At 70.8% G+C, this 54,717-nt stretch carries 52 protein-coding genes and 1 tRNA gene (1 of these 53 cut by a window edge); 12 read left to right on the top strand and 41 right to left on the bottom strand.

Annotated elements, in window-relative coordinates; translation table 11 throughout:
• The 4 genes from IF655_RS24700 to IF655_RS24715 all read right to left on the bottom strand — a co-directional run.
• On the bottom strand, nt 1-419 hold the 5' end (the start) of the coding sequence (locus tag IF655_RS24700; RefSeq protein WP_199587310.1) for an ATP-binding protein. 2,062 nt of this gene lie to the left of the window's left edge; the window shows 419 of its 2,481 coding nt (coding positions 1-419); its start codon is at nt 417-419; its stop codon lies off the left edge, out of view.
• Nucleotides 420-756: 337 nt separating this feature from the next.
• The gene (locus IF655_RS24705) at nt 757-1,080 is read right to left on the bottom strand and encodes an STAS domain-containing protein (protein WP_199587311.1); all 324 of its coding nucleotides are present in this window, start codon (nt 1,078-1,080) and stop codon (nt 757-759) included.
• Between the two features lie 210 nt (nt 1,081-1,290).
• Nucleotides 1,291-2,139, bottom strand: coding sequence for a 3-hydroxyacyl-CoA dehydrogenase family protein (locus tag IF655_RS24710; RefSeq protein ID WP_199587312.1), 849 nt, complete (start codon nt 2,137-2,139; stop codon nt 1,291-1,293).
• 183 nt (nt 2,140-2,322) lie between these two features.
• Nucleotides 2,323-2,964: a TetR/AcrR family transcriptional regulator gene (locus tag IF655_RS24715; protein ID WP_199587313.1), complete on the bottom strand. Its 642-nt coding sequence runs from the start codon at nt 2,962-2,964 to the stop codon at nt 2,323-2,325.
• A gap of 90 nt (nt 2,965-3,054) precedes the next feature.
• On the opposite strand from IF655_RS24715, the gene IF655_RS24720 reads away from it, so the two are divergent.
• From IF655_RS24720 to IF655_RS24730, 3 genes are read left to right on the top strand one after another with little or no spacing between them, the layout of a single operon-like run.
• Complete coding sequence (locus IF655_RS24720; protein WP_199587314.1) at nt 3,055-3,840, top strand: ABC transporter ATP-binding protein; 786 nt, start codon at nt 3,055-3,057, stop codon at nt 3,838-3,840.
• A gap of 14 nt (nt 3,841-3,854) precedes the next feature.
• Nucleotides 3,855-4,604, top strand: a complete 750-nt coding sequence (locus IF655_RS24725; RefSeq protein WP_199587315.1) for an ABC transporter permease — start codon at nt 3,855-3,857, stop codon at nt 4,602-4,604.
• Between the two features lie 13 nt (nt 4,605-4,617).
• The gene (locus IF655_RS24730) at nt 4,618-5,190 is read left to right on the top strand and encodes a cob(I)yrinic acid a,c-diamide adenosyltransferase (protein ID WP_199587316.1); all 573 of its coding nucleotides are present in this window, start codon (nt 4,618-4,620) and stop codon (nt 5,188-5,190) included.
• A 64-nt stretch (nt 5,191-5,254) separates the two neighbouring features.
• On the opposite strand, the gene IF655_RS24735 is transcribed toward IF655_RS24730, so the two are convergent.
• Genes IF655_RS24735 through IF655_RS24750 form a run of 4 tightly spaced genes read right to left on the bottom strand, consistent with a single transcriptional unit; the run spans nt 5,255 to nt 8,108 of the window.
• A complete protein-coding gene (locus tag IF655_RS24735) occupies nt 5,255-5,470 on the bottom strand; it encodes a hypothetical protein (RefSeq protein WP_199587317.1) in 216 nt (71 codons plus the stop codon).
• Entirely contained in the window at nt 5,470-5,883 is a 414-nt protein-coding gene (locus tag IF655_RS24740; RefSeq protein WP_199587318.1) for a hypothetical protein, read from the bottom strand. Before IF655_RS24740 ends, IF655_RS24735 begins: the two co-directional genes overlap by 1 nt.
• 54 nt (nt 5,884-5,937) lie before the next feature.
• A complete protein-coding gene (locus IF655_RS31560) occupies nt 5,938-7,416 on the bottom strand; it encodes a sensor histidine kinase KdpD (RefSeq protein ID WP_199587319.1) in 1,479 nt (492 codons plus the stop codon).
• Nucleotides 7,413-8,108, bottom strand: coding sequence for a response regulator transcription factor (locus tag IF655_RS24750; RefSeq protein WP_199587320.1), 696 nt, complete (start codon nt 8,106-8,108; stop codon nt 7,413-7,415). Before IF655_RS24750 ends, IF655_RS31560 begins: the two co-directional genes overlap by 4 nt.
• Before the next feature lie 184 nt (nt 8,109-8,292).
• Here IF655_RS24750 and IF655_RS24755 point away from each other — a divergent pair, with 184 nt between their 5' ends.
• Nucleotides 8,293-10,119, top strand: a complete 1,827-nt coding sequence (locus tag IF655_RS24755; RefSeq protein ID WP_199587321.1) for a glycoside hydrolase family 18 chitinase — start codon at nt 8,293-8,295, stop codon at nt 10,117-10,119.
• Nucleotides 10,120-10,143: 24 nt separating this feature from the next.
• Here IF655_RS24755 and IF655_RS24760 read toward each other — a convergent pair whose 3' ends face one another.
• The 26 genes from IF655_RS24760 to IF655_RS24885 form a co-directional block, all read right to left on the bottom strand.
• Entirely contained in the window at nt 10,144-10,590 is a 447-nt protein-coding gene (locus IF655_RS24760) for a DUF2550 domain-containing protein (protein WP_199587322.1), read from the bottom strand.
• Between the two features lie 174 nt (nt 10,591-10,764).
• Nucleotides 10,765-11,142: a F0F1 ATP synthase subunit epsilon gene (locus IF655_RS24765; protein ID WP_199587323.1), complete on the bottom strand. Its 378-nt coding sequence runs from the start codon at nt 11,140-11,142 to the stop codon at nt 10,765-10,767.
• A gap of 141 nt (nt 11,143-11,283) precedes the next feature.
• On the bottom strand, nt 11,284-12,720 hold the full coding sequence (gene atpD / locus IF655_RS24770; protein ID WP_199587324.1) for a F0F1 ATP synthase subunit beta: 1,437 nt from the start codon (nt 12,718-12,720) through the stop codon (nt 11,284-11,286).
• A complete protein-coding gene (locus IF655_RS24775) occupies nt 12,721-13,638 on the bottom strand; it encodes a F0F1 ATP synthase subunit gamma (RefSeq protein WP_199587325.1) in 918 nt (305 codons plus the stop codon).
• A gap of 21 nt (nt 13,639-13,659) precedes the next feature.
• Entirely contained in the window at nt 13,660-15,252 is a 1,593-nt protein-coding gene (gene atpA, locus IF655_RS24780) for a F0F1 ATP synthase subunit alpha (protein WP_199587326.1), read from the bottom strand.
• A 125-nt stretch (nt 15,253-15,377) separates the two neighbouring features.
• Complete coding sequence (locus IF655_RS24785; protein WP_199587327.1) at nt 15,378-16,193, bottom strand: F0F1 ATP synthase subunit delta; 816 nt, start codon at nt 16,191-16,193, stop codon at nt 15,378-15,380.
• The gene (locus IF655_RS24790) at nt 16,190-16,735 is read right to left on the bottom strand and encodes a F0F1 ATP synthase subunit B (protein WP_199587328.1); all 546 of its coding nucleotides are present in this window, start codon (nt 16,733-16,735) and stop codon (nt 16,190-16,192) included. Before IF655_RS24790 ends, IF655_RS24785 begins: the two co-directional genes overlap by 4 nt.
• A 40-nt stretch (nt 16,736-16,775) precedes the next feature.
• Nucleotides 16,776-17,009, bottom strand: a complete 234-nt coding sequence (gene atpE / locus IF655_RS24795) for an ATP synthase F0 subunit C (RefSeq protein ID WP_031181218.1) — start codon at nt 17,007-17,009, stop codon at nt 16,776-16,778.
• 75 nt (nt 17,010-17,084) lie between these two features.
• Nucleotides 17,085-17,921 (bottom strand): F0F1 ATP synthase subunit A, encoded by an 837-nt coding sequence (gene atpB, locus IF655_RS24800; RefSeq protein ID WP_199587329.1) that lies wholly within the window; start codon nt 17,919-17,921, stop codon nt 17,085-17,087.
• A 210-nt stretch (nt 17,922-18,131) separates the two neighbouring features.
• On the bottom strand, nt 18,132-18,572 hold the full coding sequence (locus tag IF655_RS24805; protein ID WP_199587330.1) for a hypothetical protein: 441 nt from the start codon (nt 18,570-18,572) through the stop codon (nt 18,132-18,134).
• A gap of 397 nt (nt 18,573-18,969) precedes the next feature.
• Nucleotides 18,970-19,191: a hypothetical protein gene (locus IF655_RS24810; RefSeq protein ID WP_199587331.1), complete on the bottom strand. Its 222-nt coding sequence runs from the start codon at nt 19,189-19,191 to the stop codon at nt 18,970-18,972.
• A 314-nt stretch (nt 19,192-19,505) separates the two neighbouring features.
• Complete coding sequence (locus IF655_RS24815) at nt 19,506-20,819, bottom strand: MraY family glycosyltransferase (protein ID WP_199587332.1); 1,314 nt, start codon at nt 20,817-20,819, stop codon at nt 19,506-19,508.
• Between the two features lie 150 nt (nt 20,820-20,969).
• Nucleotides 20,970-22,208: a serine hydroxymethyltransferase gene (gene glyA / locus IF655_RS24820; RefSeq protein ID WP_199587333.1), complete on the bottom strand. Its 1,239-nt coding sequence runs from the start codon at nt 22,206-22,208 to the stop codon at nt 20,970-20,972.
• 104 nt (nt 22,209-22,312) lie between these two features.
• Nucleotides 22,313-22,972, bottom strand: a complete 660-nt coding sequence (locus IF655_RS24825; RefSeq protein WP_018544509.1) for a low molecular weight phosphatase family protein — start codon at nt 22,970-22,972, stop codon at nt 22,313-22,315.
• A gap of 52 nt (nt 22,973-23,024) precedes the next feature.
• The gene (locus tag IF655_RS24830; protein WP_018544508.1) at nt 23,025-23,672 is read right to left on the bottom strand and encodes an L-threonylcarbamoyladenylate synthase; all 648 of its coding nucleotides are present in this window, start codon (nt 23,670-23,672) and stop codon (nt 23,025-23,027) included.
• A gap of 50 nt (nt 23,673-23,722) precedes the next feature.
• Entirely contained in the window at nt 23,723-24,562 is an 840-nt protein-coding gene (gene prmC, locus IF655_RS24835) for a peptide chain release factor N(5)-glutamine methyltransferase (protein WP_199587356.1), read from the bottom strand.
• A gap of 90 nt (nt 24,563-24,652) precedes the next feature.
• The gene (prfA, locus tag IF655_RS24840; protein ID WP_199587334.1) at nt 24,653-25,729 is read right to left on the bottom strand and encodes a peptide chain release factor 1; all 1,077 of its coding nucleotides are present in this window, start codon (nt 25,727-25,729) and stop codon (nt 24,653-24,655) included.
• Between the two features lie 106 nt (nt 25,730-25,835).
• Nucleotides 25,836-26,060, bottom strand: a complete 225-nt coding sequence (rpmE, locus tag IF655_RS24845) for a 50S ribosomal protein L31 (RefSeq protein ID WP_164587688.1) — start codon at nt 26,058-26,060, stop codon at nt 25,836-25,838.
• 278 nt (nt 26,061-26,338) lie between these two features.
• A complete protein-coding gene (locus IF655_RS24850) occupies nt 26,339-27,445 on the bottom strand; it encodes an LCP family protein (RefSeq protein WP_199587335.1) in 1,107 nt (368 codons plus the stop codon).
• Nucleotides 27,446-27,833: 388 nt separating this feature from the next.
• Complete coding sequence (gene rho / locus IF655_RS24855) at nt 27,834-29,804, bottom strand: transcription termination factor Rho (RefSeq protein ID WP_199587336.1); 1,971 nt, start codon at nt 29,802-29,804, stop codon at nt 27,834-27,836.
• A 407-nt stretch (nt 29,805-30,211) separates the two neighbouring features.
• Nucleotides 30,212-31,129: a homoserine kinase gene (gene thrB, locus IF655_RS24860; protein WP_199587337.1), complete on the bottom strand. Its 918-nt coding sequence runs from the start codon at nt 31,127-31,129 to the stop codon at nt 30,212-30,214.
• 365 nt (nt 31,130-31,494) lie between these two features.
• A complete protein-coding gene (gene thrC, locus IF655_RS24865) occupies nt 31,495-32,553 on the bottom strand; it encodes a threonine synthase (protein WP_199587338.1) in 1,059 nt (352 codons plus the stop codon).
• Nucleotides 32,554-32,559: 6 nt separating this feature from the next.
• The gene (locus tag IF655_RS24870; protein WP_199587339.1) at nt 32,560-33,852 is read right to left on the bottom strand and encodes a homoserine dehydrogenase; all 1,293 of its coding nucleotides are present in this window, start codon (nt 33,850-33,852) and stop codon (nt 32,560-32,562) included.
• 165 nt (nt 33,853-34,017) lie between these two features.
• Entirely contained in the window at nt 34,018-35,409 is a 1,392-nt protein-coding gene (gene lysA, locus IF655_RS24875; RefSeq protein WP_199587340.1) for a diaminopimelate decarboxylase, read from the bottom strand.
• A 57-nt stretch (nt 35,410-35,466) separates the two neighbouring features.
• Entirely contained in the window at nt 35,467-36,528 is a 1,062-nt protein-coding gene (gene nrtL, locus IF655_RS24880) for an ArgS-related anticodon-binding protein NrtL (RefSeq protein ID WP_199587341.1), read from the bottom strand.
• 107 nt (nt 36,529-36,635) lie between these two features.
• Complete coding sequence (locus IF655_RS24885; RefSeq protein ID WP_307815046.1) at nt 36,636-37,139, bottom strand: response regulator; 504 nt, start codon at nt 37,137-37,139, stop codon at nt 36,636-36,638.
• A gap of 105 nt (nt 37,140-37,244) precedes the next feature.
• On the opposite strand from IF655_RS24885, the gene IF655_RS24890 reads away from it, so the two are divergent.
• Nucleotides 37,245-37,319: transfer RNA gene (locus IF655_RS24890), tRNA-Arg, on the top strand.
• Nucleotides 37,320-37,741: 422 nt separating this feature from the next.
• Here IF655_RS24890 and IF655_RS24895 read toward each other — a convergent pair.
• The 5 genes from IF655_RS24895 to IF655_RS24915 form a co-directional block, all read right to left on the bottom strand.
• Nucleotides 37,742-39,598, bottom strand: a complete 1,857-nt coding sequence (locus tag IF655_RS24895) for a DUF262 domain-containing protein (protein ID WP_199587342.1) — start codon at nt 39,596-39,598, stop codon at nt 37,742-37,744.
• Nucleotides 39,599-39,743: 145 nt separating this feature from the next.
• A complete protein-coding gene (locus IF655_RS24900) occupies nt 39,744-41,567 on the bottom strand; it encodes a CHAT domain-containing protein (protein ID WP_199587343.1) in 1,824 nt (607 codons plus the stop codon).
• Nucleotides 41,564-41,968, bottom strand: coding sequence for a hypothetical protein (locus IF655_RS24905; protein WP_199587344.1), 405 nt, complete (start codon nt 41,966-41,968; stop codon nt 41,564-41,566). The genes IF655_RS24900 and IF655_RS24905 overlap by 4 nt, the downstream gene beginning before the upstream one ends.
• Nucleotides 41,969-42,039: 71 nt before the next feature.
• Nucleotides 42,040-43,578 carry a hypothetical protein gene (locus IF655_RS24910; RefSeq protein WP_199587345.1) on the bottom strand — a complete coding sequence of 513 codons (1,539 nt, stop codon included), beginning with the start codon at nt 43,576-43,578 and terminating at the stop codon, nt 42,040-42,042.
• A gap of 208 nt (nt 43,579-43,786) precedes the next feature.
• Nucleotides 43,787-44,833: a Ku protein gene (locus IF655_RS24915; protein ID WP_199587346.1), complete on the bottom strand. Its 1,047-nt coding sequence runs from the start codon at nt 44,831-44,833 to the stop codon at nt 43,787-43,789.
• A gap of 65 nt (nt 44,834-44,898) precedes the next feature.
• On the opposite strand from IF655_RS24915, the gene ligD reads away from it, so the two are divergent.
• Nucleotides 44,899-45,780, top strand: coding sequence for a non-homologous end-joining DNA ligase (ligD, locus tag IF655_RS24920; protein ID WP_199587347.1), 882 nt, complete (start codon nt 44,899-44,901; stop codon nt 45,778-45,780).
• 54 nt (nt 45,781-45,834) lie between these two features.
• On the opposite strand, the gene IF655_RS24925 is transcribed toward ligD, so the two are convergent.
• Nucleotides 45,835-46,638 (bottom strand): nuclease-related domain-containing protein, encoded by an 804-nt coding sequence (locus IF655_RS24925; protein ID WP_199587348.1) that lies wholly within the window; start codon nt 46,636-46,638, stop codon nt 45,835-45,837.
• 162 nt (nt 46,639-46,800) lie between these two features.
• Between IF655_RS24925 and IF655_RS24930 the strand changes: the two genes are divergently transcribed.
• From IF655_RS24930 to IF655_RS24950, 5 genes are all read left to right on the top strand, one after another.
• Nucleotides 46,801-47,553: a hypothetical protein gene (locus IF655_RS24930; RefSeq protein WP_307815044.1), complete on the top strand. Its 753-nt coding sequence runs from the start codon at nt 46,801-46,803 to the stop codon at nt 47,551-47,553.
• Nucleotides 47,550-48,797, top strand: coding sequence for an ATP-binding protein (locus IF655_RS24935; RefSeq protein ID WP_199587349.1), 1,248 nt, complete (start codon nt 47,550-47,552; stop codon nt 48,795-48,797). Before IF655_RS24930 ends, IF655_RS24935 begins: the two co-directional genes overlap by 4 nt.
• 230 nt (nt 48,798-49,027) lie before the next feature.
• Entirely contained in the window at nt 49,028-49,447 is a 420-nt protein-coding gene (locus IF655_RS24940) for an SH3 domain-containing protein (protein WP_199587350.1), read from the top strand.
• A 49-nt stretch (nt 49,448-49,496) separates the two neighbouring features.
• Nucleotides 49,497-50,858 carry an FtsW/RodA/SpoVE family cell cycle protein gene (locus IF655_RS24945; RefSeq protein WP_199587351.1) on the top strand — a complete coding sequence of 454 codons (1,362 nt, stop codon included), beginning with the start codon at nt 49,497-49,499 and terminating at the stop codon, nt 50,856-50,858.
• A 35-nt stretch (nt 50,859-50,893) separates the two neighbouring features.
• Nucleotides 50,894-52,351 carry a penicillin-binding transpeptidase domain-containing protein gene (locus IF655_RS24950; RefSeq protein WP_199587359.1) on the top strand — a complete coding sequence of 486 codons (1,458 nt, stop codon included), beginning with the start codon at nt 50,894-50,896 and terminating at the stop codon, nt 52,349-52,351.
• Between the two features lie 7 nt (nt 52,352-52,358).
• Here the strand turns inward: IF655_RS24950 and IF655_RS24955 are convergent, their stop codons facing one another.
• Nucleotides 52,359-53,207: a collagen-like protein gene (locus tag IF655_RS24955; RefSeq protein ID WP_242488922.1), complete on the bottom strand. Its 849-nt coding sequence runs from the start codon at nt 53,205-53,207 to the stop codon at nt 52,359-52,361.
• 174 nt (nt 53,208-53,381) lie between these two features.
• Here IF655_RS24955 and IF655_RS24960 point away from each other — a divergent pair, with 174 nt between their 5' ends.
• A complete protein-coding gene (locus IF655_RS24960) occupies nt 53,382-54,320 on the top strand; it encodes a diiron oxygenase (protein ID WP_199587353.1) in 939 nt (312 codons plus the stop codon).
• Nucleotides 54,321-54,717 lie beyond the last annotated feature (397 nt).

Genomic DNA, 54,717 nt, shown 5'->3' on the forward strand with positions numbered 1-54,717 from the left:
GTGCAGTCCTCGGCGACGAGGTCGAGCAGGGCGGTGCGCCCTGCTCCGGCGGGACCGGTCAGGCGCACGGAGCGCCCCCGGGTGAGCAACTGGACGAGGCTCTCGCGCAGCTCCTGACGGGAGAGCAGTTCGACCTCGTGCTCGTCGGCGCCGGGCGGCAGGGCGGCGTACTCGGCCTCGGCGCGCTCCTCGGCGCTGCGCCTGCGGGGCGTTCCGGTGCCCGGGGTGCCGGGCGGGACGGGCGCGATCTCGCTGCCGTCGACGGGGTTGACGGTCAGCAGGAAGTCACCGGCGACGACACGGGTCGTGCGGGCGAGGGCCGGGGCGCTCTGGACGAGGTCGGCGGTGAGGGAGTCGCGGGGCGGCCGGCGGCTCGGCGCCCGGTCGTGCTCCTCGGCTCCCGGAGTGATCGGGTCCATGGGTTCTCCCCAAAAGCGTCGTGTGCCCTGTCTCGGCCCCCACCGGCCTGCCGCACATCGCGCTGTCGCTTCTGGTCCGGTCCCGCTCGAAGGGATACGAGGCAGCGGGCGACCGAACCTTAAACCTTCGGACGGCATCCGCGACAGGGCGGGGTGCCGGGCGGTCCGAGAGATCACGGTCCGGTGAGGATTGCCCCCGACGTGCGGTTCGGCGCCCGTGTCCGGCCTTGCGGCTTCGCGGCACATCCCGTCACGACCGCTCCGCGTGACCGCCGTGCCTCCGCCGGGCGTCCGCCGTGAACCGGCGTGCGCGGGCAGGACCGTTACTGCCCGCCGGTCACACCCGGGGCAGCGACTCGACGCCGATGCCGCCCTCGATGGCGAGGATGCGGTGCAGCCGGGTGGCGACCAGCAGGCGCTGCATCTGCGCCGGTACGTCGCGCAGCACCAGGCGGCGTCCGCAGCGGCCGGCGCGCCGGTGGGCACCCATGATCACCCCGAGCCCGGTGGCGTCCCAGGAGTCCAGTTCGGACAGGTCGAGCACGAGATCGCCGATCCCGTGGTCGACGGCCGCGTGCAGGGCCGTACGGGCGTCCGCCGCGCTGCGGACGTCGAGGCGCCCCCCGACGACCAGCTCGGCGTGGTCGCCCCTGATGTACATATGCGCTCCCCGTTGAGTGCGAGTGGCGTACTCCGTGTCGGTGCTGTGCACCGTCTGACTGTGTGAGGGGCAGAGCGGTTGCTCTTTGTAAGCGAACCGATACCGAATTCACCCCCGGGAGTGATACTCCGGGGGTGCCTGTCCGGATGTGTACGGATCGGTACGGGGTCGACACCGGTCGGTGCCGATCCGGTACCGCGTCGGTACGGATCAGTACGTGTAGAAGCCCTGCCCGCTCTTGCGGCCGATGTCACCGGCGTCCACCATCCGGCGCATCAGCTCCGGCGGGGCGAACTTCTCGTCCTGGCTCTCGGTGTAGATGTTGCCGGTGGCGTGCAGCAGGATGTCCACGCCGGTGAGGTCGGCGGTGGCCAGCGGACCCATGGCGTGTCCGAAGCCGAGCTTGCAGGCGAGGTCGATGTCCTCGGCGGTGGCGACGCCGGACTCGTAGAGCTTGGTGGCCTCGACCACGAGGGCGGAGATCAGGCGGGTGGTGACGAACCCGGCGACGTCGCGGTTGACGACGATGCAGGTCTTGCCGACCGACTCGGCGAACTCCCGCGCGGCGGCGAGGGTTTCGTCGCTGGTCTTGTAGCCCCGGACCAGTTCGACGAGCTGCATCATCGGCACCGGCGAGAAGAAGTGGACGCCGACGACGCGCTCGGGGTGCTCGGTGACGGCCGCGATCTTGGTGATCGGGATGGCGGAGGTGTTGGAGGCGAGCACGGTGCCGGGTCGCACGATCTTGTCGAGCGCGCGGAAGATCTCGTGCTTGATCTCCAGCTTCTCGAAGACCGCTTCGACCACGATGTCCGCGTCCGCCGCCGCGTCCAGGTCGGTGGTCGGGGTGATCCGCCCGAGGGCGGCGTCGGCGTCGGCCGCGTCCAGCTTGCCCTTGGCCACGAACTTGTCGTACGAGGCACGGATGCCGTCGGTCCCGCGCTTGAGTGCCTCGTCGGTGACGTCACGCAGAACGACGTCCCAGCCGGCCTGAGCGGCGACCTGGGCGATCCCGGACCCCATGAGCCCGGCTCCGATGACGGCGAGCTTCCCAGCCACTCCCACACCCCTTACGCGCTGTTTATGGTTCCTCTCGGCGGACATTAGCGCTCGGGCGCGGCCGTGAGGACCGTAAGTAACGCGTGTCACGGTCTCAGGGCGTGAGACACCCGTCACGTTCCGGTTCCGTCGCCGCGGGGCGTCAAATCCGTACGCTTTCGCACCCTTTGACGGCTGGTCGGGTCAGCGGGGCTGCCGGATCGCGTAGTTGAGGACCTTCTCGCTCAGCAGCTCCTCGATGTCGTCCAGGAGGACGAGCACTTCGCGGGAGACCGCGCCGGGTTCGCGCCCGGCGAGCATGGCGCGTCCGATGGCGGCGGAGACCGTCTGATGGACCCAGCAGATCTGTCCGGCGATCAGCTCGGGCCGGGGGTCGTCGCCGGTGGCGCCCGTCTCCTCGCGCAGGGCAGCGGCCAGGTGGTCCTGGATCTCCTGCTGCAGGGTCCAGAGCCGGGACCTGAGGGGCGGCGCCTCGTGGACGACGCGCATGAAGCGGTCGTAGCCCTTGGTCAGACCGACCCGGGGCGAGACCGCCTCGACCTCGCCGCGCAGCTCGCGCAGCACGGCGGACGCCGCGGACTCCCCCGTGTCGCGGCCGCGCACCCAGCGCGTGAGCCGGTCGACCAGACCACCGGCGCGGTCGAAGAAGAGGTCCTCCTTGGCGGGGAAGTAGTTGTAGACCGTGTTCACGGAGACGTCGGCCGCCTCGGCCACGTCCGCCATCGTCACCGCCATGAAGCCGCGCTCCAGGAACAGTCCGGTGGCGATGTCCGAGATCCGCTGTCTGGTCTCGCGCTTCTTCCGCTCCCTGAGCCCCTCTGCCATGCCGTCATCGTAGATCGGTCCCGCCCGAAATGGGCTCCCTGAAATTTTGGAGTCGTTGCAATTTTGGTGGCACTCTGTTTTTCTGTGGGCATGGCAGCAGTCATCAGCGCGGCCGGACTGGCCCGCACCTTCCGTACGAAGACAGGACCCGTGGAAGCCGTACGGTGCGTCGACCTCACCGTGCGCGAGGGCGAGATCCTCGGCTTCCTCGGACCCAACGGCGCGGGCAAGACCACCACCCTGCGCATGCTCACCACCCTTCTGAAGCCCACCGGCGGCGCGGCGACCGTCGCCGGGCACGACCTGGTGACCGACCCCGCCGGGGTGCGCCGGGTCTGCGGTTACGTCGCCCAGTCCGGCGGGGTCGACCCGCAGGTCGGCGTGCGCGAGGAACTCGTCACCCAGGGGCGGCTGTACCGGCTCTCCCGGTCCGAGGCGGTCGCCCGCGCCGGGGAACTCGCCCGCGAACTGGACCTCACCGACCTGCTCGACCGCAGGGTGGGCGCGCTCTCCGGCGGTCAGCGCCGCCGTCTGGACATCGCGATGGCGCTCACCCACCGCCCCAGGGTGCTGTTCCTGGACGAGCCGACGACCGGTCTCGACCCCGGCAGCCGCGCCGACCTGTGGGAGCTGATCCGGCAACTGCGCGACGAGCACGGCACGACCGTGTTCCTGACCACCCACTACCTCGACGAGGCGGACGCCCTCGCCGACCGCCTGGTGATCGTCGACCGGGGCGTGGTGGCCGCCGAGGGCACCCCGTCCGCGCTCAAGCTGGAGTACGGCGGCTCGCTCGACGCCACGCTCCAGGACACCTTCCTCGCCGTCACCGGCCGCGGTCCCGCCCCGGCCGACTCCTCCCCCGTCGCCGTCTAGGACCTGGACTCCCGATGCTTCTGCACGACACGGCCCTGATCTACGGCCGCTCTCTGCGCCAGTCCCTGCGCTCCCGGTTCGGGCTGGTCTTCGGGCTGCTGACGCCGCTGCTCTACCTCTTCTTCTTCGGCCCGCTGCTGACCGGTCTGCCGCTCGGCGGACAGGGCAGCTCCTGGCAGTTGCTCGTCCCCGGACTCCTGCTCCAACTCGCCATGTTCGGCGCCTCGTTCGCGGGCTTCGCGATCATCATGGAGAACGCGCAGGGGGTGGTGGAACGGCTGCGGGTGACCCCGGTCAGCCGTCTGGCGCTGCTGCTCGGCCGGGTGCTGCGGGACGCGACGGTCCTCGTCGTCCAGGCGGTGCTGCTGGTGCTGGCCGCGCTGGTGCTGGGGCTGCGAGCACCGCTGGCGGGCGTCCTGGCCGGTTTCGTCTTCGTGGCGCTGCTGACGGTGTCGCTGGCCTCGCTGTCGTACGCGCTGGCGATGAAGGCGCGCACCCCGCAGGAGTTCGCCCCGCTGATCAACGCCCTGACGATGCCGTCGATGCTGCTGTCCGGGCTCATGCTGCCGATGACGCTGGGTCCCCGGTGGCTGGACCTGCTCTCGCACCTCGTGCCGTTCCGCTATCTGGTGGACGCGGTGCGCGACGCCTACGTGGGCCGGTACGCGAGCGCGCACATGCTGTACGGCTCGCTCGTCGCCGTCGGATTCGCCGCGCTCGCCGTGGCGGTGGGCACACGGGTGTTCCGTACGGCCGGGGCGTAACTACGCTGGCCGCATGGTCAATCTGACGCGTATCTACACGAGGACCGGCGACCAGGGCACCACCGCCCTCGGCGACATGAGCCGGACCGCCAAGACGGATCTGCGGATCTCGGCGTATGCCGATGCCAACGAGGCGAACGCCGTGATCGGTACCGCGATCGCGTTGGGAGGGCTTGAGGAGGAGATCGTGACCGTCCTCACCCGGGTGCAGAACGATCTCTTCGACGTGGGCGCGGATCTGTCGACGCCGGTGGTGGAGAACCCTCAGTTCCCGCCGCTGAGGGTCGAGCAGTTCTACGTGGACCGCCTTGAGGCGGACTGCGACCGGTTCAACGAACGCCTGGAGAAGCTGCGGTCGTTCATCCTGCCGGGCGGCACCCCGGGCGCCGCTCTGCTGCACCAGGCGTGCACAGTCGTCCGGCGGGCGGAGCGGTCCACCTGGGCTGCCCTTGAGGTGCACGGCGACGCGATGAACCCGCTCACCGCGACCTACCTCAACCGCCTCTCCGACCTGCTGTTCATCCTGGCCCGCACGGCGAACAAGGAGACCGGGGACGTGCTGTGGGTACCGGGCGGGGAGCGCTGAGGCAGGGAACCGAGGGACACGAGAGAGGGTCGGGACGCCTGAGGTGTCCCGGCCCTCTCACGCGCTACTTGTCCGCGTCGCTCGTCGCGTCGCGGTCCGCCGCGGCGGCAGCCGACTCGGCGGCGTCGACCTTCTTCTTCATGTCCGCGTAGCCGGGCGGGGTCGCGGTGGCGGTCGCCGACGGGCTCCCGCTGCCCGGGGTCGTCGCGGCGTCGTCGTGGCCGCAGGCGGTGGCGAGGACCGCGAGCGCCGTCAGCAGGACGGCGGCGGCGACGCGCATCAGCTCCCCGCCTTGCCGTCGTCGTTCTTCGCGCACCAGTCCTTGACCGAGTTCAGGTCCTTCTGGCGCTGCTCCAGGCTGGTCCGCAGCGACTTGCGGAAGTCCAGCCGGTCCTGGAGGAAGGTGGCGACCTCGGAGTGGTCCGCCTTCTTGGCGTTGTCCACGCGCTGCTGGAGCCGCGCCACCGAGCCGCGCCGCGCCTTGCCCGCGTCCAGCCGCTTCAGGGCGCGGTGCAGCCGTCGGTCGATCTTGGGCACCCGCTTGCACAGCGTCTTGGCGCCGTCCCCGGTGGGTCCTGCGGCCTTCGGGGTGGGCGTGGCGTCGGCGGCCGAGGCGATCCCCGCCGAGCCCGCCAGGAGTGCCGCGGCCGCGAGTCCGGCCAGGAGGGTGCGGGCCTGGGGTCGTATGGGCATGTGCCTCTCCTTCGCTTCCGGGGCGGCCGGTCCGGCCGTCCGTCGCGGAAGAAGCTAGGAGGCTTCTTTGGGGAAACTCTGTGACCGGTTCGTCCCGCCCGTACCGCCGTGGGGCGCGGTGCCGATCAGCCAGTCCCGGCGCCCCGGTCGACCCGTGCCGCCGAGCGGCAGCCGTACCTCGAAGCGCGTCCCCGCGCCGTCCGGACCGTCGGCGATACCCACGCTCCCCCGGTGCAGCGCCGTCTGCTGGGCGACGAGGGTGAGACCGAGACCGGAGCCCGTGCTGTCCGGGCCGCGCCGGAACCGCTCGAAGACCCGCTGCCGGGACTCGGGCGGTATGCCGGGTCCCCGGTCGGTCACGGTGAGGACGGCGTCGTTCCCGGCGCGGTGCGCGCTCACCCGTATCCGGGCGGCACCCCTCGCGTCGCGCCCGTGGGCCAGCGCGTTGGCGAGCAGGTTGTCCAGCAGCAGCCGCAGCCCCGGCTCCCAGCCGTGCACGGACAGTCCCGGCTCCGCGTCCAGGGTGATCCCGGCGTCCCGGTCCCGGCGGCGCGCCTCGGCCACGGACGCGTCGGCGACGTCCCCGAGGTCCACGGGCGCGAAGGTCTCCGCCTCCACCAGGTCGCCCCGCCCCAGCTCCCGCAGCATCACCAGCAGACCGAGCAGCCGGGCGTGTTCGATCCTGAGGTCCGCCAGCACCTCCTCGCGGTCGCCGTCGGGCAGCCCGGGGAAGCCGAGGATGTCGAGGTTGGTGCCCATGCTCATCAGCGGGGTGCGCAGTTCGTGCGCGGCGGCGGAGGAGAAGGAGCGGGCGGTGTCCAGCGCCTCGGCGGTGCGCGCCGCCTGCTCGTCGTAGCGGGCGAGGACGGTGCGCAGGGTGGCGGCCAGCTCGTCCACCTCGGTGACCCCGGTGCGCTCCTGCCCGGGGCGGTCCCCGCTGGTGCGCGGGTCGAGCCCGGCAGTACGGCGCGTCAGGCGCCGCAGCGGGGCGCTCGCACCGCTCGCGACGCCCCAGGCGAGCAGCCCGGACAGCGGCGCGGCGAGCAGCGCGGTCAGCACCACCCGGCGCCGCACCAACCGGACCTGGGCGCGGCTCGCGGTGTCGGGCGCGAAGACCCAGAGCGTGCCGCGCGCGCTCCCGGCGCGGACCGTCCGCGCCAGGACCTGCCAGGCGCGCCCGCCGTCCCGGACGGTGACCGGTCCGGCGCCGGGCGCGGGCAGCCGGACCGAGCCGCCGGGCTGCGGACCGCCGCTGAAGGAGGTGCCCGCGCCCTCGACGCGTACGCCCACGTCGAGGGCGGCGCTGAACAGCTTCCGCTCGCGCACGTCGGCGACCCGGGGGCGCCCGTTCGCGGAGGCGCGCAGCAGGGCGCGGGCGTCGGGGGCGATGGCGGTCGCCCGCTGCCGCAGATGCTCGGTGCCCGCCCCGCGCAGATCGCGCGCGACCAGGTGCAGCAGCAGCCACCCCGAGGCGAGCACGAGCAGCGGCACGGTGCAGCCGACGGCGATGCCGACCCGGGTGGAGAGCTTCACGGCGTCTCCCTGAGGACGAAGCCGACGCCGCGCACGGTGTGGATCAGCCGGGACGCGCCGCCCGCCTCCAGCTTGCGCCGCAGATAGCTGACGAAGGTGTCCACGGCGTCGGTGCGCACCTCGAAGTCGTAGCCCCAGACGCGTTCCAGGAGCTGGTCGCGGGTGAGGACGAGACCGGCGTTGCGGGCGAGCACCTCCAGGAGTGCGAACTCGCGCCGGGTCAGCTCCATTTGGCGTCCGTCCCGCTCGGCGGTGTGGGCGGCGGGGTCGATCACGAGCCCCGCCGCGCGCAGCAGTTCGCGGTCGGCGGGCGGGCTGCGACGCAGCAGGGCGCGCAGCCGGAGCACCAGCTCCTGGAGGGCGAAGGGCTTGACGAGGTAGTCGTCGCCGCCCGCCTGGAGTCCGGCGATGCGGTCGGCGGTCTCGTCCAGCGCGGAGAGCATGAGCACGGGCAGTTCGCGACCCTCGGCACGCAGCCGGGAGCACACCTGGATGCCGCTGAGCCCGGGCATCGACACGTCGAGCACCAGCACGTCCGGCGGTTCCTCGGTGACGGCGGCGAGCGCGCGGCTGCCGTCGGGGGCGGTGCGCACCGCGAAGCCGTTCAGCCGGAGCCCGCGTTCCAGGGAGCGGCGGATCGCCGCGTCGTCGTCGACCACCAGGACCGTCCCGGAACGTGGTGCGTCACCCATGCGCTCTCCTCATCCAACCAACGTATGGGAGAGGGGAGTTGAGAATTTCCCCGACTTCCCTCCCATATGGTCCAGACCTATTGACCGGTGGTCCAGACCTTTCTATTCTCGCGGCAGCATGGGCGTGAAGGCTCAGTCATGCCCCCCATGCCTCCTGACACCCCCAATACGAGGGAGGCGCAGTATGCGCTTCAGACTCAGAGCCGCGGCCGCAGCCGCGACCCTGGTGCTCCCCCTGGCCGGCCTGGTCGGCATCGCCACTCCCGCGCAAGCCGCGACGAACGTGACGGCAACCTACGTCAAGACCCAGGACTGGGGCACCGGCTTCGAAGGCAAGTGGACCGTCAAGAACACCGGTTCCACCGCCATCGACTCCTGGAAGATCGAGTGGGACTTCCCCTCGGGCACGTCCGTCTCCTCCGCCTGGGACGCCGACGTCACGTCCTCCGGCACCCACTGGACCGCCAAGAACAAGTCCTACAACGGCGCGGTCGCCCCCGGCGCCTCGGTCTCGTTCTCCTTCAACGGCGCGGGCTCCGGCTCCCCGTCCAACTGCAAGCTCAACGGCGACAGTTGCGACGGCACCACGGTCCCGGGAGACGCGGCGCCCTCCGCGCCGGGCACCCCGACCGCCTCCGAGGTCAAGGACACCTCGGTCAAGCTGTCCTGGTCGGCAGCCACCGACGACAAGGGCGTCAAGAACTACGACGTCCTGCGCGACGGCACCAAGGTCGCCACCGTCACCACGACCTCGTACACCGACACCGGGCTGAGCGCGGGCACCGACTACTCGTACACCGTGCAGGCCCGTGACACCGCCGACCAGACCGGTCCGGTCAGCGGCTCCGTCGCGGTGCACACCACCGGCGGCGGCACCAACCCGCCGCCCGCCACCGGCGACAAGGTCAAGCTCGGCTACTTCACCGAGTGGGGCATCTACGGCCGCAACTACAACGTCAAGAACATCGTGACGTCCGGCTCCGCCTCCAAGATCACGCACATCAACTACGCCTTCGGCAACGTCACCGGCGGCAAGTGCGCGATCGGCGACTCCTACGCCGACTACGACAAGGCGTTCACCGCCGACCAGTCGGTCAGCGGCCAGGCCGACACCTGGGACCAGCCGCTGCGCGGCAACTTCAACCAGCTCCGCGAGCTGAAGGCCAAGTACCCGAACATCAAGGTGCTGTGGTCCTTCGGCGGCTGGACCTGGTCCGGCGGCTTCGGCGAGGCGGCCAAGAACCCCGCCGCGTTCGCCCAGTCCTGCTACGACCTGGTCAAGGACCCCCGGTGGGCCGATGTCTTCGACGGCATCGACATCGACTGGGAGTACCCCAACGCCTGCGGTCTGTCCTGTGACACCAGCGGCGCGGCGGCGTTCAAGAACGTCGTCTCGGCGCTGCGCTCCAAGTTCGGCTCCAGCGCCCTGGTGACCGCCGCGGTCACCGCGGACGGCTCCAGCGGCGGCAAGATCGAGGCCGCGGACTACGCGGGCGCCTCCCAGTACGTCAACTGGTACAACGTGATGACGTACGACTTCTTCGGCGCCTTCGACGCCCAGGGTCCGACCGCCCCGCACTCCCCGCTCACCTCGTACAACGGCATCCCGAAGGCGGGCTTCACCACCGCCGACGCGATGGCCAAGTACAAGGCGGCGGGCGTCCCCGCGAGCAAGCTGCTCATCGGCATCGGCTTCTACGGCCGCGGCTGGACCGGCGTCACCCAGGACGCCCCGGGCGGCACCGCCACCGGCGCGGCACCGGGCACCTACGAGGCCGGCATCGAGGACTACAAGGTCCTCAAGGGCTCCTGCCCGGTCACCGGCACGATCGCGGGCACGGCCTACGCGCACTGCGGCAGCAACTGGTGGTCCTACGACACCCCGTCGACCATCGCCGGAAAGATGAGCTGGGCCAAGAACCAGGGTCTGGGCGGCGCGTTCTTCTGGGACTTCAGCGGAGACACCAGCAACGGTGAACTCGTGACGGCCGTGAACAGCGGTCTGTCGTAAGGAAGTACGAGGGGTCGCCAGACCCTAAGCGACGTTGACGCGCTGTCCGGGCGGGGCTGCCTCAAGCCAAGCGAGAAACCCGGTCAGCGCGTCTTCGCTCATCGCGAGTTCCAGCCGGGTGCCCTGGTGGACGCAGGCGAGGATCACCGCGTCGGACAGCAGAGCCAGCTCCTCCTCGCCCTCGGGCAGCCGGCGCCCGGCCACCTCGATGCGGGAGCGCTCCAGGACGCGGCGCGGGCGCAGCGCGTAGGAGAAGACCCGGTACCACTCGATGCGGTCGCCGTTGTAGCGGGCGACGCCGTAGCTCCAGCCCTTGCCGCTGGTGTCCGCCTCCGTGGAGACGTCCCAGCGCAGCGAACAGTCGAAGGTGCCGCCGGAGCGCTGGATCAGCCTGCGGCGCAGACCGAACAGGAACAATCCCACCAGCACGAGCGCCACCACGGCTCCGCACACAGTCAGAGCGAGGACCATCGACACCGACCTCCTCGTCTTCCTGGTAGGGGTACTGCGGACGACACCAGGTAATGAAACCGCAGTGCCAGGTAATGGAACCGGAAAAACACCCGTATTCGCCACAGCCGCGACCGGCACCGGAATGTTCCGGGCCGGCCGCGGCTGAATGACATGGTCACACGGCGCGGTGGGTCACTTCGCCGCGGTCGCCGTCCGCAGACGGACATCGGCGCGCCGCTCGGCGTCCGCGTCGTCGTCCGCCTTCGCGCGCTCCAGCTCCCGCTCGACGCGCTGGACGTCGATCTCCTCCGCCAGCTCGGCGACCTCGGCCAGCAGCGACAGCTTGTCGTCCGCGAACGAGATGAAACCGCCGTGCACCGCGGCGACGACGGTCCCGCCGTCGCTCGTGCGGATGGTCACCGGGCCCGACTCCAGCACACCGAGCAGCGGCTGGTGACCGGGCATGACGCCGATGTCGCCGGACGTGGTGCGCGCGACGACCAGGGTGGCCTCGCCGGACCAGACCTGGCGGTCGGCGGCGACCAGCTCGACGTGCAGCTCAGCAGCCAAGGTTGGCTCCTCGGGTCACCACCCGGCGGTAGTGCCGGGTGTTGGGGTCAATTCTAAAGGGCGTGAAGGAGGGGGCGGGACGGACCCCGCCCCCTCCTCGAAGAGCACGAGCTCAAGAGCACAGGCTCAAGAGCGCGGGACTCAGGAGACGCCCAGCTCCTTCGCGTTCTTCTTCAGGTCCTCGATACCACCGCACATGAAGAACGCCTGCTCCGGGAAGTGGTCGAACTCACCGTCGCAGATCATGTTGAACGCGCGGATCGTCTCCTCCACCGGAACGTCCGAACCGTCCACGCCGGTGAACTGCTTGGCGACGTGGGTGTTCTGGGACAGGAAGCGCTCCACACGACGGGCACGGTGGACGACGAGCTTGTCCTCCTCGCCCAGCTCGTCGATACCGAGGATCGCGATGATGTCCTGGAGGTCCTTGTACTTCTGCAGGATGTTCTTGACGCGCATCGCACAGTCGTAGTGGTCCTGCGCGATGTAGCGCGGGTCCAGGATCCGGGACGTGGAGTCCAGCGGGTCCACGGCCGGGTAGATGCCCTTCTCGGAGATCGGACGGGAGAGAACCGTCGTCGCGTCGAGGTGGGCGAACGTGGTGGCCGGGGCCGGGTCGGTCAGGTCGTCCGCGGGGACGTAGATCGCCTGCATCGAGGTGATCGAGTGACCGCGGGTCGACGTGATGCGCTCCTGGAGGAGACCCATCTCGTCGGCCAGGTTCGGCTGGTAACCCACGGCGGACGGCATACGGCCGAGCAGCGTGGAGACCTCGGAACCGGCCTGCGTGAAGCGGAAGATGTTGTCGATGAAGAACAGCACGTCCTGCTTCTGGACGTCACGGAAGTACTCGGCCATGGTGAGGCCGGCCAGCGCGACGCGCAGACGGGTGCCCGGGGGCTCGTCCATCTGACCGAAGACCAGGGCGGTCTTGTCGATGACGCCCGAGTCGGTCATCTCCGCGATGAGGTCGTTGCCCTCACGGGTGCGCTCGCCGACACCGGCGAACACGGAGACACCGTCGTGGTTGTTGGCGACGCGGTAGATCATCTCCTGGATGAGCACCGTCTTGCCGACACCGGCACCGCCGAACAGACCGATCTTGCCGCCCTTGACGTACGGGGTCAGCAGGTCGATGACCTTGACGCCGGTCTCGAACATCTCGGTCTTCGACTCGAGCTCGTCGAAGTTCGGGGCCTTGCGGTGGATGGACCAGCGCTCGCCCTCGTGCTTCTCCTCGGAGTTCAGCACCTCACCGAGGGTGTTGAACACCTTGCCCTTGGTGAAGTCACCGACCGGGACGGTGATGCCGTCGCCCGTGTCGGTCACCGCGGCCTGGCGGACCAGACCGTCGGTGGGCTGCATGGAGATGGTGCGGACCAGGCCGTCACCCAGGTGCTGGGCGACCTCCAGGGTCAGCGTCTTCTTCTCGCCCGCCCGCGCCGGGTCGGCGACCTCGACGGTCAGGGCGTTGTAGATGTCCGGCATCGCGTCGACGGGGAACTCCACGTCGACGACCGGGCCGATGACCCGGGCGACGCGGCCCGTAGCCGTCGCGGTCTCAACAGTGGTGGTCATTTATCGGTCACTCCCCGAGCTCGCGTCGGCCAGGGCACTGGCGCCACCGACGATCTCGCTGATTTCCTGGGTGATTTCGGCCTGGCGGGCCGCGTTGGCAAGACGGGAGAGCGTGTTGATCAGCTCACCCGCGTTGTCGGTGGCCGACTTCATCGCGCGCCGCGTGGCGGCGTGCTTCGAAGCGGCCGACTGGAGCATCGCGTTGTAGATGCGGCTCTCCACATACCGCGGCAGCAGGGCGTCGAGGACGTCCTCCGCCGAGGGCTCGAAGTCGTACAGCGGGAGGATCTCCCCCTGGGGGGCGGTCTCCTTGGCGACCTCGTCGAGACGCAGCGGAAGCAGCCGCTGGGCGACCGCCGTCTGCGTCATCATCGACACGAACTCGGTGTAGACGAGGTACAGCTCGTCCACGCCGCCTTCCGAGTCGGGGGTCTCGATGGCGTTGATCAGCGGCTCGGCGACCTTCTTGGCGTCCGCGTACGTCGGCTCGTCGGTGAAGCCCGTCCACGACTCCGCGACCTTGCGCTCGCGGAAGTTGTAGTGGGCGATACCGCGCCGGCCGACGATGAACGTCTCGACCTGCTTGCCCTCGCGCTCAAGGCGCTCGGTGAGCTGCTCGGCCGCCTTGATCGCGTTGGAGTTGAAGGCGCCGGCCAGACCGCGGTCGCTCGAGAGGAGCAGGACCGCGGCACGGGTCGGGTTCTCCGCCTCCGTGGTCAGCGGGTGCTTGGTGTTCGACCCGGTGGCCACCGCCGTGACGGCGCGCGTGAGCTCGTCCGCGTACGGCTTGGAGGCGGCCACCTTGCGCTGCGCCTTGACGACGCGCGAGGCGGCGATCATCTCCATCGCCTTGGTGATCTTCTTGGTCGCGGTGACGGATCGGATGCGACGCTTGTAGACCCGGAGCTGGGCTCCCATGAGTCAGGTCCCTTCCTTACGTCACTTGGCGGCAGTGGCGGGGGTGTCCTCGCCGAGCAGCTTGCCCTCGGAGGTCTCGAACTGCTTCTTGAACTCCGCGATCGCGTCACCGATGCCCTGCAGGGTGTCGTCCGACATCTTGCCGCCCTCGCGGATCGACGTCATCAGACCCTGGTGCTTGCGGTGCAGGAACTCCAGGAGCTCCTTGTCGAAGCGGCGCACGTCGTCGACCGGAACGTCGTCCATGCGACCCGTACCACCGGCCCAGATCGAGACGACCTGGTCCTCGGTGGACATCGGCTGGTACTGGTTCTGCTTGAGCAGCTCGGTCATGCGGGTACCGCGCTCGAGCTGGTTCTTCGACGCCTGGTCCAGGTCGGAACCGAAGGCGGCGAACGCCTCCAGCTCGCGGTACTGGGCGAGGTCCACGCGCAGTCGGCCGGAGACCTGCTTCATCGCCTTGTGCTGCGCGGAACCACCGACTCGGGAGACGGAGATACCGACGTTCAGCGCGGGGCGCTGACCGGCGTTGAACAGGTCCGACTCCAGGAAGCACTGGCCGTCGGTGATGGAGATGACGTTGGTCGGGATGAACGCCGAGACGTCGTTGGCCTTGGTCTCGACGATCGGCAGACCGGTCATCGAGCCGGCACCCATGTCGTCGGAGAGCTTCGCGCAGCGCTCCAGGAGACGGGAGTGCAGGTAGAAGACGTCACCCGGGTACGCCTCACGGCCCGGCGGGCGGCGCAGCAGCAGGGAGACGGCGCGGTAGGCGTCGGCCTGCTTCGACAGGTCGTCGAAGACGATCAGGACGTGCTTGCCCTGGTACATCCAGTGCTGGCCGATGGCCGAACCGGTGTACGGCGCCAGGTACTTGAAGCCGGCCGGGTCGGACGCCGGGGCGGCGACGATGGTCGTGTACTCCAGCGCGCCGTTCTCCTCCAGCGCGCGGCGCACGCCGGCGATGGTGGAGCCCTTCTGGCCGACGGCGACGTAGATGCAGCGGACCTGCTTCTTCGGGTCGCCCGAGCGCCAGTTGTCGCGCTGGTTGATGATCGTGTCGACGGCCAGGGCGGTCTTGCCGGTCTGGCGGTCACCGATGATGAGCTGACGCTGACCGCGGCCGACCGGGGTCATCGCGTCGACGGCCATGTAGCCCGTCTCCATCGGCTCGTGCACCGACTGGCGCTGCATGACCGTGGGGGCCTGCAGCTCAAGGGCGCGGCGGCCGTCGGTCTCGACCTCGCCGAGGCCGTCGATCGGCTTGCCGAGCGGGTCGACGACACGGCCGAGGTAGCCGTCGCCGACCGGCACGGAGAGCACCTCGCCGGTGCGGTGCACCGGCTGGCCCTCCTCGATGCCGCTGAACTCACCGAGGACGATGGCACCGATCTCGCGCTCCTCGAGGTTGAGGGCGAGGCCGAGGGTGCCGTCCTCGAACTTCAGCAGTTCGTTGGCCATGGCCGAGGGCAGGCCCTCGACCTTCGCGATGCCGTCGCCGGCAAGGGTGACCGTACCGACCTCCTCGCGCGAGGCCGCGTCCGGCTTGTACGACTGGACAAAGTTCTCCAGCGCGTCCCGGATCTCCTCCGGCCGGATCGTGAGCTCCGCCATCTGGGTTCCCTGCTCTCCTTGTTGGGCCCGAAGTTTCACTTGGGGGGATGGGGACTCCCCCCTGAACGAGGTGAATCCTCTGCACGGCCCAACCAGGGCCGTAGGTACGTCTTGCGTGTTGAGTTCTAGCTCGCCATGCGGCGGCCGGCGTCTTCCAGCCGGTCCGCGATGGAGCCGTTGATGACCTCGTCACCGACCTGCACGCGCAGTCCGCCGACGACGTCGGGGTCCACGTCCAGGTTGAGGTGCATCCGGCGGCCGTAGAGCTTCGCCAGGGCGTCGCCCAGACGTCGCTTCTGCGGGTCGCTCAGCGGCACCGCGGAGGTGACCGTGGCCACCAGCCGGTCCCGGCGCTCCGCGGCCAGCTTGGACAGGGACTCCAGTCCCGCTTCCAGGCTACGTCCACGCGGCGCGGTGACGAGGCGCGTGACCAGACGCTCGGTGACGGGCTTGGCCCGTCCGCCGAGCAGCCGGTGCAGCAGTTCGGCCTTGGCCGAGGCGCTCGCGGCCCGGTCGGTCAGCGCGGCCCGCAGGGCGGTGTCGGAGGAGACGATCCGGCCGAACCGGAACAGCTCGTCCTCGACCTCGTCGAGCGTGCCGTCCTTCTCCGCCGCGGTGAGGTCGGCGATGTTCGCCAGTTCCTCGATCGCGTCCACCAGGTCGCGGGGCTGCGACCAGCGGGAGCGGGCCATCCCGGCCACCAGGTCGGCGGTCTGACCGCTCACCTGGCCGCCGATCAGGCGCTGCACCAGCTCGGCCTTGGCCTCAGCGGGCTGCGCCGGGTCGGTGAGGACCCGGCGCAGGCCGGCCTCGCGGTCGAGCAGCGCGGTGACGGCCGCCAGCTCGTCGGCGAGCTGCGCGGCGTTCACGGACGTGGAGTCCGTCAGCGCGTCGAGACGCTCCCGTGCGGCAGCCAGTGCCTCGCGGCTCGCTCCGTTCATCGCGTGGCCTCGGCCTTCTCGTCAAGCTCGTCGAGGAAGCGGTCGATCACACGGCTCTGCCGGGCGTGGTCCTCGAGGGACTCGCCGACGAGCTTGCCGGCCAGTTCCGTGGCGAGGGTGCCGACGTCCTGGCGCAGCGCGGCGGAAGCGGCCTTGCGGTCCGCCTCGATCTGGGCGTGACCGGCGGCGATGATCTCCTCGCGCTGACGCTGGCCCTCGGCCCGCATCTCCGCGATGAGCTCCGCGCCCTGCTCCTGAGCCTCCTGGCGCAGCCGCGCGGCCTCGTGCCGAGCCTCGGCGAGCTGGGCCTTGTACTGCTCAAGGACGCTCTGGGCCTCGGTCTGCGCGGCCTCGGCCTTCTCGATACCGCCTTCGATGGCCTCGCGGCGCTGCTCCAGAACCTTGTTGATGTTCGGGAGCAGCTTCCAGGCGAGGAAGCCGAAGACGATGACGAAGGCGATCAGGCCGATGACGAGCTCTGGGATCGGCGGGATGAGGGGGTTTTCGGCCTCCTCAGCCGCAAGCTGAACCAGGGGGCTCATATCAGTGCCTTTCGTCTAATGGGCTGTCGTGAACCGACGATTACTTGCCGTAGACGAACGGCATGACCAGACCGATCAGGGCGAGCGCCTCACAGAAGGCGAAGCCGAGGATCTGGTTGGCGCGGATCAGGCCGGCCGCCTCGGGCTGACGGGCAAGCGCCTGGGTGCCGTTACCGAAGATGATGCCGACGCCGACGCCGGGGCCGATCGCGGCAAGACCGTAACCGATGGAGCCGAGGGAGCCGGAAACAGCAGCAGCAAGGGTCTGGGACATGCCAGTTCTTCCTTTTCTTTACGGACCGGTGGGGTTGGTCACCGGACGAACAGGGGGAGCGGGACGAGAAGAGGCTCAGTGGTGCTCAGCGAGTGCGCCCTGGATGTAGCTGCACGTCAGGAGCACGAAGACATATGCCTGCAGAGCCTGGATGAAGAGCTCGAAGGCCGTCATCACGATGGTCATGATGAAGGAGACACCGGAGTAGGCGATGCCGATGCCGTTCAGCATGTACCAGCTGGCGAGCGTGAAGAGCAGCAGCAGCGTGTGACCCGCGAACATGTTCGCGAAGAGTCGCACGGCGTGCGTGAAGGGGCGGACGAGGAGGTTCGAGAAGAACTCGATGACCATCGCCAGCGGGAGCACCGGGCCGAGCGACTTGTCGTAGCCGGTGAAGTTCTTGAAGGCACCGACGAACCCGTGCCGCTTGAAGGTCAGCGAGACCCACAGGATGTAGACGATGAGCGCCAGGACCGCGGGGTACGAGATGATCGCGGTGACCGGGAACTGCGCGACCGGGATGATCGACCAGAGGTTCATCATCCAGACGAAGAAGAAGAGCGAGACGACGAGAGGTACGTACTTCTCGCCTTCCTTCTTTCCGATCGTCTCGTAGACGACGCCGCGCCGGATGAAGTCGTAGCCGGACTCGGCGATCATCTGGAGCTTGCCCGGGACAACCTTCGGCCGGGCGAAAGCGGCCCAGAAGAAGGCCACGATGATGATGGAACCGAGCAGCGCCAGCAGCATCGTCTTGTTGAAGTACAGGTTGCTGTCCGCGTCGCCCCAGAGCGGCTTGAACAGGAACGAGTGCAGGCCCGGAGCCGGGAAGCCGCACCCGGAGAACAGGTGGCAGCTCGTGTCGAAAGCGAGCGTCTGCGTCGGATCAGCACTCACCGCGGGCTCCTTCATCGTGGCGCATGGGTACGGCAACCTCGTTGTGTCGGCGCGGCACGAAGCCGCGGTTCGGCACGGGACTGGTGGTTCGGATGTGGGGGCGGCTCGGGGGCATCTCGCCTCGCGATGGAACAGGCGTCAGCTCGGATGCCCGCGTCCGCGATGCCGCAGTTGGCACCGGACGATAGCAGGATCTCGCGTGTGCCTTTATTCCGGCCCTACCTCTCACGACGAGTGCCCTGTCTTCTCGGGCTTGTCGCCCTTCGACGAGGCATCAGGTTCGACGTAGAGGGTCTTGGCCTTCATGTGCGCGCGCGTCTGCGCGGCGGTCCAAGTGAGCGTGCAGACCACGATCCCGATGGCGAAGGCCCGCGGATTGAACGCCGTCGTGTCCTTGAACACGGCGATGAACATGATCACCAGCAGGAGCTGGGCCGCGTAGAGCATCAGACCCATCATCTGGAACAGATGGGGAAGTGACTTGGCGGTGCGCTGCAGCACGAAGAGACCAAGCCCCATGAGAGCGCTGACCAACAGCGTCGCGACGACTGCCCCGATGGCTCCCTTGCCCCCCGCGACCACACCGCTGACGACGGTGGCGATCGCACCGACGGCAGCCGTGGGCACGGCGGCCTGGGCCAGAATCCGGACGTCATTGGACGGCATGGCGGCAACTCCGCTTTCACAGGGGGCAGGTGTCGTCATGGACGAGCGTAGTCCCGGGCAGAGCGATCGATTACTCACACCAATGGACCGTCGCATTACGGTCCTTCGGTTCTCTCCGGGGTTCTCGTGAACCGTATCACAAACTATTTGATGAGGTCTTTACCCACCTGGTGTGCCCGGAGTCACACATGAGGGTGACGCTGCGCGTCTGTGCAAAAACCGCGCCTACTTGTCTGATATTGGGGGACTTTGCTCCCCCACGAGTTGGCAATGCTCTAGTCAGATTCTTACCTTGCGAGCGCCTCCGGCAACGCGACGAGCGCCCCCGGAAAGGGCCTTGGCGGGCCTTTCCGGGGACGCTCGGGCATGACTCAGTCGGCCCTCACGACCGGCACGGTCAGCAGGTCACGACCTTGTCGTAGTCCACCCACGGCTGCGAGGACGTGAGCAGGGCGGCGTCGACGGTGGTCTCCTGGACCTTGACACAGCTCGGCACGGCCCCTTGGGCGACCCGCACGACCTTGGCGCCCTGCGGCGCGGCCACGGCCTCCGTAGTGGCGAATCCGAGCGAACCGCTGAGCGCCACGACGGCGACGCCCGCTGCTGCGAACTTGCGCATGGTCTACCTCCATTCACGAGCGAATGGGGCGGCACCGGTCTGGTCATGACCGGCGCCTCAATTCCCCCTGGCGCGCCCATTTCTGGCAATGGGAATCACCCGCGCACCAGCGGTTACTTGCGCATCAGCCGTGCCCTTGCGTCCCAAAATCCACTTGCCCCGCGAAGGGCGCATGGGCGCGAACGTGAAGATCAGCAACATGCCTGGTGGAGGAGGTTCCACGGCGCGGGGTCCGGAAAAACCCCTGGTCCGGACCACGACGGCGTTCGTCTCAAAGTCGAACAGGCTCGCTCTCGGCCGTCCGCGTCAACGCGTCACCGCCGCGGACGGCTGCCGATCGCGGTCGCGCCGTTGACGGTCGGGGCCCCCGAGGCGACAGCGACCCGTTCCCCGGCCTCCGCCTCCCGCTCCGCCTCCGGGGCGGCCGGCGCGTCCTGGGCCCCGGCAGCCCCCCGGCGGCGTCTGCGGTAGCGCGGTGGGACGAAGTGCTCCGCCCAGCGGGGGGTGCGGGGGGTGAAGCGTGGGAGGAGCAGGAGGACGAGGCCGATGGCGCTGAGGAAGACGACGCTCAGGACGATCCACATGGACGCCGAGTTGACCGAGTAGGCCAGGGCGCCGAAGCCGATCAGCGCGGACCAGAAGTACATGATGAGCACGGCCCGGCTGTGCGAGTGGCCGACCTCCAGCAGGCGGTGGTGCAGATGCCCGCGGTCCGCGGCGAACGGCGACTGACCGCGCCAGGTGCGGCGCACGATCGCGAGGACCAGATCGGCGGCGGGGATCGCGATGATGGTCAGCGGCATCAGGAGCGGGATGTAGACCGGCACCATCTGGTGCACCGCGCTGCGCTCGGAACCGCCCGCGAACAGCTCCATGTTGTCGGGGTCGATCTGACCGGTCACCGAGATCGCGCCCGCCGCGAGGACCAGCCCGATGAGCATGGAGCCGGAGTCGCCCATGAAGATGCGCGCGGGATGCATGTTGTGCGGCAGGAAGCCCACGCACATGCCCATGAGGATGGCGGCGAACAGCGTCGCCGGGGCAGCCGCCTCGATGCCGTAGGAGTACCAGATCCGGTAGGCGTACATGAAGAACGCGCCCGCCGCGATGCACACCATGCCCGCCGCGAGACCGTCGAGACCGTCCACGAAGTTGACCGCGTTGATGGTGACGACCACCAGCGCCACCGTCAGCAGGGTGCCCTGCCACTGGGTCACCGCGACCGTGCCGATGCCCGGGACCGGGAGCCAGAGGATCGTCAGACCCTGCATGACCATCACGCCCGCGGCGATCATCTGACCGCCGAGCTTGATCAGGGCGTCGATCTCGAACTTGTCGTCCAGGACGCCGATCAGCCAGATCAGGGCGGCTCCGGAGAGCAGCGCGCGCGGCTCGTTGGAGCGGACGAAGACCTCGTTCAGGCTGCCGAGGTGGTCCGCGACCAGCAGCCCCGCGCACAGTCCGAAGAACATCGCGATGCCGCCGAGGCGCGGAGTGGGTTCGCGGTGCACGTCACGTGCCCGGATCTCCGGCATCGCCCCGGCCACGATCGTGAACTTCCGTACCGGTCCCGTCAGGAGGTACGTCACCGCGGCCGTGACACAGAGCGTCAGCAGGTATTCACGCACGGGCTTCCCCACAGATCTCGCTGGCCATCACAGCCCCACACCCTAGCGAGCGGGGCATACGGATGAGGACTTCCGGGTAGTGACGATGGTTGCACCACCCCCTGTGCACCACCCGCTCACCGGACCGTACGGCCTACCGTCTACCCCTGCTCAGGCGGGGTAGGGCGAAAACGCGCCAGTCAGCTCGCGCACCTCGATGCGCGCGGCGCCGGGAGCGATGTCACCCCGCACGACGCCCGCCAGCAGCGCGGCAATGCGGTCCATCTCCCGCTCCCCCATCCCCTGCGTCGTCACCGCGGCGGTGCCCAGGCGCAGCCCCCGCTCCTGGGTGTGCGGCAGCGGGCAGCAGTCGAGGACGAGACCCGCGGCGGCGAGCAGTCCGCGCGCGGTGCGTCCGTCCTCGCCGAGCGGCGCCGGGTCGACGGTGATCAGGTGGGTGTCGGTGCCCCCGGTGGTGACGGTGAACCCCTCGGCGGCCAGGTGCTCCGCGAGCACCCGGGCGTTGGCGACGACCTGATGGGCGTAGACCGCGAAGGCGGGCGTCGCCGCCTCCCCGAACGCGGCTGCCTTGGCGGCGACGACGTTCATCTGCGCGCCGCCCTGGGTGAAGGGGAACACCGCCCGGTCCACCCGCCCGGCGAGCGCGCGGCCGCACAGGAGGAGACCGCCGCGCGGTCCGCGCAGCACCTTGTGCGTGGTCGCGCACACGATGTCGGCGTACGGCACCGGGTTCGGCGCCGCTCCCCCGGCGACCAGACCGATCGGATGCGCCGCGTCCACGATCAGACAGGCGCCCACCTCGTCGGCGACCTCGCGGAAGAAGGCGTGGTCGAAGTGGCGGGAGTAGGCGATCGAGCCGCACACGACGGCCTTGGGGCGGTGTGCGCGGGCCAGGCGGCGTACCTCGTCGTGGTCGACGAGCCCGGTCTCGGGGTCGAGACCGTAGGCGACGAAGTCGAACCAGCGGCCGGAGAGGTGTGCGGGCGAGCCGTGGCTGAGATGACCGCCGTCGGGCAGCCCGAGGGCGAGGACGGTGTCGCCGGGGCGCAGCAGGGCGGCGTAGGCGGCGAGCACGGCCGAGGAGCCGGTGTGCGGCTGGACGTTGGCGTGCTCGGCGCCGAACAGCTCCCGGGCCCGCTCGGCGGCGAGGTGCTCGGCGGCGTCGGCGAGGGCGCAGCCGCCGTGGTAGCGGGTGCCCGGGTAGCCCTCGGCGTACTTGTTGGCCAGCGGGGAGCCGAGCGCGGCGAGGACGGCCGGGGAGGCGAAGTTCTCGGCGGCGCTGAGCTGGAGCGTGGTCGACTGCCGGTCCAGCTCGCCCCGCAGGATGTCGGCCAGCTCCGGGTCCTGGCGGCGCAGGACGTCCGGGTCCAGGGCGGGGGTGACCGGCATGAAGGGCTCCGGCGGTCGGAAGTGGACTTACGTCCAATGTAGGCCCGGGGCGGAAGGGGCGCTCGGCCGCTCCGCCCCGGTTCCGCTTCCGCGGCGGGGCGGGGTCACATGTGCGCGGGGACGCCGGTCAGCGCGGTGACGACCGGGTCCAGGGCGTCCCGTATCTCGTCCCCGATGGAACGGAAGAAGGGCAGCGGGGCGCCGTAGGGGTCGTACACCTCGTCCGCCTCGGCGGTCGGGGCGAGCAGCCAGCCGCGCAGCGCGGCGGCGGCCCGCACCAGGGCGCGGGCGCGCAGCACGACGCCGTCCTCCAGGGGCGGCAGCGTGGCCGGATCTATCGCCCGCACCAGGCGGGTGAACTCCTTCAGCGTGAAGGTGCGCAGCCCCGCGGAGTGGCCCATGGAGATGACCTGGGCGCGGTGGTCGCGGGTGGCGGTCAGCACGAGGTCGGCCATGATGACGTGCTCGTCCAGCAGCTCGCGTCCGGTGAACCCGGCCGCGTCCGCGCCGAACTCGGCCAGCACGGTCTCCGCGTTCTCCTCCATGGGCGCGCCCTCGTGCCCCCAGGTTCCGGCGCTCTCCACGATCAGACCGCCGCCGAGCACGCCGAGCCGCTCCGCCACGAGGTGCCGGGTCAGCCGCTCGGTGATGGGCGAGCGGCAGACGTTGCCGGTGCTGACGTGGAGGATGCGGAAGGTGTCGCGCGGAAACCCGAAGGTGGTGGTCTGCTCCGCCGCGCTCTCCCCGCCGCCTATGCCGCGCATGGGGTGACCCCCTGCTCGGGCGGGACGGTGAGGACGGGGGGCTCGGGGGACGTCAATTCGCCACCTCAAGGTCGGGTACGACCTTGCGCAGCTCCTCCGGGGAGATGGCGCCCGCGCGCAGCAGCACCGGGACGTCGCGGGAGACGTCCACGATGGAGGAGGGCACGTTGCCCGGGGTGGGACCGCCGTCGAGGTAGACGGAGACGGAGTCGCCGAGCATCTGCTGGGCGGCGTCGCAGGTCTCCGGGGCGGGGTGGCCGGTGAGGTTGGCGGAGGAGACGGCCATGGGACCGAACTCGGTGAGCAGCTCGATGGCGACCGGGTGCAGCGGCATCCGGACGGCGACGGTGCCCCGGGTGTCCCCGAGGTCCCACTGCAGGGACGGCTGGTGCCGGGCGACCAGGGTGAGCGCGCCGGGCCAGAAGGCGTCGACCAGGTCCCACGCCTTCTCGGAGAAGTCCGTGACGAGACCGTGCAGGGTGTTCGGGGAGCCGATGAGCACGGGAGTGGGCATGTTGCGGCCCCGGCCCTTGGCGGCGAGGAGGTCGGCGACGGCCTCGGAGGAGAACGCGTCGGCGCCGATGCCGTAGACCGTGTCGGTCGGCAGCACCACCAGTTCGCCGCGACGGACGGCGGACGCGGCCTCGCGCAGACCCGTCACACGGTCGGTCGCGTCGTTGGTGTCGTATCGCCGTGCCATCTAGCGGGCCTCCTCGTACGGGTACTGCGGGGATGAAGTCGGGTGCGTGCTCACGGCATCGCCTTGCGGGCGGTCGCGAAGCGCGGGCGGTTGTTGAGGTCGGGGTGGTCGGCCGCGTCGGCCCAGCCCCGCTCCTCGGTGAAGATCCACGGCACCTGGCCGCCCTGGGTGTCGGCGTGCTCGACGACGACGACTCCGCCGGGGCGCAGCAGCCGGTGCGCGGTGCGCTCCAGACCGCGGATGAGGTCGAGACCGTCCTCGCCGGAGAAGAGGGCGAGGTCGGGGTCGTAGTCGCGCGCCTCCGGGGCGACGTACTCCCACTCGGTGAGCGGGATGTACGGCGGGTTGGAGACGACGAGGTCGACCTGGCCGTCGAGGTCCGGGAAGGCGGTCAGGGCGTCGCCCTGGCGCAGATCGACCCTGGACCCCTCCATGTTCTTGCGGGTCCACCGCAGGGCGTCCTCGGACAGCTCCACGGCGTGGACGCGCGAGCGCGGCACCTCCTGGGCGAGGGCGAGCGCGATGGCGCCGGAGCCGGTGCACAGGTCGACGATGCAGGGCTCGACCACGTCCATGGCGCGCACCGCGTCTATGGCCCAGCCGACGACCGACTCGGTCTCGGGGCGGGGCACGAAGACGCCGGGTCCGACCTGGAGCTCCAGATAGCGGAAGTAGGCGCGTCCGGTGATGTGCTGGAGCGGTTCGCGCTGCTCGCGGCGGGCGACGACCTCCCAGTAGCGGGCGTCGAAGTCGGCGTCCTTCACGGAGTGGAGCTGGCCGCGCTTGACGCCGTGCACGAACGCCGCGAGTTCCTCGGCGTCGTTGCGCGGCGAGGGCACACCGGCGTCGGCCAGCCGCTGGGTGGCCTGGGCCACCTCCGCGAGCAGCACGCTGCGGGGGCTCGGGGGTCGCCCCCCGAAGTCTTGCTGCACGCTTCTCCTCCGGTCTCGTGCTTCGTCGTGCGGTGGGTGCGGTGGTGCTTACGCGGCGGCGAGCTTCGCCGCCGAGTCGGCGTCGACGCATGCCTGGATGACCGCGTCGAGGTCGCCGTCCAGGACCTGGTCCAGGTTGTACGACTTGAAGCCGACGCGGTGGTCCGAGATGCGGTTCTCCGGGAAGTTGTACGTGCGGATCTTCTCGGAGCGGTCGACCGTGCGGACCTGGCTGCGGCGGGCGTCCGCGGCTTCCGCCTCGGCCTTCTCCTGGGCCGCGGCGAGCAGCCTGGAGCGCAGGATACGCATCGCCTGCTCCTTGTTCTGGAGCTGGCTCTTCTCGTTCTGGCAGGAGGCGACGACACCCGTGGGCAGGTGGGTGATGCGCACGGCGGAGTCGGTGGTGTTCACGGACTGGCCGCCGGGACCCGAGGAGCGGTAGACGTCGATGCGCAGGTCGTTGGCGTGGATCTCGACGTCGACCTCCTCCGCCTCGGGCGTGACGAGCACACCGGCGGCGGAGGTGTGGATACGGCCCTGCGACTCGGTCGAGGGCACGCGCTGCACGCGGTGCACACCGCCCTCGTACTTCAGCCGGGCCCACACGCCCTGACCGGGCTCGGTGGCGCCCTGGCCGCCCTTGGTCTTCACCGCGACCTGGACGTCCTTGTAGCCGCCCAGCTCGGACTCGGTGGCGTCGATGATCTCGGTCTTCCAGCCCACGCGCTCGGCGTACCGCAGATACATGCGCAGGAGGTCACCGGCGAACAGGGCGGACTCGTCGCCGCCCGCGCCCGCCTTGATCTCCAGGATGACGTCCTTGTCGTCGCTCGGGTCGCGCGGGACGAGCAGGAGGCGCAGCTTCTCGGTCAGCTCCTCGCGCTGCTTGTCCAGCACCTTGACCTCGGCGGCGAAGTCGGGGTCGTCGGCCGCGAACTCGCGCGCGGTCTCGATGTCGTCGCCGGTCTGCTTCCAGGAGCGGTACGTGGCGACGATCGGGGTCAGCTCGGCGTAGCGCTTGTTCAGCTTGCGCGCGTTCGCCTGGTCGGCGTGGACCGAGGGGTCGGCGAGCTTCTGCTCCAGATCGGCGTGCTCGGCGACGAGTTCCTCGACGGCCTCGAACATCTTTCGGCTCCTGTACTGCGGGTGAAGGGCTGGCGGGCGACCAAAAACGCCGGTCCCGGGCACGCCCCGGACGGGGCGTGGCCGTGGACCGGCGGTTTCGCGCTCGCTACTTCTTCGAGCCGGCGGCAGCCTTGCCGAAGCGGGCCTCGAAGCGGGCCACACGGCCACCGGTGTCGAGGATCTTCTGCTTGCCCGTGTAGAACGGGTGGCACTCGGAGCAGACCTCGGCCCGGATGGTGCCGGAGTCGATGGTGCTGCGGGTGGTGAACGACGCGCCACAGGTGCAGCTCACCTGGGTCTCGACGTACTCGGGGTGGATCTCGCGCTTCAAGGTGTCTCCTAGGTATCGGGAGGGCACCGGGTCGCTGCCGCGGGGTGCGGGGCGTGAACCGGGGCCGACGTACCAGTCTGCCAGGACTGGCGTCATCCCCCAAAACCGGGGGCGTCGCTTTTCTATTCCCTGGGGGTTCCCTGCGGGGTCCCTGCGGGGCTTCGGGGGTCGCCTCGGGGGGGCTGGTTTGTCACCGTTCGCGGGTGCGGGTCCGTCTCGGCTGGTCGCGCAGTTCCCCGCGCCCCTGTTCGGCGGCCCCTTCGGGGCGCCGAATCCCCTTACGGGGTGCCGATCACCTTGCTCGCTCTGCCCGTCGCCGCTTCTGCCGTCGCCGAGGCGGGGACCTTGCGGTCGTCCTTCAGTGCCTTCCAGACCTGGGCGGCCCTGCGGGGTTCCAGGAGGACGCGGTTGGGGTCGGCGGGGTCGTACTGGACCGGCATGGTGACCATCTGGATGCGAGAGGACTTGATGCCCTTGAGACCGCTGGCGAAGTCCGCGAGGGAGTTGACCGAACCGAGGTCGGAGTCGGTGGTGACGGACTTGGTGGCAGTGTCGGCGAGGTCGTAGAGCCGCTTGGGGTCGCTGAACACGCCGACGTGCTTGACCTGGTCCATCAGCGCCTTGACGAACGCCTGCTGGAGCTGGATGCGGCCGAGGTCGGAGCCGTCGCCGACGCCGTGCCGGGTGCGGACCAGACCGAGCGCCTGGGTGCCGTCGAGGGTGTGGGTGCCGGCCGGGAGGTTCAGATGGCTCTGCGGGTCGCGGATGGCCTGGGTGGTGGTCACCGGTACGCCGCCGAGGTCGTCGACGAGCCGCTGGAAGCCCGCGAAGTCGACCTCCAGGTAGTGGTCCATGCGCAGCCCGGTGAGCGACTCGACCGTCTTCACGGCGCAGGGGGCACCGCCGGTGGCGTACGCGGAGTTGAACATCACGCTCCGCGCGGCGGGGTAGCTGTGGCCCTTGGTGTCGGCGCAGGCGGGGCGGTCGATGAGGGTGTCGCGGGGGACGGAGACCACGGTGGCCTTCTTGTGGCCCTTGTAGACGTGCACGATCATCGCGGTGTCGGCGCGTGCCCCGCTGTCGGCGGCGCCGCCGCCGAGTCTGTGGTTGGCACCGGCGCGGGTGTCGGAGCCGAGCACCAGGATGTTCTCGGAGCCGGTCGCGCCCTTGGCCGGGCGGTGGCCGCCGAGGATCTGGTTGATGTCGACGCTCGTGAGGTTGCCGTTGAGCTTGAAGTAGACGTATCCGGCTCCGGCTCCGCCCAGGACGACGACGCCCGCGGCGGCCCATGCGGTGGCGAGCAGCGCCTTGCGGCGCGTGCTGCGGGGCTTTCGGCGGCGGCCCTTGCTTCGGCGGCCGGGCGCCGGGGTGCTCTCGGCGGACACGTCACTCCTAGGTCTCGTCCGGTTGGTTACCCCCTGCGTTCAGGGTCGGGTGCAGTCGTCATGCACCATCGTCGCCCCACCTGGTCATACAGGGAAACTCGGGACAGGCTCGCACAGCCGCATGGGCCGACCCTGTGCGACGGAGGTCACGGAACGTGATCGGCGCGGTCCGGCGATCCCGCGCTCACCTGGGGTTTCGACGGGGCGGGCGACGGGGTCCGCGGGCGGTACGGAAGGGACATGTGTGGGAAAGGTCTCGCACGGTCCCGTACGCCGTCGTACCGCCCGGACGCGCGGACGGCGTCGTTGCGCAAAGAGGCCGCCCCCGGCGGAAGATCCGACGGGGGCGGCCTCAACGCCCTTGCGGGCGGGGGGTGTTCGGTGCGACTCAGTCGCCGTTGCCCGGGGCGGGCGTGTTCTTCTGAATCTGCGTCAGGAACTCGATGTTCGACTTCGTCTGCTTCATCTTGTCGAGCAGCAGCTCGATCGCCTGCTGCTGGTCGAGCGCGTGCAGCACGCGACGCAGCTTCCAGGTGATGGCCAGCTCCTCGCTGCCGAGCAGGATCTCTTCCTTACGGGTACCGGACGCGTCGACGTCCACCGCGGGGAAGATGCGCTTGTCGGCGAGCTTCCGGTCGAGCTTGAGCTCCATGTTGCCGGTGCCCTTGAACTCCTCGAAGATCACCTCGTCCATGCGGGACCCGGTGTCGACGAGCGCGGTGGCGAGGATGGTCAGCGAGCCGCCGTCCTCGATGTTGCGCGCGGCACCGAAGAAGCGCTTCGGCGGGTACAGGGCGGTGGAGTCGACACCACCGGAGAGGATGCGGCCCGACGCCGGGGCGGCGAGGTTGTACGCACGGCCCAGACGCGTGATGGAGTCGAGCAGCACGACCACGTCGTGACCCAGCTCCACCAGGCGCTTGGCGCGCTCGATGGCCAGCTCGGCGACCGTGGTGTGGTCCTCGGCCGGGCGGTCGAAGGTCGAGGAGATGACCTCGCCCTTGACCGACCGCTGCATGTCGGTGACCTCTTCCGGACGCTCGTCGACCAGGACGACCATCAGGTGGCACTCGGGGTTGTTGTGCGTGATCGCGTTGGCGATCGCCTGCATGATCATGGTCTTGCCGGTCTTCGGCGGGGCCACGATCAGACCGCGCTGGCCCTTGCCGATCGGCGACACGAGGTCGATGATGCGGGTCGTCAGGATGCCCGCCTCGGACTCCAGGCGCAGCCGGTCCTGCGGGTACAGCGGCGTCAGCTTGTTGAACTCCGGCCGCCCGCGACCGTGTTCGGGCGCCATGCCGTTGACCGAGTCGAGGCGGACGAGCGCGTTGAACTTCTCGCGGCGCTCCCCCTCCTTCGGCTGGCGGACCGCACCGGTGAGGTGGTCGCCCTTGCGCAGACCGTTCTTGCGGACCTGGGCGAGGGAGACGTACACGTCGTTCGGACCGGGCAGGTAGCCGGAGGTCCGGATGAAGGCGTAGTTGTCGAGGATGTCGAGGATGCCCGCGACGGGGATCAGGACGTCGTCCTCGTTGACCTGCGGCTCGGCGACCTCGTCGCGGCCACGGCGGCCACGGCGGTCGCGGTAGCGGCCACGACGGCCACGGCGGCCGCCCTCGAAGTCGTCGTCGTCCTGCTGCTGCTGACGGTCCTGACGACCGCCGCCCTGCTGCTGGCCCTGCTGACGCTGGCCGCCCTGCTGGTCGTCGCCCTTGCCGCCGCGGCGGTCGCGGTCACGGTCCCGGCCGCCGCGGTCACGGTCGCGGTCGCGGCGGTCGCGGCGGCCACGGCCCTCGCCGTCGGCGGAGGCGTCGCCCTTGGCGTCGCTCTGCTGCTGCGGCTCGGACTTCGGCTCGCCCTTGGGCTCGGCGGCGGTCTCGGCCGGGCTGCCCGCGTCGGCGGTCGCGCGGCGGCGACGGCGCTCACCGGAGGTGTCCTCGGCGGCGGCCTGCTGCTCGGGCTGGCCCTTCGGGGAGGGCTGGCCCGGGATCTCGATCTGGGCGGCGGCCTTCTCGGCGGACTTCTCCGCCTTCGCCTCGGCGGCCTCCTCACCCGTACGGGTCTTGGAGGTGGCGCGGCGCTTGGGCTTGGTCTCGGCGGCGGCCTCGGCCTTGGGGGCTCCGCCCCCGGCCTGGGCCTCCTTGATGACCTCGATCAACTGGCTCTTGCGCATCCGCGCGGTGCCCTTGATACCGAGGCCGGAGGCGACCTGCTGAAGCTCGGCCAGCACCATGCCCTCGAGGCCGGTGCCTCGGCGCCGCCGGGAGCCGGCACCGGTGGCAGGCGCGGAGTCCGTGGCGGGCGCGGCAGCGGTCTCCTCGACACGTGCGCCCATCAGATCGGTGGTGTCGCTCACGAAGGGTCCTTCCCTGGAGCGGACGTCGGCCTGTCTGGCTCGGCGACCGGTTGTGCTGTCCGGCATCGGTTCTGTCAGTGAGTACCGAGCCGGGGCGGTGGTCCGCCTGGAAGCGGCGGAAGAGGAATTTCTGGTGATGGCGCTCCCCGCGAGTCGTGACACTCGGTGTCACAGGGCGCGGCGGCGCCGATTCCGGAGCGGGTCCTGTGCCTCGCTCAGTGCCCCCATACGTCGTACTGCCCAGGTACGGCGCACGGAACACGGAGTGGCTTGGGAGGCTCCCGGAAGAATGTCTGTCCCTGACGGGGACACGAAGCACCTCGCCATGGTGGGGTCGGGTGCAGACTTGAGATTAACACTACCGGATGCAACAAACATTCCCCCTCTCCAAATCCGGCAACCGGGTGTCAGGGCGCAAGCGGCAGCACGCTCGCTCCCTGCAGATCGAGGTCGAGGCGGTTGGCCGCCCAGTCGGCTCCGGCCAGCGCCTGCACCTTGTCGGCCGTGCCCGCGTCGGCCAGGGCCATGACGGTGGGTCCGGCGCCCGAGATGACGGCCGGTACGCCGTCGGCGCGCAGCCGCTCCACGAGCGCGGCGCTGTCGGGCATCGCCGGGGCGCGGTAGTCCTGGTGGAGGCGGTCCTCGGTGGCGGGCAGCAGCAGCTCGGGGCGCCTGGTCAGCGCCTCGACGAGCAGGGCGGCGCGGCCCGCGTTGGCGGCGGCGTCGACGTGCGGCACGGTGCGCGGGAGCAGTCCGCGCGCGGTCTCGGTGAGCACCGGCTTCCCGGGCACGAAAACCACCGGAACGATGGAATCGTCGGGCTCCATCCTGATGGCGCGGGCGGCGCCGCGCTCCATCCAGGAGAGGGTGAATCCGCCGAGCAGACAGGCGGCGACGTTGTCCGGGTGACCCTCGATCTCGGTGGCCAGCTCCAGGAGCGCCGCGTCGTCGAGACGGCTCTCCCCGCCTATCGTCACGGCGCGCGCGGCGACGATTCCGGCGCAGATGGCGGCGGAGGAGGAGCCGAGCCCCCGGCCGTGCGGGATGCGGTTGGCGCAGACGATCTCCAGCCCGCGCGGCTGGCCGCCGAGCACGTCGAAGGCGGTGCGCAGGGCGCGGACCAGCAGATGGCGCTCGTCCCTCGGCAGGCTCTCGCCGCCCTCGCCCGCGATGTCGATGTGCAGCCCGGCGTCGGCCACCCGGACGACCACGTCGTCGTAGAGCCCCAGCGCGAGGCCCAGGGCGTCGAAGCCCGGACCGAGGTTGGCGCTGGTGGCGGGTACGCGCACCCGGACGGCGGCGGCGCGGAACGCGGGACCGGCCATCGCTCGAGACTCTCCTTGAGCTGCGTGACTGCCCGAATGCGCCCTGCGGCGGACATTCGGTGTGGACATTCGATGACGTACGAAGACCCGTCGGGCCGCGGAGACGACGCGGCGCCGTGCCACACGCGTGGGCATGTGCGGTGGGCGGGTTGGTCCCAGCCTATCCAAGGAAGGTTCGGTGGCGACATAGGGCGCACAGGAGGCGCACGATGCGTGTCGTAAGCCCCTTGTGCATCCGTTCCGGCCGCCGCGGCCCGCTTTCGGGGTTTCGCAGGTCGCGGCGGCCGGCGGAGGGTGCCTGTGCCTTCTTCGACGCCGGGTGGGACGAACTTCGGCGCCGGGTCGTACGAGCCTCGCGGCCGGGGTCAGACGAGACCGAGGCGCTTGGCCGCGACCGCCGCGTCGACCGGGACGGTGACCGGCTGCGGGGCGCCCTCGGTGGCCCAGCCCGGGTCCTTCAGACCGTTTCCGGTGACCGTACAGACGATGGTCTGACCCGGGTCGACCTTGCCCTGCTCGGCCGCCTTGAGCAGACCGGCGACCGAGGCGGCGGAGGCGGGCTCCACGAAGACACCCTCCCGCGCGGCCAACAGCCGGTAGGCGCGCAGGATCTCACGGTCCGTCACCTCGTCGATGGCACCGCCGGATTCGTCGCGCGCGGCGAGGGCGTAACTCCAGGACGCGGGGTTGCCGATGCGGATGGCGGTGGCGAGGGTGTGCGGGTCCTTGACGATCTCGCCGCGCACGATGGGCGCGCTGCCCGCCGCCTGATAGCCCCACATGCGCGGGGTGCGGGTCGCGGGACCGTCGGCCCTGTACTCCGTGTAGCCCTTCCAGTAGGCCGTGATGTTGCCCGCGTTGCCGACCGGGAGGACGTGGATGTCGGGGGCGTCGCCGAGCATGTCGACGATCTCGAACGCGGCAGTCTTCTGGCCCTCGATCCGCACCGGGTTGACCGAATTGACCAGCGCCACCGGGTAGTTGTCGCTCAGTGCGCGTGCGAGGTCGAGGCAGTCGTCGAAGTTTCCGTCGACCTGGAGGATGGTCGCGCCGTGCACGAGCGCCTGGCCCAACTTGCCGAGCGCGATCTTGCCCTGCGGGACGAGCACCGCCGAGACCATGCCCGCGCGCACCGCGTAGGCGGCGGCGGAGGCGGAGGTGTTGCCGGTGGAGGCGCAGATGACCGCTTGGGCGCCCTCCTCCTTGGCCCGCGTGATGGCCATGGTCATGCCCCGGTCCTTGAAGGAGCCGGTGGGGTTCGCCCCCTCCACCTTGAGGTGGACCTCGCAGCCGGTGCGCTCGGAGAGCACCTGCGCGGGCACGAGAGGCGTGCCGCCCTCGCGGAGCGTCACGACGGGCGTGTCGGTGGTGACCGGCAGCCTGTCCCGGTACTCCTCGATGATTCCGCGCCACTGGTGGGTCATTGCCGCTTACTCCCCTTCAACCCGCATGATGCTGGCGACACCCCGCACGGTGTCGAGCTTGCGCAGCGCCTCGACGGTCCCGGTGAGGGACGCGTCGGAGGCGCGGTGCGTGACGACGACGAGGGACGCCTCGCCGTCCTTCCCCTGCTGCCGGACGGTGTCGATGGACACCCCGTGCTCCGCGAACACCGTGGCGACCTGGGCGAGGACACCCGGTTTGTCCGCGACGTCGAGGCTGATGTGGTACCGCGTGACGACGTCCCCCATCGGGGAGACGGGCAGCGCCGCGTACGCCGACTCGCCCGGACCCGTCGTACCGCTGAGCCGGTTGCGGCAGACTGCGACGAGGTCGCCGAGGACCGCGGAGGCGGTGGGCGCGCCACCGGCGCCGGGGCCGTAGAACATGAGCTGTCCGGCGGCGTCGGACTCCACGAAGACCGCGTTGTACGCGCCGCGCACCGAGGCGAGCGGGTGGCTGAGCGGGATCATCGCGGGGTGCACGCGGGCGGTGACGGAGGCGCCGTCCGCAGCGCGCTCGCAGATGGCGAGCAGTTTGATGGTGCAGCCCATGCGCTTGGCCGAGCGGAAGTCGGCGGCGGTGATCTCGGTCATGCCCTCGCGGTGCACGTCGTCGAGGCGGACCCGGGTGTGGAAGGCGATCCCGGCGAGGATGGCGGCCTTGGCGGCGGCGTCGAAGCCCTCGACGTCGGCGGTGGGGTCGGCCTCGGCGTACCCCAGCGCGGTCGCCTCGTCCAGCGCCTCCTGGTAGCCCGCGCCGGTGGAGTCCATCTTGTCGAGGATGAAGTTGGTCGTGCCGTTGACGATGCCGAGCACGCGGTTGACCTTGTCGCCCGCCAGGGACTCGCGCAGCGGGCGGATCAGCGGGATGGCACCGGCGACGGCCGCCTCGTAGTAGAGGTCCTTGCCGTGCTCCTCGGCGGCGGCGTGCAGCGCGGCGCCGTCCTGGGCGAGCAGCGCCTTGTTGGCGGAGACGACGGAGGCGCCGTGCTCAAGCGCCGTGGTGATGAGGGTGCGGGCGGGCTCGATGCCGCCGATCACTTCCACCACCACGTCGATGTCACCGCGCTTGACCAGCGCGGTCGCGTCCGTGGTGACCAGCGCGGGGTCGATGCCCGCGCGCACCTTGGCGGGACGGCGTACGGCGACACCGGCGAGTTCCACCGGGGCGCCGATGCGGGCGGCGAGGTCGTCGGCGTGCGTCGTCATGATGCGCGCCACCTCGGAGCCGACCACTCCACAGCCCAGCAGCGCCACCTTCAGCGGACGCGTACGCATCATCCGACCTCGTTTCCCTCATACCGTGTGCGGTGGGACCAGTCTCACTCACCGGACGGCGGTTTCTACCCTTGGTCCGGATCCTGAGACATGTATTTCATTTCCCCGGCCGGGACCGCAGGAGGTTTTCCCGGCGGTCCCGGCGAGCGGGCGTTCTGACGGCTCGCCTCAGCCGACGTCGAGGCGCAGCAGGTCCTCCTCGGTCTCGCGCCGGACGATCACGCGTGCCTCACCGTCACGGACGGCGACGACCGGCGGGCGGAGCACGTGGTTGTAGTTGCTGGCCATGGAGCGGCAGTACGCGCCGGTGGCGGGTACGGCGATGAGGTCGCCCGGCGCCAGGTCGGCGGGCAGGAACGCGTCCTTGACCACGATGTCCCCGCTCTCGCAGTGCTTGCCGACGACCCGGGCGAGCATGGGCTCGGCGTCGCTGGTGCGCGAGACGAGGGCGACGCTGTACTCGGCGTCATACAGCGCCGTACGGATGTTGTCCGACATGCCGCCGTCGACCGAGACGTAGGTGCGCAGCCCCGCGAGCGGCTTGACGGTGCCGACCTCGTACAGCGTGAACGCGGTGGGTCCGACGATCGCGCGTCCCGGCTCCACGGAGACGCGCGGCACGCTCAGCCGGGCCGCCTCGCACTCGCGGGTGACGATCTCGGTGAGCGCCTTGGCGATCTCGTGCGGCTCGCGCGGGTCGTCGTCGCTGGTGTAGGCGATGCCGAGACCGCCGCCGAGGTCGATCTCGGGCAGTTCGACGCCGTGCTCGTCGCGGATGTCCTTGAGCAGTCCGACGACGCGGTGCGCGGCGACCTCGAAGCCGGACATGTCGAAGATCTGCGAGCCGATGTGGCTGTGGATGCCGACGAGTTCGAGCCCGTCGAGGGTGAGCGCCCGCCGTACGGCCTCGGCGGCCCGGCCGCCCGCGAGCGGGATCCCGAACTTCTGGTCCTCGTGCGCGGTCGCGATGAACTCGTGGGTGTGCGCCTCGACGCCGACGGTGATACGGATCTGCACCCGCTGCCGCTTGCCGAGTCCCTGCGCGATGTGCGCGACGCGGGCGATCTCCTGGAAGGAGTCGAGCACGATCCGCCCGACGCCGGCCTCGACCGCGCGGGTGATCTCCTCGACGGACTTGTTGTTGCCGTGGAAGGCGATGCGCGCGGGGTCCATCCCGGCGGACAGCGCGGTGGCCAGCTCGCCGCCGGAACAGACGTCGAGGTTGAGCCCCTCCTCGTCCAGCCAGCGCACGACGGCGCGGGAGAGGAACGCCTTGCCCGCGTAGAACACGTCGGCGCCCTCGCCGAACGCGGTGCGCCAGGCGCGCGCCCGGGCCCGGAAGTCGTCCTCGTCGAGGATGTAGGCGGGGGTGCCGAACTCCTCCGCGAGCCGGGTGGCGGGGATGCCGCCGACGGTGACCACGCCGTCCTCGTCCCGGTGCACGGTACGGGCCCACACCTTGGGGTCCAGTGCGTTGAGGTCGGCGGGCGGGGCGGAGTAGTGCCCCTCGGGGAGGACGTCGGCGTGGCGGGGCCCGGCGGGGTGGGCGGAACGGCTCATGACGTTTGCTCTCTGTGTCGCGCTGAGGGCTTCTCGCGGGGGCTTCCTGCGGTGCCCTCAGAGGTGTTCGGGTGCGTCGATGCCGAGCAGGGACAGGCCACCGGCGAGCACCGTCCCGGCCGCTTCGGCGAGCGCCAGCCGGGCGCGGTGGGCGGCCTCGGGTTTCTCCTCCCCGAGCGGCAGGACCGCGGGCAGCAGGGGGACGAGCGCGTCCGCGACGGCGACGAGGTGCCGGGCGAGACGGTCGGGGGCGTGGTGGGTGGCGGCGGCGGTGAGGACGCGGGGGTGGGCGGCGAGGGCGGTGAGGAGGGTGTCCTGCGGGGTGTCCTGCGGGGTGTTCTGCGCGGTCTGTTCGGCGGTGTCGCCGGTGTTCCTGGTGTTCCCGGTGTCGCCGGTGTCGCCGGGTTCGGCGGTGAAGCCGAGGAGGTGGGCGGCGCGGGAGAGGGCACGGACCCGGGCGTGGGCGTACCGCACCCGGAAGAGGGGATTGCTCTCGCGCTGCACGAGATGATCGGCGCTGATCCTCGGGCGGTCGTGCGTCGCCGGGTACAGCAGCGCCCACTGCGCGGCGTCGGGACCGAGCGGGGCGGGGTCCTCGGGGGCGGGGACGGGACGGAGGACGCCGGTGTTCTGGTCGTCGTCGGGCTTGAGGTGCTCGATCTCCGCGCGACCGCCCTGGGTGGCGACGACCCGGGCGACGGCGTCGGCAACCACCTCGGCCCGCACCTCGTACGGCACCCTCAGCACGACGACCTGCCCGTCGAGCGCGCGACTGTGCCCGTAGGCGGTGCCGCGCGTGAGGACGTCGCCGACGAGCCCGGCGGTGAGGTCGCCGCGGTCGGCGAGGCGGATGTTGAGGAACCCGGGTCCGGTGATGACGACATCGCGGATGCCCTCGGCTGTGACGAGGCGGCTCCGCAGTATCTCGGCGACACGCAACGGGGTCTGCCCGGCGGGCCGGGCGAGCCGCAGGGCGACATTGGTGGCGAAGTCCCCGCACCCCCCGGGCCCCGGCCGGTCCACAACAACCCCCTCGGGCAGCTCCACCCTCAGCTCCCCCGCGTCCACGGCACACCGCACGGCGTCCAGAACGGTCCGGGAGAAGTCGAGGGGGGTCACGGGACAAGCGTAGGGGAGGGGGGTGGGGGGTGTGGACGGTGACTGGGATGTGGACAGGGGGATGGCACGGGGCCCGCCCCTCCCTATCTATCTATCTATCTACCTACTCACAACCCCACGCCCACCCGCGACCCACCGTTGACGTCGTCGTCGCCGCCCTCGCCGGGCTGCCCCCGCCGCCGTCCTGTCCTCCGCTCCATGAGCCCCTTGACGAGCCGGACGAGTTCGTCGGGCTCGAAGGGCTTGGGGAGGAAGGCGTCGACACCGGCACCGATACCGCTCTCGACCTCGTACTGGGTGCACGCGCTGATGATGGCGAGCGGGAGATCACGCGTACGGGGGTCGGCACGGAGGCGGGCGGCGGTACTGAGCCCGTCGAGCCGGGGCATGACGACGTCGAGTGTCACCACGTCGGGGCGCACGTGATGCACCACGTCCAGACACTCGGCACCGTCGACCGCGGTCACGACCTCCAGCCCTTCCAGCTCGAGGTTGACCCTGATCAGTTGCCGGATGACGTTGCTGTCGTCCACGACGAGCACCCGGCCAGTGGCGCCTGACACAACTCGAGAGTAGGTCGGCCCGGGCCGCCGCGTCCCGGTTTTCCCCACTTCCAGCCTCCCGGGGGACACCGCCCCAAACCCGTTCCTGATCACCCCGAAAGACCTGCTAGGGTTCTACCCGTCACCGCGAAGCGCCCAGCGCCCGCCCGACACGCCCCCGTAGCTCAGGGGATAGAGCAACGGCCTCCGGAGCCGTGTGCGCAGGTTCGAATCCTGCCGGGGGCACCATGGATTTGGTGCCCAAGACCCCGTTCACAGCGGAAACGCTGAGACCGGGGTCTTTGCGTATGTGGTGGTCCATGCAGCGGACATAGGACGGCGAGGGCCTCGCCGGTGTCCGTCAGCCTGCGTCCGGCCACCACTGAGGGGTCGGAGGCGGCTTCGGTGAATGCCGCTCCGCCTGGCGTGGGTTCTCCTCGCGCAGGACTGTGAGCCACGGCCGCAAGTTCGATAGTGGTTGCGCCGGGCAGACCCCGTAGGCGGTCACTCTCCCGTCGGACAGCTCGATCCACCGTGCTGCTGGGATGGAATTCGACCCGGCAGGGATAACTGGCAATCGTCGACCGAAGGATTACAACCCAGACGCGGCTGAGCCCCGGCCGACAGGCCGGGGCTCAGCGCCCGCGGGTCGCAGCCGCGAACCAGGGAGGTCAGGACTGCAGAAGAACTGATGCCCCGGCTTGCAGCCCGCTTTCCGCGGCTTGGACGGCCGCTTCGGGTCGCTGGCCCGGGATGTGGTCGTCCACCACCGGCTTGCCCATCGCTGCGGCGATGTGTTCCTGGAGCGCTTTCCGTCGTTCCTCGAAGAAGGCGTCGAAGTCGTCAGCCCGCATCAGCCGGGGATCCGCGAGGTGGGTCCGGACGCGCTGCTCGACACCTTCCGGGCTCGTCTCGGCCGCATGGGCGAGCCGCTGCAGATAGTCGGACGGTGCGTGCCCGCCGATGATCCGGTTGGTGCGTGCTGTCAACGGTGCCTTGTTGACGATGGAGTTGTAGACGGAGCGCTCGTAGCCGTTCTTCTGGCACCATGCCTGCGGGAAGATGTGATGGATGTCCATCGCCTCGTCGAAGTAGACGCTGACTTCCGCCTTCTCACCCGTCCGCCAGTCCGCGGCGCCAGCCTTGAGCAGGAGCGCGTAGATGCCCTTGTACGCGGCACTCTGGCGGGTCCGCAAAGTCAGTAGGCGACTCGCCGCGAATTGTGCCTGCGTGACCGTACGGGGTTCCTGTGCCGACCCGTGAATCCAGTCGACGACGTCGGGGAGGTCGAGGTTGAACCGAGTTTCGGTCGTGCCGCCGTACAGCTCACCGAAGACTCCGCACCAGTACCAGCGAGCCAGCTTCTCCTGGGCACCCGCCGTCTCCGCGTCCTTGCCAGCGAGGGCGAAGATCGCGGCCAGCGGAATGAGTTGCGTGCCGTACGGAAGGAAGCGCGTGTCGAAGATGAACTGCTGGCGCAGGAATTTGGCGGCGGCCTTGAAACCCGCGACGACGTCGGGGGCGTATCGCTGGTAGTCCTCCAGGCTCAGCGCGAGCATGTCTTTGCGCTTGCAGCCGATACGCGGCAGACGTTCCTCGTCCGTACCGGCGTTTCCTTCTCGACGCCGCCGCTCAGCCGTGGCGAGGAGGGTAACCGCCTGAAGGAAGTCCGTGTTGGAAACATCCCGCAGGATGGCGTATTCCGGCGCTTCCCAGGCGGAACGACATTCGTGCCAGTGGTGCCGCAGATCGAACTCGTCGGCAGCATACGTCGCTGTCAGCAACTCGAAAACGGTGAGAGTTACTCCCCCCGTATTAACCTTCTCGAAGACCTGGCAAACTGCCTGTCGAGGGGTGCCCTTACCGAGCTCGATGACCGGAAAGTGGTAGAGGTCGAACGACCGGATGAAGCCGTCCCGGAAGCCGTACCAGAGTTCCATCGCATCCGGTGCGAAATCCCAGTGGCGGGCGAAGCCGTCGCCCCAGGAATTGTCGAAGAGGCATCGCAGCGGGAAAACGCGGTGCTCGTACTCCAATTCCCGCGTCGAATAGTCCTCCAGCACCTCACCTCGGAAGTTGACTACTTTGCGTGAGGGTGGAATGAATCGGATCGCGTCTTCACGGTCCTCGTTCTCATCGAGCGCCTTGACCATGTCGACGTAGAACCAGCCGCTCACCCGGCGCTTGCGCTCGTCCTGGGTCTCCACCGGCTTGTCCATCGCAAGCGACTGGAACAGCGAAGTGAGCCGCTGTTGTCCGTCGAGGACCAGCGACTCCGGTCGCACCTGTCCGCTCGGCGCTGCCCCTTCGATCGGCCTGTACTTGAATCGGACGTCCCCACCGCCCTGGAGCAGCATCACCGTCCCGATCGGGTAGTTCAGGGACACCGAGGCCAGCAGACTCGCGATGTTCGGCCAGGGCCAGACCCAGCCGCGCTGGAACTCGGGCAATTGGAGCTTCCCCGCCTCCACCTGTTGCAGCAGATCTCTCAAGGGCCGCTTGTCGATGCTGAACGTCTCGGTCGCCACGTCTCCTCCTTGTGCAGCACAGCGCTTCCGTCGGTGCTGGTCACCGGGCCCAAGCGGATGGACACGACTCCGACACGCTGACCCGACCTCGGGCGCTATAAAAGTAGCAACCAGGCGTGATCTCTCCGGCCGACGCCAGTCGGCCTCATGCGCCGAAACACGCAAACGAAGCCCACACCGAAGTCGCCACCCCGTCCGCATGTGCCCTCCCGATCGCCCGGCCCAATGCCCCCGTAGCGGATGAGCCGACCAGCCCGCGGTGCGTGTCCGTCATCAGGTCCACCGTCGCCGGAGTGTCCGGCACGGGCCACAGCGCGCCGATGACCGAACGTGCGCCCACCGCCAGCAAGGCTGCTGGGAAACCCAGTTGTTCGTCCGGAAGGTCTCCCGTGATGCTGGCCAGTTCACAGGCGGAGAGGACGACGGTGGCGCCGGGGCGGAGGTTGTCTTTCAGGATGGCGTTCAGGGGGAGGGGGCTGCCCAGGAGGAGGGCGGAGGACAGGGGGGCGTCGGAGCGGAGTTCGCCGTGGCAGGCCAGGTGGATGAGGGTGGCCTCGGACAGATGGGCGGCGATCTCGGCGGCGGGGGCGTCCTGTCCTGCGGGGGCTTTGCCGTTGGTCGTACGTAGGGTGTCGGTGCCTTCCCGGTCCTCCGGCTCACCCGCCGCTCGGAACAGCTTCGGCTCCACCCCGTGCACCGTCGCGATCGCCCGTGCTTCCGGCACTGTTCGTGGGATCGACTGGAAGCCCTCACCGTCGTACCAGGGGTCCGCCGCCACCAGGGTCTTGCCGTTCGGGGCTGGTTGCCAGCCCGCGGAGAGGAGAAGGGCGCGGGCGGAGGGGGCGAGGGTCAAGTCCAGGGTCGTACAGGCCGGAGTGTCGTCCACCAAAGCCGTGTAGAAGGGAAGCAGGGCTGCCTCGCCCAGGGGAATCAACGCGATCGGGATCGTGCGGAGTTCCGGCCATGCCGCCAGCAGCGGGGTCCAGAAGGCGGCCGTCACCTGGTCCAGGACTTCATGGATCAGGCGTGACAGGGCCTTTCGGCCGAGTTCGCCGCGAGCGGCTGCCGCGTAGGCGGTGCGTACGCGGTCGACCAAGGTGCGGACCGTGGGGAGGTCCAGTGCAGGGAGTTCGATGCTTTCGCATATCTCTCGGTCGCGGGGCGGGTAGTTGAGGCGTATGGCAGTGGCGCTGCGGGGTGCGGGGGCCACGTAGATCAGAGTGCGGCCGCTGGCCAGGGCGGCACGGGCGGAGGCGACCGCGTTGGGGGATGTGGCCAGTCTGGTGGTGCCGTCCGTCGTGTCGTACGTGGCGAGGTCGGCGAGGAAGCGCTCTCTCGTGGCTTCCTGCAATGAGGCGCCGGTACTCCTCGGTCTGACCGAAGACCGGCGGGCCGACCGCAGTTCTGCGGCGGCTGTCCGGCGCATCTCCGCCAGCTGGTGTCGCAGAGTGGACATGCCGCCCTCGGCGGTGAGGGTGGCCGCCGTCTCACGGTTGATCATGCGGTCCCCGAGGGTCAGGGAGGTGATGGCTTCGGCGGTCATGACGCCGGCGAGGGGAACGCCGCAGCGGTGGGCGACGTACGCGGAGCCGAGAGCCATGCCACGCATCTCGCGCAACAGAGGCGCGGGCATGGGTTCGTCACGTGCGCTGCTGACGGTGTCGAGGACGCAGCACGCGGTGGAAAAGGCAAGGGCGGACATCGTCGCGCGGGTCCAGTCCACGCCGGTGCCGAACTCGATGAAGAACGACAACCGCGCGGCCGAGAAAAGCGGGCCGGCCACCGCGGTGTGGCCCTTCACCACGTCGTCGAACAGCTTCAGTTGGAGGTCCCACACGTCGTCGCGGACGCTCTCCAGGCTCATGCGAGCCTGCATCGCGGCGTTGTAGCGGTCCTGGATGCTCTTGTACGCCTGCGCTGCCGCCCGATGCCGGTCGGCGGGTGAGGGCGAGCGGCCGAAGAGACTCATCCTCCGTTTTCCTGGCGGGAGTTGATCGCAGAGGTCACTAGCCGGGTGAGCAACTCGGCATCTACGTCGGCCGTTCCCCTGCGGGTGATCGCGACGGTGGTCTCGTCGCCGCCGACGCGGACGGTCAGGTTCACCACCGTCTCAGCGGGACTCACCGCCGTCCCGCGCCTGCCCGCCCAGCGCTTCACCTGTTCGACGAAGGAGGCGATGGCGTCCCGGCCGAGAAGCACGGTGACGAGATTGGCTCCCATGCCGAGCCCTTGGCCGGCCGTGGTGACGACGGCATGCGCGACGTCGGCCCATTGGTCGGCTCCCCGGAAGGAATCCAGTGAGTCGAAGTCGGCCTCGTCGAGGCACTGCCAGAGATCTTCAGGGACCTGGACGTACATCTGCGTACCCACCAGCGGACAGTAACAGCGGCTATCGACCGGATGAGGTGGTTCCGTCAATCCAAAGCTCCCGATCCGATGCGTCAGTCCGGCAGTTCGTGGAGGGTCTCCTCCGGTTCCTCGTTTGCCGCGTAGGGGTGTACGCGGCATTCCTCGGTGAAGGGGGTGAACCAGGATTCGGGGGATTCGGGGGTGGGGTGGGGGGTGGGGGTGTTCAGGGTGGTGGCGAAGTTTTCGAGGGCCTTGGCTACTTCGTCTGTCAGGAGGCCGTAGAGGTCGGCGGTGACCTCCGCCTGGGTGAGGAGGGAGCCCAGGAGGAGCTTCTCCGCTACGCAGGTCGGGGGGCCGAAGGGGGGTCGGGTCAGGCGGGACGTGAGCGTGATCGCCGTGACGGTGAGGCGGCGGGTGAAGAGGACCGTGTACGCGTCGGCCAGGTGTGGGGGGAGGTCGTCGAGGATCATGAAGGTGGCGTTGCTGCGGGCGACCGTGGGGCCGTCCTCCTCCAGGGCGGCCAGGTCGGTGAAGAGTTCGTCCACCAGGAGGTCGATCGCGTAGATCAGGGCGCCTGCGGCTATCTCCGCCGACTCCTTGCTCACCGTTCGGGTCGCTTCGCCGGTCGCCGCCCGAGCCCCCTCGCCGCTCGTCGCCTCGGCTGGTCCGCCGCACACCGGCCCGGCCGGCTCGGCACTTGCCACCGTGGTCTGCTCCGGGCGCCCCCACTCCACCGGCTCGGGGCTTGTGCCCGCGGTCTCCTCGGCGCCCATCACCCCGAGCAGTTCGTCGCTCCCCGTCCCGATGGGTTCACGGCTCCCGGCCGCCGTCTCCTCGCCGCCCATCACCCCGAGCAGTTCGTCGCTCCCCGTCCCGATGGGTTCACGGCTCCCGGCCGCGGTCTCCTCACCGCCCATCATCCCGACCGGCTCGCCGTTCCCCGTCCCGACCGGCTCGCCGTCTCCCGGCCCAGTCGGCCCGCCGCTTCGCGCCCCGGTCGGCTCCCGTCCACCCGCCTCGGACGCATCGCCACCCGTCACCCCCATCGGCGCCTCGCCACCCGCCGCCCCCGGCACCCCCACCCGCTCCTCCCCCGCGTAGCCGAACGCCGTCAGCGGGAACGACGTGAGGAGGGGGGCCAGTTCGCGGAGGCGTATGCGCATCGCGTCGGATTCCGAGGGGGCTGGGGTGCCGCCGGGGGGCGTCGCTCCGAGATCGCCTGCCGCGTGGCGGCGGGCTCGTTCCGCGGGGTCGGCGGGTGGGGCGTCGGGGCCGTCGGCGGCGTCCAGGCTTTCCTGGAGGAGTTCGGAGTTCAGTTCCACCGCGCAGCGGGTTATCTGCCAGTCGGCTAGGGGTTCGGAGGTGTCGAGGAGTTCGGTCACCACCTCGCGTGCCGCCTCCTCGGCGAATTCCAGGGCGGGCGCGTCCACGAAGAGTTTCAGGAGGGCGCCGCCGGGGTGGACGGCGATGAGGTCGTCCATCAGGTCGACCTCCATGCCGTCCGGTCCCTCGATGGCCTCCAGGGAGTCGAAGCCCTTGCGCAGCAGGAAGAGGACGCCCTCCCGTTGCAGCGCGTCCAGGTCCGGCGTGCCCTCGGGCGGCGTCATCGTCACGGTCACCACGTATGTCACACGTTCATCGTGCATGAGGGGAGCCAGGGAGGTAGCGGAATCGGGGGGAGTCCGCCCGGGGGGAGTCCGTCCGGGGGGAGTCCGTCCGGGCTGAGTCCGCCGGGAAGAGAGAGGTCACGTCGCCCGTCACCGCACAGCGCCATGTCACCGCCCGCCGGTCAGTCACGGCACGCCTCCCCCTCGCCGCAATCCCCGCCGCACCACCCCCTCACGCCGACCGCTTCCGCGCCCCCGCCTTCTTCGCAGGCGTCTTCTTCGCCGCAGCCTTCTTCCCCGCCCCCGTGCTCTTCGTCGCCCCCCGTTTCCCAGACGGTTCCGCCGACTTGGAGGTGGACTTGCGGGCCGCCGCCGTCTTCTTCGCCGGAGGCTTCTTCGCACCGGCGGCGGACGCCGTCGACTTCTTGCCGCCCGTCTCCTTCGGGGTGCCGCGTCCGCGCGGGAGGGTGCGGACCTCGGCGTCCTCGCCCGGTTCCCCGGCGCCCCGCGACTCCCGCGCCTCGCGCACGCTCTTCTCCAGTGCCGCCATCAGGTCGAGGACCTTGCCGCCGGTGGCGGGGGCGGGAGCCTCGGGCGGGGCCTCACCGGCCGCCTTGGCCGCGATGACCTCTTCGAGCGCCTCGCGGTACTCGTCGTGCAGGTCGTCCAGGTCGACCTCGCCGAGGGTGTCCATCAGGGCGTCCGCGAGGTCGAGTTCCTTGTCGCGGACGGTGACGTCCACGTCGGGGGCCACGCCCTCGGGCGCGCGCACCTCGTCGGGCCACAGCAGACCGTGCATGACGATGACGTCGCCCACGACGCGCAGCATCCCGAGCCGTTCGCGGCCGCGCAGGGCGAACTTGGCGACGGCGACCTTGTTGCTGCGCTTGAGCGCCTCGCGCAGCAGGGTGTACGGCTTGGCGGCGGAGGCTCCGGCGGCGGCGAGGTAGTACGCGGCGTCCATCTGGAGCGGGTCGATGCGGTCGGCGGGGACGAAGGCGACGATGTCGATGGTGCGGGCGGTGGGCAGCGGCAGATGGGAGAGGTCGTCCTCGGTGATCGGGATCATCTCGCCGTCCGGCGCCTCGTACGCCTTGCCGATCTCCGCCTGCTCGACCTCGCGCCCCTCCAGCTCGCACACCTTGCGGTAGCGGATGCGGCCGTTGTCCTCGGTGTGGACCTGGCGGAAGGAGACCGCGTGGCTCTCGGTAGCGTTCACGACCTTGATCGGGATGCTGACCAGGCCGAACGAGATCGCGCCGTTCCATATGGATCGCACGTGCAGCGCCCCTTCCGTACGGTTCCGATGTGTCCCCTTCGCCCCATTTCTGGGATTGTCATCCTATGACGCCAGTGACGGAGGTGGCGGGGCGGCGGGTCACGCTCAGCAACCTGGACAAGGTGCTGTACCCGGACAGCGGTTTCACCAAGGGCGAGCTGCTGCACTACTACGCCACCACCGCGGACGTCCTGCTGCCGCATCTGCGCGACCGCGCGGTCTCCTTCCTGCGCTACCCCGACGGCCCCGGCGGCCAGGTCTTCTTCACCAAGAACGTGCCGCCCGGTACGCCCGACTGGGTCACGACCGCCGAGGTGCCCCGCTCCGAGGGTCCCGCCCGGATGGTGGTCGTGCAGGACCTCCCCTCGCTGGTCTGGGCGGCGAACCTGGTCGCCGAGTTCCACACCCACCAGTGGCTGGTCCAGGCACCCGACGCCGCCGACCGGCTCGTGTTCGACCTCGATCCCGGGGCGCCCGCGACCGTCGTCCACTGCTGCGAGGTCGCCCTGTGGCTGCGTGAACGGCTCGCCGCCGACGGCATCGGGGCGTACGCCAAGACCGCCGGGTCGAAGGGGCTCCATCTGCTGGCCGCCGTGCGCGGGGCGTCGCCCGAGGCGACGAGCGAGTACGCCAAGGCGCTCGCGGTGGAGGCGGAGGAGGCGCTGCCGGGGCTCGTCACCCACCGCATGACCAAGAGCCTCAGACCCGGCAAGGTCTTCGTGGACTGGAGCCAGAACGCCGCCCGCAAGACCACCGCCACCCCGTACACCCTGCGCGCCCGCCACGCCCCGCTCGTCTCCGCGCCCCTCACCTGGGACGAGGTCGAGGCGTGCCGCGTCCCGGCGGACCTGGAGTTCCTGGCCGACGACATCGCGCCCCGGGTCGAGGAACACGGCGACCTGATGGCGGGACTCCTGGACCCGGAGCGAGCCGCGGAACTGCCGTAAGCAGAGCTGCGACAACCCGAGCCGCCCCAACCCGAGCCGCCGCGAACAGCCGTACTACAGCCCCCGCCACGTCCTCCGGTCCCGCGCCATCGCGTGCAACGCCTCCACGTCCCCCGGCTTCAGCAGCCCGCCCAGTCGCGCGAGCCCCGCCAGCTCCTCCTCCCGCAGGATCCGTACCGTCCGGGGCACCGCCGTGATCAGCACCTCGGCAGGTCCCGCGACGGCGAGGACCGGGCGGACCTCCGCCGTCAGGGCGTACGCCGCCCGGTCGGCGTCCGCGCGCAGCCGCCGGAGCAGCGGCTCGGGGGCGCGGCGGCCCACGGCGACCATCGGGTCGGCGACCAGGACCCGCTGTCTGCGGGCGTACAGCGCGCGGACGGCGAAGAGTCCCGCGGGACCGATGAGCAGGTGGTGGACGCGGTCGCCGCCGGGGAGCGGTATCGAGTGCAGGGTGTGCCAGCCCGCGCCTTCGAGCGCGTCCAGGGCGGCGCCCACCGTCTCCTCGGCCAGCAGGGCGCGCCGGCGCGGGTCGGGGCGGAGCCGGTGGGCGGGGGCGGGCTCGCGGTCGAGGGCGACGAGCAGTGCCTCGCCGGGGCGGTTGGGAGCGAGGTCGTCGTCGGGGTGGAGGGTGAGGCGGGCGAGTTCGGCGGGGGTGGGTGCCGGGGGCGGTCCCACGGTGACGGGACCGGTGAGGAAGGGGCGCAGGGCGGCGAGCACGTCCTGCCGGGAGTCCTCGGCGAGGAGGCTGATCCGGGCGGTCTCGCGGTCGTACCAGGCGACGTTGTTCCCGTCCGTGCCGCGGACGTACAGCCGTTCGCGGCCGCGGAGCCGGGTCGGCACCACGCGCAGTCCGCTCATGCGCCATCACCCCTCGACCATGGGACCAGGCGGGAGCACCCCGTGCAAGAAGTCGCGCCCGGGGAACGGTCCCCTTGGCCGCACAGCCAGCCGCACAGCCAGCCGCACAGCCGCCCCGCGTAAGGTGGACGGACCCCGTTCACCCGGCAGCACAGGAGTTTCGTGTCCGACCGTCGTCGCAGGTCCGCGCGGGGTGTCCGCGCCGTGGGACTCGTCGCGGTGCTGGCGGCGGGGCTCGGCGGATGCGGGGATTCCGGGGGGCTGCTCGCGGACGGGCCCGCCTCGGTCGCGGTCGGTCCGGCGACGCTGTGGCCGGATCTGCGGCCCGCGTCGAGCCCGGCGTATCCGTACGACGTGGCCAGCCGGGAGACGGTCGAGGGGATACGGGTGCCGGGGGGCGGGATACGCGCGGTCGACCCGGTCGCGGTCGTGACGGCGGAACTTGCCGCGCACCCCGACGACTACGGCTCGAAGGGGGCGTACCACGCGACGGTGGACCGGATGAAGGACTGCGCGGACGGTACCCGGAACCCCAAGTGCCCCTTGCTGAAAGCCTATTACCGGGACCTGACCGGGGACGGACGCGTCGATCTCACCCTCGGTTTCCGCCTCCGGCCGACCAATCAGACGGCGGTACGGGTCTACACGGTCGAGGGGCACGCGCTCGTGCGGGTGCTGTCCGACAACGACGCGATCACCGGGGTGGAGCTGGCCGGGCGCTCGGTGATCGTGCGCTCCCCGGCGGAGATCTCGGGGTACGAGTACCGGACCACGTGGGCGTGGGACGCGGAGCAGCGGGCGATGGTGTTCACGCGGGACGAGTTCCTGCGCACGGGCGGCGGTACGGCGGCTCCGGGTCCGTCCGCCTCGCCCCCGCCGGGACCGAACCCGAACACTCCCCCGGGCGCGCCGTGAGGCGTCCGCTCCCCCGCTGGGCGGGGACGCTCGCCGCCAAGGCCGCCGCGTTCATCACGGTGATGTGCTGTGCGCTGGCGGCGCTGCTCGGGGTCCTGGTGCACGTCTCGGTGACGGATCAGACGGTGGGGCAGGCGCGCGGTCAGGCGCTGGACCGCCTGGACGAGGCGGTGCGCGCCTACCGGGCCGGGGACGCGCTGCCGCCGGGCGCCGGGCTCGACCCGGTCGCGCTGCCCGCGCCGCTGCGGGAGCTGGCGGTGTCCGGGGAGCGGGGCACGATGGTGGCGGAGTACCAGGGGCGCCCCACGATGTGGGCGGCGGCGCCCGCCGACGGCGGGCGGGCGATCGCGGTGGAGGTCGACCACTCGCAGCAGGCGCGGACCATCGCGGGGCTGGACCGGTCGATCCTGTGGTCCTCGGCGCTGGCCATAGGCGCGACGGCGCTGGTCGGGGCGTTCGCGGTGACCCGGGTGACCCGGCGGCTGCACACGACCGCGCGGGTGGCCCGGCGGATCAGCGCGGGCGACCTGGACGCGCGGGTGGACGATCCCCGCACGCGGGACCCGGCGCGGCAGCGGGACGAGGTGGCGGCGGTCGCCGCCGCGCTGGACTCGATGGCGGCGAGCCTGCAGGGCAAGCTGCTGAGCGAGCAGCGGTTCACCGCCGACGTGGCGCACGAGCTGCGCACCCCGCTGACCGGGCTGCACGCGGCGGCCGAGCTGCTGCCGCCGGGGCGCCCGACGGAGCTGGTGCGGGACCGGGTGGCAGCGCTGCGCACGCTGACCGAGGACCTGCTGGAGATCTCCCGGCTGGACAGCGGGCGCGAGCGCCTTGAGGCGGACACCGAGGAACTGGGCGCGCTGGTACGGCGCGTGGTGCGGGCTTCCGGGACGGACACCGAGGTGACGGTCGTCCGGGACGCGCGGGTGGAGACCGACCGGCGGCGCCTGGAGCGGGTGCTGGGCAATCTGGTCGCCAACGCGCACCGGCACGGGCGGACGCCGGTGCTGCTGACGGTGGACGGGCCCGTGGTGACGGTCCGGGACCACGGGGACGGCTATCCGGCGTATCTGGTGGAGCACGGTCCGCAGCGCTTCCGCACCGAGGGCGGCGCGAAGGGGCACGGTCTGGGGCTGACCATCGCGCGGGGTCAGGCGGAGGTGCTGGGCGCCCGGCTGACGTTCGCGAACGCGGCGGACGGGGGCGCGGTGGCGACGCTGCGGCTGGCGGCGGACGGCGAGTAGCCGGGGGCACGGAACACGCACCGCACACGCACCGCACCCGCACCCGCACCCGCACCCGCACCCGCACCCGCACGGAACACCTACGGCACACGTACGGCCGAGCGCGCGTCCGCCCCGCGCCCGGCACCCCCGAAAGGACGCCTCCCCGATGGCCCACTGCGGCGCGCAGCCGCCGGGGGGCGCTCCTAATGTGGCGATTAGTCAGTTGCACCCGCCTCCGGAGGTGTTCCATGTCCCTGCGTTCCGCCCTCACCCGCGGTGTCGCCCTGGCGGCGGCGACGGGCGCCCTGCTCGCCGGTGCCGCGGCCGTCCCGGCCGGTGCCGACGACGGCAAGGGCAACGGCACGTCCGTCGCCGCGCCGCCGAACGGCGGGCCCAGTGGTCCGGGCGGCGGACGGGGCGACCGCGACCCGCGCCGCTACCAGGGCGTCGTCACGGCGCAGGACGGTCTGTGGCTGCACGACCGCCCCGACCGGAGCACCCGCAAGGTCCGCTTCGCGGAGCACGGCGCGAAGGTCTCCATCTACTGCAAGGTCAAGGGCTCCGCGGTGGGCGGCAACCCGCTGTGGTACCTGCTCACGGACGGCACCTGGGCGTGGGGCTCCGCGCGGTACATCGCCAACGTCGGAGCCGCGCCACGCTGGTGCTGACCTCCCGACAGAGACGGCGTATAACCTCACTTATGTGTAGGTTCCGGACATGACCAAGGCCGGAATCGCGGTGTCCGCCTCACGGACACCGGCTTCCGCCGTGCCGCTCGCCCGGCGGCGCGGCATCGAACTCGCCCTGCTGGTGCTGGCCGTGCCGCTGTGCGTGTACGGCTACTGCGCGGTGGGTCTCGCGCGCACCGGCGCCGTACCGCCCGGCGTGCTCGGCTACGGCGCCGGGCTCGGCGGGCTCGCCCTGGCCGCGCATCTGGCGGTGCGGCTGCGGGCGCCGTACGCCGATCCGCTGCCGCTGCCCATCGCGGTGCTGCTCAACGGGCTCGGTCTGGTGCTGATCTACCGGCTCGACCTCCAGACGCCGGGCGACCGGGCGGCACCGGCCCAGTTGGTGTGGTCCACGCTCGGGGTGGCGCTGTTCATCGGGGTGGTCCTGCTGCTGCGCGACCACCGGGTGCTCCAGCGCTACTCCTACGTCTGTGTCGCCGCCGCCCTGGTGCTGCTGCTCGCCCCGATCCTGTTCCCGGCGGTCAACGGCGCCCGGATCTGGATCAGGTTCGCGGGGTTCTCCATCCAGCCGGGCGAGTTCGCCAAGGTGCTGCTCGCGGTGTTCTTCGCCGCCTATCTGGCCGCCAACCGCAACGCGCTGGCGTACACCGGGCGGCGGCTGTGGCGGGTGCAGTTGCCGACGGGGCGGGTGCTCGGTCCGATCGTGACGATCTGGCTGGTGAGCGTCGGGGTGCTGGTCCTGGAGCGGGACCTGGGCACCTCGCTGCTGTTCTTCGGGCTGTTCGTGGTGCTCCTGTACGTCGCGACCGGGCGCACCGGCTGGATCGCGGTCGGGCTGCTGCTCGCGGTGCTCGGCGCGATGGCGGTCGGCAGCCTGGAGCCGCACGTGGGCGGCCGGATCGAGGACTGGCTGCACCCGTTCGCCACCATCGAGGCGGGCGAGGGTCCCAACCAGCTCGCCCAGTCGCTGTTCGCCTTCGCGGCGGGCGGGATGCTCGGCACCGGGCTCGGACTCGGGCACTCCCCGCTGATCGGGTTCGCCACCAAGTCGGACTTCATCCTGGCGACGGCAGGGGAGGAGCTGGGTCTGGCGGGACTCGCCGCGCTCTTCCTGCTCTACGCGCTGCTGGTGGAGCGCGGCTACCGGGCGGGGCTTGCGCTGCGCGAGCCGTTCGGGCGGCTCCTCGCGGTGGGGCTCGCCTCGATCGTGGCGCTCCAGGTGTTCGTGATCGCGGGCGGGGTGACCGGGCTGATCCCGCTGACCGGCATGGCGATGCCGTTCCTCGCGCAGGGCGGCTCCTCGGTCGTCACCAACTGGGCCATCGTGGCGCTGCTGATCCGGATCAGCGACTCCGCCCGCAGCCAGTACGACGGCAAGGAGGCGCCGTGAGCCAGGACGGGCGGGAGTACGGCGGCGGGCTGCCGATGGCCAAGTACATCCGGCGCGCCTCGGCGCTGTGCGGGCTGCTGCTCGCGGCGCTGCTGGCCAACGCGGCCCGGGTGCAGGTCGTCCAGGCGGGTTCGTACAACGACAACCCGGCCAACCGGCGCGCCTCCATCGCCCGCTACCAGCAGCCGCGCGGCGACATCCTGGTGGGCGGCGTACCGGTGACCGGCTCGGCGGACACCGGGGAGCAGTTGCGCTACGAACGCACCTACCGGGACGGTCCGTTGTACGCCCCGGTGACCGGTTTCGCCTCGCAGTTGTACGGCAGCACGTTCCTGGAGCACTCCGAGGACGCGCTGCTCTCGGGCACCGATCCGGCGCTGTCGTCGTTCACGCTGTGGCGGGACGTGGCCCGCAAGCCCGCTCCCGGCGGTGATGTCGTCACCACGCTGGACGAGAAGGCGCAGCAGGCGGCGTACCGGGGTCTCGCCGGGCGCAAGGGCGCGGTGGCGGCGATCGATCCGACGACCGGGCGGGTGCTGGCGCTGGTGTCGACCCCGTCGTACGACCCGGCGGAGCTGTCGGGCAACGGCAAGGCGGTGTCGGCGGCGTGGGCGCGGCTGAACGCCGATCCGGACAAGCCGATGCTCAACCGGGCGGTGCGGCAGACCTATCCGCCGGGCTCGACGTTCAAGGTGGTCACGGCGGCGGCGGCGCTGGACGCGGGGGTGATCACGGATGTGGACAAGCCGACGGACTCCCCCGATCCGTACCGGCTGCCGGGCACCACGACCCGGCTGACCAACGAGATCGACGGCTGCCGGGACGCCTCGCTGCGGCAGGCGTTCGCGTGGTCCTGCAACACCGTCTTCGCCAAGCTGGGCGTGGACGTGGGGCTGAAGGACATGGCGGCGACGGCGGGGGCGTTCGGCTTCAACGACACCGGTCTGCGCATCCCGTTCGCGGTGTCGCAGTCCACCTTCGACACGGTGGTGGACCGGGCGCAGCTCGCGCTGTCCTCGATCGGGCAGTACAACACGCGGGCCACCCCGCTGCAGATGGCGATGGTCGCGGCGGCGGTGGCCAACGGCGGTCAGACGCGGGCGCCGTATCTGGTGGAGCGCACCACCCGGCCGGGCGGCGAGACGGTGCGGGGCGCGGACACGCGTCCGCTGATCCAGGTGATGCGCCCCTCCACGGCGGTCCTGCTGCGCGAGCTGATGACGGACGCCGTGGAGCGGGGCACCGGCGGCAACGGCGCGATCCCGGGCGCCACGGTCGGCGGCAAGACCGGCACCGCGCAGCACGGCGTGGACAACTCCGGTGTGCCGTACGCCTGGTTCGTCTCCTGGGCGCAGGGCGACCGCGCCGCGCAGCCCGAGGTCGCGGTGGCGGTGGTGGTGGAGGACGCCGCCGCCGACCGGGGCGAGGTCAGCGGCGGCGGCGACGCGGCGCCGATCGCCCGCGAGGTGATGCGGGCGGTGCTGGGACGGTGACGGCGGTTCAGCCCACCGGCCGGAGCATCTCGGAGCGGACCTTCAGGGTGTCGCGGGCGGCGGCGTCGAGGTCCACGTCGGCGGGGTCGGACGCGGCGAGGCTCACGGCGGCGACATCGGCGCCGGTGTTGCCATCCGCCCAGGCGCACACGGGGTAGACCAGCTCGACCGTCCCCGCCTTCTGCTTCAGCACCTCGCAGCTCACGGTGGTGTCCGCGCCGGACGGGGTGACGTCCCGGGCGGGTACGGCGACGGTCACGCCCTGTGCCTCGGTGGCGCCGTGGAGCATGTTGCGCCGGACCTCGGGGGCGTGGGTGAAGCGGCCGTACAGACCGGAGACCAGCAGGACGCCCTTGGTGCTGTCGCCGCCCTGGTCGTACTGGCCGACGACCGCGTGGATGCCCTTGACGTCCCAGGCGCCGTCCGCCTCGTCCTCTATCTTCTTGCCCTCGGTGCCGGAGAGGTCCTGGGCCAGCTCGTACTTGTCGTCCAGCAGGCGCTGAGGCAGCGCCAGCTTGTGCTTCGCCTCGGGGAGTCCGCTGTCGACCGCCGCCTTGCCGATCATCACCAGTCCGACGACCGCGATGACGCCGAGCGCGAGGACACCGCCGACGATGCCGAGGATCAGCCCGGTCCGCCGCTTCGGGGGCGGGGGCGGAGCGCCCCAGGCGGGGTACGGCTGCGGGGCTCCCGGGGGCGACTGCTGGCCGTACGGCGCCGCGTACGGGCCGGGGTTGCCGTAGGGACCGGGGGCACCCTGGGGACCGGGAGCGCCGTAGGGACCGGGAGCGCCCTGGGGACCGGGAGCGCCGTACGGGGGCTGGGACGGCGGCTGGGACGGGGGCTGCGGAGGCATGGACACGCCAGCACGGTACTCCATTCGGACATCCCGGCCGTACGCCCCGAGATGCCGCCAAGGCGCCCGACGCTCCGTCAACAAGTCCCGCACGGGGGATTGACGGTCTTGCTGACACGCAGTCTCATAAGAGGCGGACGACGACGTACCCCCGGGTGACGAGGTGAGTGAGCCATGACGACCGTGACCGAAGCGGACGCGCTCGAAGGGCTGCGCGACGCGCTGGGCCTGCTCAAGGACCGCGAGGAGGTGGCCGAGCGGCTGCTCGTCTCCTCCGCGAAGCACTCCTTCGACCCCGACAAGGAGCTGGACTGGGACGCGCCCTTCGAGGAGGGCAAGTGGTTCTGGCCGCCGGAGCTGGTCTCGCTCTACGGCACGCCGCTGTGGGAGCGGATGAGCGAGGAGCAGCGCATCGACCTCTCCCGCCACGAGGCCGCGGCGCTCGCCTCGCTGGGCATCTGGTTCGAGCTGATCCTCATGCAGTTGCTGGTCCGGCACATCTACGACAAGGCGGCGACGAGCGCGCACGTGCGGTACGCGCTCACCGAGATCGAGGACGAGTGCCGTCACTCGAAGATGTTCGCGCGGCTGATCTCGCGCGGGGAGACGCCCTGGTACCCCGTCAGCCGGGCCCACCAGAACCTCGGGCGGCTGTTCAAGACCATCTCCACGACCCCGGGTTCCTTCACGGCGACCCTGCTCGGCGAGGAGGTCCTGGACTGGATGCAGCGGCTGACCTTCCCGGACGAGCGGGTCCAGCCGCTGATCCGGGGCGTCACGCGCATCCACGTGGTGGAGGAGGCGCGGCATGTGCGGTACGCCCGCGAGGAGTTGCGGCGCCAGATGGTGACCGCGCCGAAGTGGTCCCAGGAGTTCACCCGCGTCACCTCCGGCGAGTTCGCGCGGATCTTCTCCGTCGCCTTCGTCAACCCCGACGTCTACGCCAACGTCGGGCTCGACAAGCGCGAGGCGATGGCCCAGGTCAAGGCGAGCGCCCACCGCCGCGAGATCATGCAGACCGGCGCGAAGCGCCTGACCGACTTCCTGGACGAGATCGGCGTACTGCGCGGCACGGGCCGACGCCTGTGGAAGTCGTCGGGACTGCTGGCGTAGGGGGCGGACCGGGGACACCGTCACCGGACGGACCGGGGACACCGTCACCGGGCGGACCGGGGACGCTGTCACCGGGCGGGGTGGAACCGCCACGACCGGGCAGCCGGGGACGCTGTCACCGGGCAGAGCGGAACCGCCACGACCGGGCGCGACGGAGCAACGTCACCAGGAGCGCCGCGCCCGGGACGGCCGGACCGCCGTAGCCGGTCACGCCGGGGACACCGTGGCCAGGCACGCCTGAGCCGTCGCCACCGGACCCGCCGGGAGGCACCGTGCCCGGCCGCCACGGCCGGACGGACCGTGGCGGGCGCAGCCGTCGCCACCGGGCACCGGGCACCGGGCACCGGGCACCGGGCACCGGGCACCGGGCACCGGGCACCGGGCACCGGGCACCGGG

The sequence above is a fragment of the Streptomyces sp. DSM 110735 genome, assembly GCF_016482685.1.
GTDB lineage: Bacteria > Actinomycetota > Actinomycetes > Streptomycetales > Streptomycetaceae > Streptomyces.

Excerpts from the sequence above, each read along its gene's own strand:
- prfA (WP_199587334.1), bottom strand. The coding sequence starts at position 25,729 with ATGTTCGAGGCCGTCGAGGAACTCGTCGCCGAGCACGCCGATCTGGAG.
- IF655_RS24705 (WP_199587311.1), bottom strand. The coding sequence starts at position 1,080 with ATGTACATCAGGGGCGACCACGCCGAGCTGGTCGTCGGGGGGCGCCTC.
- thrB (WP_199587337.1), bottom strand. The coding sequence starts at position 31,129 with ATGGCCGGTCCCGCGTTCCGCGCCGCCGCCGTCCGGGTGCGCGTACCC.
- IF655_RS24950 (WP_199587359.1), top strand. The coding sequence starts at position 50,894 with ATGGCCAAGTACATCCGGCGCGCCTCGGCGCTGTGCGGGCTGCTGCTC.
- atpD (WP_199587324.1), bottom strand. The coding sequence starts at position 12,720 with ATGACCACCACTGTTGAGACCGCGACGGCTACGGGCCGCGTCGCCCGG.
- IF655_RS24720 (WP_199587314.1), top strand. The coding sequence starts at position 3,055 with ATGGCAGCAGTCATCAGCGCGGCCGGACTGGCCCGCACCTTCCGTACG.
- IF655_RS24760 (WP_199587322.1), bottom strand. The coding sequence starts at position 10,590 with ATGGTCCTCGCTCTGACTGTGTGCGGAGCCGTGGTGGCGCTCGTGCTG.
- IF655_RS24830 (WP_018544508.1), bottom strand. The coding sequence starts at position 23,672 with ATGGCACGGCGATACGACACCAACGACGCGACCGACCGTGTGACGGGT.
- glyA (WP_199587333.1), bottom strand. The coding sequence starts at position 22,208 with ATGCCGGTCACCCCCGCCCTGGACCCGGACGTCCTGCGCCGCCAGGAC.
- IF655_RS24755 (WP_199587321.1), top strand. The coding sequence starts at position 8,293 with ATGCGCTTCAGACTCAGAGCCGCGGCCGCAGCCGCGACCCTGGTGCTC.
- atpB (WP_199587329.1), bottom strand. The coding sequence starts at position 17,921 with ATGAAGGAGCCCGCGGTGAGTGCTGATCCGACGCAGACGCTCGCTTTC.
- IF655_RS24900 (WP_199587343.1), bottom strand. The coding sequence starts at position 41,567 with ATGAGTCTCTTCGGCCGCTCGCCCTCACCCGCCGACCGGCATCGGGCG.
- IF655_RS24870 (WP_199587339.1), bottom strand. The coding sequence starts at position 33,852 with ATGATGCGTACGCGTCCGCTGAAGGTGGCGCTGCTGGGCTGTGGAGTG.
- IF655_RS24960 (WP_199587353.1), top strand. The coding sequence starts at position 53,382 with ATGACGACCGTGACCGAAGCGGACGCGCTCGAAGGGCTGCGCGACGCG.
- IF655_RS24790 (WP_199587328.1), bottom strand. The coding sequence starts at position 16,735 with ATGAGCCCCCTGGTTCAGCTTGCGGCTGAGGAGGCCGAAAACCCCCTC.
- IF655_RS24725 (WP_199587315.1), top strand. The coding sequence starts at position 3,855 with ATGCTTCTGCACGACACGGCCCTGATCTACGGCCGCTCTCTGCGCCAG.
- IF655_RS24735 (WP_199587317.1), bottom strand. The coding sequence starts at position 5,470 with ATGCGCGTCGCCGCCGCCGTCCTGCTGACGGCGCTCGCGGTCCTCGCC.
- IF655_RS24940 (WP_199587350.1), top strand. The coding sequence starts at position 49,028 with ATGTCCCTGCGTTCCGCCCTCACCCGCGGTGTCGCCCTGGCGGCGGCG.
- IF655_RS24730 (WP_199587316.1), top strand. The coding sequence starts at position 4,618 with ATGGTCAATCTGACGCGTATCTACACGAGGACCGGCGACCAGGGCACC.
- IF655_RS24715 (WP_199587313.1), bottom strand. The coding sequence starts at position 2,964 with ATGGCAGAGGGGCTCAGGGAGCGGAAGAAGCGCGAGACCAGACAGCGG.
- atpE (WP_031181218.1), bottom strand. The coding sequence starts at position 17,009 with ATGTCCCAGACCCTTGCTGCTGCTGTTTCCGGCTCCCTCGGCTCCATC.
- IF655_RS24955 (WP_242488922.1), bottom strand. The coding sequence starts at position 53,207 with ATGCCTCCGCAGCCCCCGTCCCAGCCGCCGTCCCAGCCCCCGTACGGC.
- IF655_RS24925 (WP_199587348.1), bottom strand. The coding sequence starts at position 46,638 with ATGAGCGGACTGCGCGTGGTGCCGACCCGGCTCCGCGGCCGCGAACGG.
- IF655_RS24945 (WP_199587351.1), top strand. The coding sequence starts at position 49,497 with ATGACCAAGGCCGGAATCGCGGTGTCCGCCTCACGGACACCGGCTTCC.
- lysA (WP_199587340.1), bottom strand. The coding sequence starts at position 35,409 with ATGAGCCGTTCCGCCCACCCCGCCGGGCCCCGCCACGCCGACGTCCTC.
- IF655_RS24805 (WP_199587330.1), bottom strand. The coding sequence starts at position 18,572 with ATGCCGTCCAATGACGTCCGGATTCTGGCCCAGGCCGCCGTGCCCACG.
- thrC (WP_199587338.1), bottom strand. The coding sequence starts at position 32,553 with ATGACCCACCAGTGGCGCGGAATCATCGAGGAGTACCGGGACAGGCTG.
- IF655_RS24785 (WP_199587327.1), bottom strand. The coding sequence starts at position 16,193 with ATGAACGGAGCGAGCCGCGAGGCACTGGCTGCCGCACGGGAGCGTCTC.
- IF655_RS24740 (WP_199587318.1), bottom strand. The coding sequence starts at position 5,883 with ATGCCCATACGACCCCAGGCCCGCACCCTCCTGGCCGGACTCGCGGCC.
- IF655_RS24810 (WP_199587331.1), bottom strand. The coding sequence starts at position 19,191 with ATGCGCAAGTTCGCAGCAGCGGGCGTCGCCGTCGTGGCGCTCAGCGGT.
- atpA (WP_199587326.1), bottom strand. The coding sequence starts at position 15,252 with ATGGCGGAGCTCACGATCCGGCCGGAGGAGATCCGGGACGCGCTGGAG.
- IF655_RS24825 (WP_018544509.1), bottom strand. The coding sequence starts at position 22,972 with ATGCGCGGCATAGGCGGCGGGGAGAGCGCGGCGGAGCAGACCACCACC.
- IF655_RS24750 (WP_199587320.1), bottom strand. The coding sequence starts at position 8,108 with ATGGGTGACGCACCACGTTCCGGGACGGTCCTGGTGGTCGACGACGAC.
- ligD (WP_199587347.1), top strand. The coding sequence starts at position 44,899 with ATGACGCCAGTGACGGAGGTGGCGGGGCGGCGGGTCACGCTCAGCAAC.
- IF655_RS24775 (WP_199587325.1), bottom strand. The coding sequence starts at position 13,638 with ATGGGAGCCCAGCTCCGGGTCTACAAGCGTCGCATCCGATCCGTCACC.